A 56115-nucleotide genomic window follows, 5' to 3' on the forward strand; every position below is an offset into this window, starting at 1 on the left:
AGGTCTCCTGCTCCTGCTGCATCGGCGCGCCACCCTGCTCCTGTCCCGGCATCATGCCACCCAGGCCCTGGCCACCGGCGTCCTGTTGCAGGCCGGCCATGCGCCGCTCCAGCAAGGACGGCCCACGCTCCTGTCGCGGAGCCGACTGCATCTGCGTGTCGGTATCGGTGGGCATCGGCGGCAACGGCGGCAGGCTCGGTTGCTCGGCCAGTGGCACCGGCTCGGCCGGCTGCACCGGTGGAGGCGCCGCGGTCTGCGGCAACGCAGGCGCCACCACCGCTTCCTGGCGCGGCTTCGGTGCCGGCTCAGGCGTGCTGCTGCCGCTCACCAGCCAGAAGATCGCAAGGATCAACAGCGCGGCGATGCCGCCCAGGAACACCAGCGCCTTGCGATTGAGCTTCTTCAGATCGCTGGAGCGGAGCACCGGCTCATTGGCGTCCAGATCCGGGTCAGCGGTCTGCTGCTGGCGAGCGAAATAGGGATTCTCGCGCGGCGCATCGTCCGCATGCGGGGAACGCGGCTGACCGTGGTCGTTGCCGTAGTTTTCGTCAGACGGGGGTAGATTCGAGTTCACTTTTGCTTGTTCCTACGCAAGCCGACAACATTCTTGCCGTGGCGGATGACCAGGAAGGGATAGGTCCCATGGACAATCAGGGTGTTGCCCTCGACTGTCGTATTGACCAGGAAATCCTCATCGCTCTCCTTCTCGCGACCGAACACCGCCGGGAAGTTGCCAGTGGGGAAACGCGTCAGATCCATTTTGATGTAGGTGAACTTGCCATCGTCGTAGACGCTGCTCGGCACGATCCACATTTGCTTGGAACGCGTGGAATAGTCGTAGTCGAAGTAGTAATGACGATCCTTGGTCAAGCGCGTGTCGAGCTGCGACTCGTCCTTCACCTCGTCGCTGGCGGCGGCAAAGCTGGTGTCCTTCGGATAGGTGAAGGTCACTTTGTACTGCACGCCGGCCTGCTTGGCCTGCTCCAGCCGCTGCCAATCCGTCGCTACCACCTTCAATTCGAGGATGTAGGAGTGGGTGGCGGTGCGGATCATCATGTTGGTATCGACGTCGACGTTCTTCGGCTTCAGGTAGAAGACGTTCTCGCGACGGCTGAGTTCCCAGCCACTGGTGAAACCGGTGCTGTAATCGAGGATCTTCTCGTTCGGGCTCAGTTCGATCTGGGTGGTGATGCCCAGGCCGGTACGCACCTGATAGATCTTGTCAGGCTCGTACTCGTACTGCTGAACCACCTGGGCCGATGCAATCGGCGCGAACAGACCCAGAGCCAGCAACGCAAGATGCGCCGAACCGGTTTTCGTCAGGAAACTCATCGAACGTTCGCTCCATTACCGTTGTGCTGAGGTGCAACGTTGGGTGCAGGGGCTGCCGCAGCCGGCTGCGCCCCTGGATAGACAGGCGCACTCGCCGGATTGGCCATCGGCGCCGGCTGCGTGGCCGGCACCGTACCGTTCGCGCCTGGTGCCGTCGGCTGACCTGGCATCCGCTGCATCGGCACTTCGCCCGCCGCTCCCGGCATCTGCGCGGCCGCAGGCTGCTGAACCGCGCCGGTCTCAGGAGCCTGCACGGCCGACGAAGGTGGCACTGGCATGGCCGAGTAGTCGTTGTCGACCCGGTAATCGGTCACCTGGAACCCCAACGGATTCTGCACCCGCAGTTCGTCGTCCATGGCCAGATTGCTGTTGTACTTGAAGCCGATAATGGCGAACTTGTTGTCGAGGAACGTGGATTGCCCCGTCTTCTTGTCATAAATGCTGCGCTGGAAGCGCACGTTCGCGCCTGTATACGGTTTATTGCCCCCGCCGAGCAGGTTCATGCTCAGAATCTTGACCCGAATCGACCGCGCCTTGCCATAGGTGTAATACGGGGCCGAGGGATTGTTGGGTGCGTGCAGATTGAAGTACTCGGCCCCCACCGCGGTGTCCCGCGGCGCCATCGAGAACACCGTATTCCAGTCGTTGAGCCCCATCATCTCCGAATCGTAGGACTCACGTGCGGTGATGAAGCGCGCCACGTTGCTCTTGGCCAGCGCTTCGCTGTTGGTGACACTCTGCACATCGCCGCTGTTGCGCAATACCGTCACCGAGGAATTGCCGGTATACGCATCGGCCATCACCAGATACGGCACCTTCTCCTTCAACGGCAGCATGTAGTAGTACCCGCCGCCGAGGAGCAGGCACATGATGATCGCCCCGAACGCGACCCACCACGCACGGCGCTCGCTGCGGCGAGCCAGATCAGCAATGCTGATTTCGTAGTTGACCGCCTTCGCTACCGCTTTGTTGACGTTTTCGCTTTCGACCGGCTTTTTACCGAACATCAGACTTCACCAGGTTTCGTAATGTGGCTGTCGGCGCGCAGCGTGCAGGCCGACGGTGACGTCACTTCGCGCTGCCGCTGGCTGCCGGCGCGCCGCTCAGCGACGACGACGGCTGCACCAGGATGCGATTGCCCGCCGCAGTCACGCTCAGCCCTTCCTGCGCATAGACCACGCTCAGCTCGGCGACCGCCTGCTGGATGCTGGTGGTGTTGATCTTGGCGACCGGGGCATACAGCGTGTAATCGGACTGGATGCCGTAGGACAGTTGCATGTTCGAATCCTTGGCCCAGCGCTCGAGCATCGTCTTGAGCGTGCCGTCCATCGGGATCGCCTGATACACGTACGACGAGTACAGCGGGATCTCCATGGTCGACTCGGAGAAACGGTTGACCGGCTTCCACTTGCCGCGGAAGTCGGGTGCCGGCCTGGTTGCACAGGCGCTCAACAGCGCGACGGCACTCAACGTAGCGATCAGCCGAAACATATGCGTTCTTTTCACGCGAGCCTCTGAATTGCGGAAACGTATAGAGAGCGGGCGGCGCGCAGGCGGCCCACTGCTGGATGGCGAAGTTCGACGCGACGGCACGACACGCGCGTCGCGGCAAGGAAGGCGCCGGAAACGGCGCGGGCACGGATCTGCGGCAGACAACGGGACGTATCCGAGGCCGCGCGATCAGCGCCGAAGAAAACGGAATTTGACAGCAAACCTTCCATGTCACCCCTTACGTGCGCCGTTCGGCCCACGCCCCTGTTCCTGTTTCTGTTACCAACGCACCGCCATACTCGCGAGAATGTGCCGCAGGGGCATGCCCACGTCAAGCATTTGGCAAAAAAACGTTCAAATGATAAATACGCCCAAAAAATAGATGTTTTTCGTCACACTTTCATATCGAGAGCGTCGGAATATCGACTTTGGGACGCAGCCGCGCGGTGAAGTAGCGATCCTTGTAGTACTTGATCTTGTCGCACTTCACCGGATGCGGAATGCCCTCGTACAAGAACACCTCTTGATCGTTGCCCATCGCCTTCAACTCTTGCGGCAGCATCAGCGCCCGCTTCTCCTCCGACACGCTTCGGGTCACATCCTTGCCGCGGGTGACGTTCTTCTTGCGGAAGGTGGTGTAGCCGAGCATCTCGGAGTAGTCGTTGGCATCCTGCTGCTCGCGCGGAGCGTAGAGAATCTGCAGTGCATGATTCGTGATGATGGTCCGCGAGATGTCCTTGCCATAGGTGGCATCGAGCTGGGCCATGCTCTGGATGATCGGCAGAAGGCGGACATTGTAGCCAGCCATATATGACACTGCCGAGGCGATGATGTCGACCTTGCCGATCGCGGTGAACTCGTCCATCAGCAGCAGGCACTGATACTTCAGCGCCGGATTGCTCTTGGGCAGCTCCTTGGTGTTGAGGTTGATGATCTGGCTGAAGAACAGGTTGATGATCAGGCGGCTCTCGGCCAGCTTGTTGGGCTGGATGCCGATGTAGATGGTCATCTTCTTCTTGCGCAGGTCGGTCAGCAGGAAGTCGTTGTCGCTGGTGGCCGCATCCAGCACCGGATTGATCCAGGCATTGAGCGGCTCCTTGAGCGTGCCCATGATCGAGGCGAAGGTCTCGTCCGCCTGCGACAGCAGATTGGAGAACGCCGACTTGGCATTGCCGCTGAGGAAACGCCGCTCCGACAGCGACTTCAGGTACTTCTTCAGGTCGGTGCCGTCGCCGGACGACAGGCGGTAGATCGCGCCCAGCGTCGGCGTGCCGAGCCCGCCGGGGAAGCCGATGTTGCGCTCGTCGTCCCAGTTCTCGAACAGGTACAGCGAGAACGCCATGAACGCATTGCGCGCCTGGCTGACCCAGAACTTCTGGTCGTCGGAGCCATCCGGATACAACATGGCGGCGATGCTCATCAGGTCCGAGACGCGGAACGCCGGATCGTCGGAAACATAGCTGAGCGGATTCCAGCGATGGGTGCGACGGTCCTCGGCGAACGGATTGAACAGGAACACCTCCTGGCCCTGGCTGGCGCGCCAGCCGCTGGTCAGATCGAAGTTCTCCTGCTTGATGTCCAGGACGACCACCGATTCCTGGTACTCCAGCAGGTTCGGAATGACCACGCCCACACCCTTGCCCGACCGGGTCGGGGCCGCCAGGATCACGAACTGCTGGCCACTGAGGCGCACCAGCTTGCCGCGGAACTTGCCGACCACGATGCCGTCGCCGCTGGTCTTGAACAGCCCATGCTTGGACAGGTCGGCCGCGCCGGCGAAGCGCGCGTCGCCATGCAGGCTGCGCTTGGGCGGCCTGAACATCAGTACCAGGATCAGCAGGGCCACCAGGCCGGGCAAGCCGAAGCCGAGGTAGCCGGCCCATTTGATCTTGCCGACGTACGGAGCCACCTCCGGCAAGCCGATGGCGTGAACGTACTGGTAGTAGGTGCCTAGCCCGAACATCCGTGTGTCCAGCTTCAGCAGCAGCAGGACCAGATAGCCGGACAGGAAATAGCCGCAGACGGCCGTGAGCACGACGACGAGCGCCGCCGCAACGAGTTTACGATTCGACAAGCCCTATCCTCCCTGATCCATCCTGGCCGACATTCTAGAGCGAGTTCCGCGCTTTGAGAGGAGTTGCGTCGGTGGTGTGCGCGTCGGGAGGACCTGCAAGCACGGCATCGACCGGAAACGGCGCTTGGCCAGGGAGGTCGGCCCGTCACAAGCGCCAGGCCCCAGATGGCGCCTGCGCAATACCCGGGACCCCGGCACGTCCTGCCCGGCGAGTACTGCTGGTGGGCTTGCGACCGCCCAGACGTGCAGACGCGCTAGCGACGCTGCCGCGTGCTCGGCTTGTTCCGCGAGGGCTTCTTTTCCGCGCTGACCGCGTCCCGATCGCGCTCGATCAGGGTGTCCAGGAAGACACGCGCCTCGTCCCACGACATGTCGTGCGGATCCACCCGCGCACCGCCATCGGTGGTGACCGTATAGCCCACCACGTTGGCCGGGCTGTAGTCCGGCTCCCGGGTCAACGCCACGAGCTGGTAGCGTCCTTTGACTTGCACCGTATGATGGTATTCCACCATGCGCCTGGCCTCCTCGCCTGATCGTCCGCTCGGATGCTAAAGCAAGCCCGGCCGCGCGGCCAGCATCCGAGCGCACCCGGTGGCGTGAGCGCAGACACAAAAAAGCCGGCGTCTGCCGGCTTTGTCGTTTCCACGTTCGCTTTTTCGCGTCGTGGTGGGCGGTACAGGGTTCGAACCTGTGACCCCTACCATGTCAAGGTAGTGCTCTACCGCTGAGCTAACCGCCCTTCTCTGCCGCGGCGCACCGCTGCAGGGGCGCGAATCTTAGCCCACCTGGCGGACAAGAACAATACCCACCTTCCGATCGGGCACCGCTGCGGCCCGCCTAGCCGACCAGACTGGCATCGCGCAGCTTCTTGATCTGGTCGCGCACCCGCGCCGCATCCTCGAACTCCAGGTCGCGCGCGTGCTGGTACATCTCCTGCTCCAACGCCTTGAGTCGCGAGGCGATCTCCGCCGGCGCCAGCGTCCGGTAGTCGGCCGGCTCTTCCGCGACTCGGCGCGCCTTGCCCTTGCCTTTGCCCTTGCCCGACTTGGCCTCGGTCGCATCCTCGCGCGCGCCCTCCAGGATGTCCACGATCGGGCGCGCCACCGACTTCGGGACGATCCCGTGTTCCAGGTTGTACTCCACCTGCTTCTCCCGGCGGCGCCCGGTTTCGTCGATCGCTGCCTGCATCGAGCGCGTGATCTTGTCCGCATACAGGATGGCCTTGCCGCGCAGATTGCGCGCGGCGCGGCCGATGGTCTGGATCAGCGAGCCGGTGGAGCGCAGGAAGCCCTCCTTGTCAGCGTCGAGGATCGCGACCAGCGAGACCTCGGGCATATCCAGGCCCTCGCGCAGCAGGTTGATGCCGACCAGCACGTCGAACTTGCCCAGACGCAGGTCGCGAATGATCTCCACGCGCTCGACCGTGTCGATGTCCGAGTGCAGGTAGCGCACCTTCACCCCGTGCTCGCCAAGGTACTCGGTGAGATTCTCGGCCATGCGCTTGGTCAGCGTGGTGACCAGGACGCGGTCGCCATCGGCCACGCGCAGGTTGATCTCCGACAGCAGATCGTCGACCTGGGTCGCCACCGGCCGGATCTCCACTTCCGGATCGATCAGCCCGGTCGGGCGCACCACCAGTTCGGTGATCTCACCGGCCGACTCGCGCAACTCGTAGGGCCCGGGCGTGGCCGAGACGTAGATGCTGCGCGGCGAGCGCGCCTCCCATTCCTCGAAGCGCAGCGGCCGGTTGTCCAGCGCCGACGGCAGGCGGAAACCGAATTCCACCAGGGTTTCCTTGCGCGAGCGGTCGCCTTTGTACATCGCGCCGATCTGCGGCACGGTGACGTGCGACTCGTCCACCACCAGCAAGGCGTCCGGCGGCAGGTAGTCGAACAGGGTCGGCGGCGGTTCGCCCGGCGCCTTGCCGGTCAGATGCCGCGAGTAGTTCTCGATGCCGTTGCAAAAGCCGACCTCGGCCATCATTTCCAGGTCGAACTGGGTACGCTGCGCCAGCCGCTGCGCCTCGACCAGCTTGTTCTGCGCGTACAGCTGTTCGAGCCGATCCTTCAGCTCCAGCTTGATCGTGTCCACCGCGCTGAGCGTGCGCTCGCGGGTGGTGGCGTAGTGGGTCTTGGGATAGATCGTGTAGCGCTGGAGCTTGCGCAGCGTCTCGCCTGTCAGCGGATCGAACAGGGTCAGCTGCTCCACGTCGCCGTCGAACAGTTCGATGCGCAAGGCCTCGCTGTCGGATTCGGCCGGGAACACATCGATGACCTCGCCGCGTACGCGGAAACTGCCGCGGTGCAATTCGTACTCGTTGCGGGTGTACTGCAGGTCGGTCAGGTGGCGGATCAACTGGCGCTGCTCCACGTGCTCGCCGATCGACAGGATCAGCCGCAGCGACAGGTAGTCCTCCGGCGCACCCAGGCCGTAGATCGCCGAGACCGTCGCCACCACCAGCGCATCGCGCCGCGACAGCAGGGTCTTGGTCGCGGCCAGGCGCATCTGCTCGATGTGCTCGTTGATCGAACTGTCCTTCTCGATGAAGGTGTCCGAGGACGGCACGTAGGCCTCGGGCTGGTAGTAGTCGTAGTAGCTGACGAAGTACTCGACCGCGTTGTTGGGGAAGAACGCCTTGAATTCGCCGTACAGCTGCGCCGCCAGCGTCTTGTTCGGCGCCATCACCAGGGTCGGCTTCTGGATCGCCTGGACCACGTTGGCGATGGTGTAGGTCTTGCCCGACCCGGTCACGCCGAGCAGGGTCTGCTTGGCCAGGCCGGCCTCGAAGCCGGCCACCAGCTTCTCGATCGCCTGCGGCTGGTCGCCGGCCGGCGAATACGGCGATACGAGTTGGAAACGGTCGGACATGCACAAGCCTCAAGGTGAAGAGCGAGGCCGACAGTGTCGGCCGACCCCGCGCCGGGGAGATTTCCTACATGGGAACGCACAACCCCCTCATTCAAGCCCTGCCGCCCGGCCGCGAGACTGGCGACCTCGCACCGGGAGACGACGGACATGCGGAACGCTGCAGCCAAAGGCTACACATTGCTCGAGGCCATGATCGTGATGGCGGTGATCTGTCTGCTCGCCGGCATCGGCCTGCCGGCGTTCCGGGAACTGCTGGCGAACCAGCGATTGACGGCGGCCACGCACCAGCTGAGCGCGCACTTCGCCATGGCACGCAGCAGCGCGATCAGCCTCGGCGTCCCGGTCAGCGCCTGCCCGTCCAACGGGGAAGGCGGCTGCCGCAGCGACAGCGACTGGAGCCACGGCTGGCTGGTGTTCCGCGACCCGGAACGGCAAGGCCAGCCGATCGCGCCGGACAGCATCCTCAGCCAAGGCAGCGCACCGGGCGCCGGCGACCTGGTTCTGCGCTCCAACCAAGGCCGCCCCTCGGTCCGCTTCCTGCCCGATGGGCGCAGCGCCGGCAGCAACCTGACCGTCAACATCTGCGAGCGGGGCCGGTTACGCGCAGCGGTGGTGGTCAACAACACCGGACGCATCCGCACGCGAAAAGCGACCGAACCGATGCCCTGCCGGACCCCGGACTGACGCACAAAAGCAAAGGCCGCGATCGCTCGCGGCCTTTGCGGATTTGGCGCCCGAAGTTGGACTCGAACCAACGACCCCCTGATTAACAGTCAAGTGCTCTAACCGGCTGAGCTATTCGGGCGGGGAGGCGCATTGTATAGAGGCCTCATGCCGACCGCAAGGGGTGAACCCGTGCTTTCCTGACTGCAACTGCGCCCTACCGGCCCAGCTTCACCAGCAGGTGCCCTCGCCCGCGCCGGTAGACGTCGTACGCGTCCCCTTCTGATCGATGCTGAGCGCGCCGCACTGGGTGTCGTTGGCCAACTGCGGACCGGTCGGCGTCGCCGTCAACTTGAACGTGTTGGCATTCGGCGTACCTGTGAAATCGACGTTGTAGAACTGCACGGCATCGCTTCCGCACTGAGGCTTGGGAACACCCTCATACGTCAGCTTGGTGGTGTAGTAGCGCTCGATGAGCTGCGCCCCTTGCTGCAAGCACACGGACGCCGCCGAGCGACGGGCCTTGACCACGTGCGACTGATAGCTGGCGAACGCGATCGCCGCCAGAACACCCACGATCGCGACCACGATCATCAGTTCGATCAGGGTGAAGCCGTGCTGCCGGCGGGACGGAAAGGAAGAAAGTCGCATCAATTGTTCCTCAGAAGTTCGCGCCAGGACACGCGCTTCATGCTGAGCGCGCTGCTGTTGGTACCGAGCGTGGTCGTACTCGCGTTATCCAACGCGATCTGCATCTGGTTGCCGATGAAGATCGGACTGTTGGGGCTGCTGTTCAGGCCGATGCCGGACACGGGTGTGCCATTGAGTGTATCGCCGGTGCTGGATCCGCCGCTGCCGTCCAGGTCGAAGAAGGATTGCGACAGCCGGCCGCCGGTGAACGGGTTGATCGCCATCACGAAGCCCTTGCCGCTGGGGCTGCACACATCGCCCGAATCCGGAATACGCGTGGTCCCGATCAGCGCCGTGCCCTGGAAGAAGTTGGACACCACCATGCGCTCGCCCTGCGGCGTGCCGGGAGGCGACAGCAGGTCCATGTACCAGCCATCCTGCCCGGCGTTGGGCTTGTCCTCGATCACGCGCACGGCAAAGCCGTTGACGGTGCCTTCCTGCAGGATGTTGACCTTGTTCAGGGTGGAACGATTGGAGGGGATGGTGCTGCCGCGGTCGATCAGGCCATACCAACTCTGCACGTCCTTGTTGCCCAGATCGCCGCTGGACAGGTACTTGCCGGTCCCGAAGAACACCCAGGTCAGGCCCGTCGCCGGATCCTTCGCCGCCGTGGGTGCAGCGGTGATCGGTTGCGCCTTGGACGCATAGTTGGCGGAGAACAGCTGGCGCACCGTCCCGGTCGCGCCGGACATGTCGAACCGCCAGACATTCCCGTTGAGATCGCCAGCGTACAGACGATCGACGATGAAATCGTTGTTGGACGACCAGGCCAGGACACCGGACAGGCCATTGTTGCCGCTCGACCCCGTCTGGATACGGCTGGACGCACCGGTGATGGCATTCACCAGGATGAGATCGGCCGAATCGCCGCTGCTGTTAGGACCATTGCCGAGCATCGCGTACCACTGGCCGTTGGCGAGCTGCCCGATGATCGGCTTGCCGAGATTGTTGCCCAGTCCGACGAGATCGGTGGCCGTGGAGGTTTTGTCCCACAGCAGAGTGATGTTGTTGGGATCGGTGACATCCAGCGCGAACATGCCCTTTCCGCCCCGCCCCATGGTGCCGATCAGCACCGAGCGCCAGCTGCCCCCGGAGTAGACGTCCGACACGGTGAGTTCGCCATCCACGTAATACCGGTGCTGGTAGTTCGGATCGGTGTAGTCCAGCAACCCGGTCATCGCCGCTTTCGGCACGAAGGCGAACTTCTCCGCACCGGTGCTGGCATCAAACCCATGCAGCATGCCGTCATTGGCACCGACATAGATCATCGGCGCGCGCGTGGACTTGGCCGCAGCGAAGGAGGCATAAGCGCTGGCGCCGTTGAACGTCGCCGTCGTGTACAGCCGTGGATTGGGTGCTCCCACATAGACCGGCTGCGAGTTGACGATGTCGCCAAGGATGCCGCTACGGGTACGCAGGACGCCACCGTTGGCCTTCTCCTGCGAGCGATCGCCACGCAGATAGTTGATCTGGTTCTGCGTTGCAGACGACAACGGCGTTCCGGCGAGCTTGCCGTAGGCGAAATTGTCCAGATTCCCATTCGAGTTGACGAACTTGATCGTCCGGGTATCCCAGGCCGGGAGCTGCGCGCCCGCGCTCCACGCCTGCGTCAGCGCGCCGGTGGTCTGGTTGACGTCGTACGCCACCACATCGCCACGCCAGGTGCCGCTGTAGAACACGGACTGGTACGTCCGCGCGCCCGCTTCAAGCTTGGTCGTATTGCTGGCGAGGGAGGCTGCAGACCCCTTCATCTCCTCCAGGATGCGCTCGAACGCCTGGCGCAGGCTCGCCACCATCTTTTCCGCGTCGGCGGCAAGGTAGTAATTGTCAGGCTTCTTGTAATTGGTATTGCCATTGACATAGGAGCTGCCGTCCCACCAGGTGGAGTCCGCCAAGGCGCTGATATTGGTCTCCGGATCGTAGCCTTCCGGCACACGGAAACCGCCGTACTTCGTGGTCAGCCAATACTGGTTGGTGCTCGGCGACTTGTAATCGCCATATTCCACAACGTCGACCCAGTGTGTGGAGAGGGTCTGCTTGCCAGGCAAGCCATCGCTGGCGGTGTCGGGACGCAGATCCTTGGTGTGCGCGTCGTAGGCGAGCGCCGCGATGTAGGCGGAGTTCTTGTCGCTGTTGAACTGCGACGTGACCGCGCTGGAGGCGGCGTCGTTTGCAGACTTGCCTTCCTTACGCCAGATCTGCGTCATACGGTCGATGACGCTGACCGAGGTATCGCGGGTCACTTCCGGAGGTGTGGCCGGCTCGCCACTCAGGTTGGTGGTGTTGCCTGGCAGATTCTTGTCCAAATGCGTGTTGGTGTCGCCGATACCCAAGATCACATTGATCTGGCAGCGATAGGAAATCGGATCGTTCCACTGAGTGATGACCGGAAAACCATCGGCTTGCTGGTATCGCTGCTGCGCGTTTCCGCTCAACGAAGAGTAGGCCGCGATATTACCCTGGTGTTTGAAATAGCGGATTGCGGCGTAATAGAGCTCACTGACATCGTCGTACGACTTGACGTTCTTGCCGGTATTGAGTTGACCGAACTTGTTCAGATAATTGATGACGCCGCTGTTGACGACCTGATACTGAGGGTCTGTCCCGCCAATCGCCGCGGTCGTTGCTGCAGCGTCGGAAACATCGGGATTTTGATAGATGACGCCAGTCTGCGGATCCCACTCTCGCGCCGCATTCGCAAGCGCTCCCTGATCAGGGTTGTAAGTATATGGCCCGACGAACTTCTGGTTTGCGCGCAAAATACCGCTATCCACGGAAGGATCGTCAGTGTTCTTGTAACCGAAGACACTGTAGCGAATGCGCTTGGAATACTGCTGAATCAACCCCTCCGGCTTATAGCCTCCGTTGGGATAGGCGACGCAGTTGTCCTCGAGATACGAGGCACCCAGACTGGCATCGCAGACCTTGACCCGAACAGACACCTGGAACGTCAGGCTCGTATCCTGGACACAGCCAATGTTCTGAGGGGACGTACAAGGCGAACCGTCAGGCATAAGGTAGCTGCCATCGAGGGCATGCTTGCTAGGGTCGTAGGCGATCGCAGTTCGTGGCGCATTTCCGAGGTTACTTGCGGCGAAATTCATCTTGTTGCCGAGACCATCGATGCGCATCCCGAAGCTTTGCCAGTTGGCCGCCGTTCCACCGGAGATGAGCACCTGGTTGTTGCTTATGAAGCGCCGCGGAAAATTGCCCGTACTGTCGCGATCGGCGATCGCCTTCTCGAGAATGGTCTCAGTCGCGGTATCGCGTACGCGATACCCTCCCGTCAACGCCGAACGAAAAGGATCGATCGTCTGAGTGGCCGCCCAATTCAGGAAATTCCCCGCCCATACGCCGGCCCCGCCACAGGAATAGCTGCCCGGGTTTTTGCCCAGCAGTCCGACCGGATAAAAATAGCGATCAGTTTCTGTATCGCTGTAGTGGTATCTGTAGCACTTGCCGGAATCGAAATAGCCCACGAATTTGGTCGTCGCCGAATACGTATCGGACAAATTCGCCTTACTGATCACCGTCGGGAACTCCACCGATGGCACGAATGCCAGGTTGCCCGGCACGTCGCTGCCCACATACAGCGGCGACTGCGAGACATCCACATCCGCACCGGCGCCGCCGACGGTACCGATGAATAGACCGGCCACCACGGCAAGGAGCCAGTCCCGGTACGTCGTCTTCTTCGCTCGACTGGTCATAGTGGGATCCTTACTTGACGGTGACGTTGGTCTGCAGCACGACGATGGCCCGGCCATTGGACGCGGCCGGGTTGCCGCTGCGCGCGATGACTCGGTAGTAGTGCTCCAGCGAGGTGCCGCCGGTGCCGCCGTATTGGTTCTGATTGATGCTCGACCCCAGGCCCAGCTGATCCTCGCTGGTGCGCTGGCCCAGATACTGGATGTAGTACTGGGCCGGCACGGCCTGGCCCGTCGGCGTCACCGTGCCGTCCACCCAGCACTCCTGGGTGCCCAGCGCACAGCCGCTGGAGGCATTGCCGGTATACGTGTTGCTGGGAACGGCAGGGCATACGGTGCCGGGGACCTTCACGCAGTTGAAGCCGACGGTGTTGCCCTTGCCAGCCTCTGTCTGAATCAGCTTCTCCGCATCGCGCAATGCGCCTTCGGCGGCCTGGAACCCCAGGCTGCGGTCGTACATGTTGGAGGACATGCGCTCCTGCAGCAGCGTGCCGCGCAAGACGGCGAGCCCCAGCAGGGTCATCACCAGCAACAGCAACAGGACGACGATGAGCGAAATGCCGGACTGCCGGCGGGGCGATGGCGACGTGTTCACGGGTTCCGGTTCCTGATGCTCACGATCGTGCTGAATGTCCGCGTCACCGGCTGCTTGTTGGCGCCGGCCGACGTATCGGCGCTGACGGTCATGTCGATCTTCACCGCGATCACGTTGGCCCAGTTGCCCACGCCGCTGGCATCGGCATAGGCGGTGCCGCCGGTGGACAGATACTTGAACTGCAGGCCGGTGACGCCATCGGCGATTTCGTTCTTCTGGCTCGTGCCGCCAGGCAAGGCCACTTCCTGATACAAGGAGGTGCCGCCCGTTCCTCCGCTGCTGGCCGCGACATACCAGCGCACCGCCCGCACTTCGGTCAGGATGGAGTTGATCTCGTAGGTGTAATTGTTCGAGCCGGCGACGCACACGCCCGGCAGGCGTCCGAGCCGTGTGCAGGTATTGAGGCCGCCGCTCGCGTAACTGGCCGTGGTGCCGGAAACGCTGTTCACCTGCAGCACGGCCAGTTGCTGGCGATCGCACAGCAGCATGATCGCGTTGCTGTGCAGGTCCGGTGCTGCCGCGTTGAGCGTCAGCGTCTGGTTCGCCGGGTTGTGCGCGGTCACGGTGGCGCCGCCGGTACCCGCGGAGAGGATCTGGATCGCGTCGGTGCCTGCCGTGACGGTGAGACCGGACGGGTTGCTGTTTTTGTAGCCCGTCAGCGGCAGCGCCCAATTCATCCACCAGCTCGCCGTGGGATTGTTCAGCACGTTCGCGACCGGCAATCCGGAATCGCACGGATTGCCGCCGGCCTCGCGGATGTCCTGTGCCATCATCTCGAAACCGGTCCGGGCCGACTCCTGAAGCCGGCTGAGGCCCTCGGTCGCCGCATAGGTCTGCCGGTTGGAGAGAAAGATGCCGATCGCCGCACCGACCACCAGCAGGCCGAGCAGCATCGAGATCATCAGCTCGATCAGGTTGAAGCCGGATTGGCGCCGTGGCAGCGCCCGAGCGATCAGTGTGTTCACAGTTGGGCCGTCGTGCTCAGGGTCTGGGTCGCGCTGCCGCTGGTGTTGCCGCCAGCACTGGAGTTCACGCCGCGGCTGTCGTCCCATTGCACAGTGATCGTGCAATTGCCGTCGTTGCAGGCGATGGAGCCGCACGTGGTCGCCGGGTCGCCCCCGATCGCCGCCTTCAACCCGCTGAGCCAGACCGCCTTGTCGTTCGCCACCAGGTCGCCCGCCGCCGGCGCCGTGCAGAGCATGCTGCCGGTGTTGTAGGCCCCCAGCATCGCCGCGCTGCGGTTGGCCCGCATCGCATCGAGGATGGTGTAGGTCTGCATGACGATCTGGCTGCGCTGCAGCGCGCTCTGGTTGTTGCGCAGCGCCGTGGTCTGCATCGCCGCCACGCCCAGCATCCCCACCCCCAGGATCAGCACCGAGATCATCACCTCGATGAGGGTGACGCCCGCCATATGTCTGCCGTTCTCGAACCGCTTCATGGTGTCTCCGCTTGCCGGAACCGGCTCAGCCGGTGGTGGTGCAGCTGCCGCCGTCGGATGTCGATGTGACCTGGGCGCGGCTGCCGCCCATCAGTTTGACGCTCCGGACATTGTTGGATGGGTTGGTAACCGCCATGCAGACGACGATGCCTCCTGTCACCGGCGTACCGCTGCTGTTGCGCGCGATGCCGTCCGCTCCAAAGGTCAGCTTGTCGCCCATGGCATCCAGGGTCGTACTGGTGACGACCAGGCCAGTGCGCAGGGTCGTGCTGCGCAGCACGGTGCCGTCGCGGGCGACGGTCAGGTAGCGGGTCCAGTTGCCGCCGGTGGCACAGGTCGCGCCGTCGTCGCTGCGGCAGAGGCTGACGCCACCGTTCAGGCGCACCGCCTCCGAGCGCGTCAACTGCACCGCGGCGATCAGTTCGTTGGCGGCGCCGGTCAAACGGTTGCTGCGGATCAGACCGGTGAAACTGGGCACCGCCAGCGCCATGATGATCGCCAGCACCGCCACGGTGACCATCAATTCCACCAGCGTGAAACCACGCTGCGTCCGTTCGGCAAGGCCACGCGCGCAAGGAACAGCCATATCCTTCCCCAGATTCTCCCGCCGGCCACGCTAGCGGCCGGACCGCGACCGCGCCAGCCGTTGCCGACGGATGGCGGATATGGGGGAGTGGACGGACCGTGCGCGGCAGGGCGCCAGCCGGCATGATGCACCTCGGCCCTGCCCCACCGCCTTCCGCCCCGATGCCCGCCTCCGCCTACTCCAAGGACCAGCTGCAGGTCCTCAAGCAACCCTCGACCCTGATCTGGATCGTGATGGCCGGCGAGTGCATCGCGGCCATCCTGGCCCTGACCCCGGTCCCGGGCACGGGCATGGCAGGGAGCCGCTGGGTCTACTTCGGGCTGGCGTCGCTGGGCATCCAGTGGGTCGCGCTGCTGACCCTGGCGAGCCTGCTGCTGTTGCGCCGGGCGCTGGCCGGATGCGGCTTCCTGTCCATCACCGTGGCCACACTGGGCCTGATGCAGGCACTGACCTGGCTGATCAGCGGCGTGATTCTCTATGCCTTCGGCGACTACTGGCAGCTCTCGGACCGCGCATGGCTGACGCTGTCGCTGCAGCTGTCCGGCATCGCCCTGCTGATCGGCCTGCTCGGCATGGCCGCGCTGCACAACCACGTGCGCATCAAGCAACTGGTGGAACGCGCCAAGCAGGCCGAGATCGACGCACTGACCGCGCGCGTGCAGCCGCACTTCCTGTTCAACACGCTCAACACCGCGGTGATGCTGGTGCACCGGCAACCGCAACAGGTGGAGCAACTGCTGATGGATCTGTCGGATCTGTTCCGCGCCGCGCTGGCCGCGCCGGACCTGGTCGATCTGCAGGACGAGATCGACCTGGCCAGGCGTTACCTTGACATCGAGGCGATCCGCTTCGGGCCACGCCTGCGCGTCCATTGGGAGGTGCCGAAGGCGCCGGCACCGGTGCGGATTCCGCGGCTGTCGCTGCAACCGCTACTGGAGAACGCCGTGCACCACGGCATCGAATGCAGTGCCGAGGGCGGCGAGATCGGCATCGCCATCGGCGAACGCAACGGCGCCCTGGAGATCAGCGTGCGCAATCCGGTGCCGATAGGCGGCCTGTCGCCGCATATCGACCGCGGTCACCGCGTCGGCCTGTCGGCGCTGCGCACGCGCCTGGACAGCCTGGAAGGCGCCTCGCTGCACACTGCCAGCGATGGCGCCTGGTTCGTCGCGACGATCCGGATCGGACTCAGGCCATGACCCGGTAGCAGGGCCGATACTCGCCGGAGATCTTCATGCGGCGCTGTTCGACGAAGGCGCGCAGCAACTCGTCCAGGGCCTGCATCATGTCCGCATCGCCGTGGATCTCGAACGGGCCATGCTGCTCGATACGGCGCATGCCGTCTTCCTTGACGTTGCCGGCGACGATGCCGGAGAAGGCGCGACGCAGGTCCGCGGCCAGCGCATGCGGCGGACGGCCATGGTGCAGATCCAGCGCGGCCATCGCCTCATGGGTCGGCTCGAACGGACGCTGATACTCCAGCGGGATGTCCACCGACCAATTGAAGTAGAACGCGTCCTTCTGCTCCTTGCGGTGCGTGCGCACGTGCTGGATGCCGGCGGCCATCTTGCGCGCCACCGCCACCGGATCGCCGACCACGATCTCGTAGCGCGAGGTGGCCACTTCGCCCAGGGTCAGGCGCAGGAAGCGGTCGATCTGCTCGAAATACGGCGCGGCGATGGTCGGGCCGGTGAGGATCAGCGGGAACGGCAGGTCGCGGTTCTCCTCGCGCAGCAGGATGCCGAGCAGATACAGGATCTCCTCGGCGGTGCCGACACCGCCGGGGAACACGATGATGCCGTGGCCGATGCGGACGAAGGCCTCCAGGCGCTTCTCGATGTCCGGCATGATCACCAGGTGGTTGACGATCGGGTTCGGCGACTCGGCGGCGATGATGCCCGGCTCGGTCACGCCGATGTAGCGGTTGTCGTGCTTGCGCTGCTTGGCATGGGCGATGGTGGCGCCCTTCATCGGCCCCTTCATCGCGCCCGGGCCGCAACCGGTGCAGATGTCCAGCCCGCGCAGGCCCAACTCGTAGCCGACCTGCTTGGTGTACAGGTACTCGTCGCGCGAGATCGAATGGCCGCCCCAGCACACCACCAGCTTGGGATCGGTCGGCTGCAGGATGCGCGCATTGCGCAACTGGCCGAACACCGCATTGGTGATGCCTTCGCTGGACTGCAGGTCGGTGCTGGATTCGGGGCCTAGCTCGATGGCCATGTAGGCCAGGTCGCGGACCACGGCGAACAGCAGCTCGGCCACGCCATTGATGATCTCGCCGTCGACGAAGGCCATTGCGGGCGCGTTGAGCAAGTCGATGCGCACGCCACGGTCGCGCTGCACCACCTGGATGTCGAAGTCGGGATACAGATCGCGCGCCGCGCGCGGATCGTCCGAGGCGCTGCCGCTGGTCAGCACCGCCAGCGCGCAGCGCCGCAGCAGTTCGTGCAGGCCGCCGCTGGAGGCATCGCGTAGGCGCGCCACTTCCACGCGCGAGAGGATGTCCAGGCCGCCGCGCGGGTAGATCCGCGCATCCACTACCGGCAGCGCGCGCGCCGCCGTATTGCTGGTCGTCATATCGAATGTCTTGTCGGTGTCGTCAGCCGGCGACTTTAACGTCAGCCCCCACAAAAAGAAAACGGCCGGGTCGCCCCGGCCGTTTCCAACGCTTCAGCTAGCGTGCGCCGCGATCAGAACTGATAGCGGAAGCCAAGCTGCAGCGACCACTGCGACACGCCGGTGTTGAAGCCGTCGGCGTCGGCATTGGCTGCCGTCGGCTGGTCGGTGTACAGGGTGTTGTACACGTACTTGCCCTGGTAGATGCCCTGCAGGTTGGCGACGCGGGCATCGGCGTAGAAGCCGTAGTCGTAGATCCGGCCCCACTTCTTGTTCAGCAGGTTGCCCACGTTCTGGATGTCCAGCCAGACCTCGGACTTGTGGCCCTTGAAGAAGCCCGGCAGCTGCTGGGTGATGCGCACGTCGAAGGTGTTGATCCAGCCGGAACGGAAGCCGTTGGCCGGGGCGTAGCTGCCGGCGTACTTGGCCAGCTGCGGGTTCTTGGCCAGCCAGTCGAAGAACTGCTGCTGCAGCGCCGGGTTGGCGGTGAACGCACCGGTGTTGCTCAGCGTGCCGAACAGCACGTCGCCCGGGCCCTTCGGCACGTAGAACAGGTCGTTGGTCGAACGGCCGTCGCCGTTGGCGTCGCCGTTGAACACGTAGCTGTACGGACGGCCGCTGCGGCCTTCGTAGACCAGGCCCACGCGGGTCTCGTAGTCGCCGAAGAACATGTGCTTCCAGTCCAGCGAGCCGGAGATCCGGTCCTTGATCTCGTAGCGCGAGGTGTTCTCGGTTTCCGAGTTGGCGTTGAAGGCGTACTGGTAGCCCCAGCCCGAGCTGGCGGTGGAGCTGGTCAGCGAACCGACTTCGGTGGCGTGGGTGTAGGTGTAGCCCAGGGTCCAGGACCAGTCGCCGCCTTCGCTGAACGGCTTGGACAGCGACACGGTGAACTGCTGGGTCTTGCCCTTGTCGGTGTTGTCGATCAGGTAGACGTCGCTATACGCCGGATTGCGGTTGTAGCGGTTGTTGCCAGTGGCCCACGGACGACCGGTCTGCGCCGGGTTCCAGTACAGCGCGCGGCCATCCGGACCGTAGTAGGCCGGGCTCGGATCCTGGCCAGGGCTGTTGACGCGACCGATGTTCAGGCTCTTGTAGTACAGGCCGTTGTTGACCTTGGTCACCAGCAGCTCGGCCGAGGCCACGATGCCGTACCACGGCAGTTCGTGATCCAGGGCCAGGTTGGCCTTGTACAGCGACGGCAGCTTGAAGTCGTTGCCGACGAAGCTCACGCCCTGGGTCGCCGAACCGGGACGATTCGGGACCGGCTGGGTATCCTTGTTGGCGCTGAACGGCACCGTCGGATCGTACGTGGTCAGGCTATAAGCGTTGTAGTTGAAGCCGGTGTTGGAGTAGCTGTTGCCGATCCACACCTGCGGCGCATCGCCCTGGAACAGGCCCACGCCACCGCGCAGCTGGGTCGGACGGTCGGTGTCGAAGGTGTAGTTGAAGCCGACGCGCGGCTGGATCAGGAAATCGCCGTTGAAGATCTTGCTGTTGTCGTAGCCGAAGTAGGCCTGCGCCGCGGCGTTGTAGGTCGGATCCGGGCTCACGCTCGCGCGATCGCCGCGCAGACCCAGGGTCAGGGTCAGGTTGTTGTTGACGTACCAGGTGTCCTGCACGAACAGGCCGAGGTTGCTGTTCTTGTAGTCGGCCGCGATCGAACCCGGGCTGCGCTCCTGGTTGAGCTGGTACGAGCTCCAGCGGCCGCTGGCGAAGTTGTCCAGGCCGAAGAAGGTGTACACGCCCCAGGTGTTGCGGCCGTACAGGTTGTAGATGTCGTTGGTGCTGTAGTCGACGCCGAACTTCAGGTTGTGGTTGTCAAGGGTCAGGGTGCCCGCACCGTAGTAGTTCCAGGTCTTGGTGGTGAGGATGTTGCCCTGCGAGTTGGTCTCGGTGCCCAGGAACAGCACGTCGCCGGTCGGGTTGGCGACCGAACCGTCGAAGTACACGGCGATGCTCGGCGCGTTGGTCGGCACCACGCGGATCGCGGAGTAGTCGCGGTAGGACACCTTGAACTCGGTGGAGAAGTTCTCGGACCAGTCGCTGAACAGCTGGCCGACGTAGCTCTCGACAGACTTCTCGTGCTGGTACCAGTACGAGCTCAGCGAGGCCTGGCTGGAGTTGCCGGCACCATTGATGCGCAGCTTGCTCTGGTCGAGCTTGCTGTAGCGGAAGCTGGCGCGGTGGTTGTCGCTGATGTTCCAGTCCAGCTTGAGCGCGTATTCCTTCAGGTCGGTGTTGCCGTCGCTGTCCAGGGTGCCGGCGTCGAAGCCGTAGTTCTTGGCGATCTGCTGGGCGCGGGTCACGTCGGCCATGCCGTACTTGGCGTTGGCCTTGCCCAGCGCGGTGCTGCCCAGGTCGAGGCCCGGCGCGTCCTGCTGGAACTTCTCGTAGTTGGCGAAGAAGAACAGCTTGTCCTTGACGATCGGGCCGCCGAAGGTCGCGCCGTAGGTCTTCTCCTTGGTGAAGCCGTTGAACTTGCTGCCGTCCGGGTTGTCGCCGAACCAGTCGCCATCGCGATAGCTGCCGTACACCGAACCGTGGAACTCGTTGGTACCGGACTTGGTCACCGCGTTGACGGTGGCGCCGGCGGCGCTGGCGATGCTGACGTCGTAGTTGGACAGGTTGACGTCGATGGCTTCGATCGCTTCCATCGACACCGGCTGACGCCGGGTGGTCATGTTGTTGCCTTCCAGGCCGAAGGTGTCGCTGGCCGAGACGCCGTCGATGTTGATCGAGTTGTAGCGCGGGTTCAGGCCGCCGGCGCTGATCGTGCCCGAGGCGCGATCGACGAAGGCCACGCGCGGATCCAGGCGCATGTAGTCCTGGATGTTGCCGTTGATCGACGGCAGCGCTTCGATCTGCTCGCGGCCGACGTTGGTGCCCGAGCCCATCTTGGTGGCGCTGAACACTTCCGAGCCGGTGGCGATGGCGACCGCGTTGACCGTCTCCAGCGTGGTCGGCGCAGCCATGTCGCCGGTCAGGTCGGCGTTGATGGTGGCGTTCTGGTTGACGCTCAGGTACACGCCGTCTTCGGTCTTGGTGCCGTCACCCGACTTGGTGATGGTGATGCTGTACGGACCGCCGACGCGCAGGCCGCGCGCGTTGTAGCGACCGGCGGCATCGGTGGTGGCGCGGCTGACCGTGCCCGACTCGACGTGGGTGATGGTCACCTCGGCGCCGGCGACCGGCTGGCCGCCGTGGGTCACCACACCGCCGACACCGGCGGAGGTGCTCTGGGCGAACACCGGCGCCGCGGCCAGCGCCGCAACGAGGCCCAGAGTGAGCTTGGACATCCGCAGACGGGGTTGAATCATTGCAATAGCCTCGATGGAGTTTGACGAAATGCGCATGGCAGGCCGTGCGGGGTACGGACGCACGGCCGCGGAATGAGGGGGCTGGTCACCCTTGCCGATTCCCCGCAAGGGTTAACATGAGTTTAACACCATAGGGCCAATTTGTTGCCAAACCGTGACAGCGCGGCACAAGCGGACATCAGAAGACGTCGATCCCAGTCCTGGCGGGCTTCGGCGACAACGCCGGGACAGGCACGGAAGGCCGCCCGGGACCGCCGCCGGCCACGCCCCCCCTACCCGTGCCGCCTGAGGGGGCAGCAGCAAGCAGCCTGGCGTGCTCGAAGCGAGGCCCGCCCGGGGCCAGCGCGCCGTCCCCACGGCGCCCCCGACTCGGCCGCGATGCAACCTCAGCCGGCGACCGGCAGCTTCAGATAAGCGCTGAGCCCGTCCAGGAACATCTGCACCGAGATCGCCACCAGCAGCATGCCCATCAGCCGCTCGACCGCGGTCAGCACGCGCATGCCGAGCAGCTTGTACAGCAGCGTGCCGGAGAACAGCAGGGCCGAGGTCGCCAGCCAGGCCAGGATCAGCGCCAGGCTCCACTCGCCCAGCCGGGTCGGCTCGTTGCTGCCCATCAGCATCACCGCGGCCATGCCGGAAGGGCCGGCGACCAGCGGGATGGCCAGCGGCACGATGAAGGGCTCGCCGTCGGGAATTTCGCCCATCAGCCCTTCCGGGCGCGGGAAGATCATGCGGATGCCGATCAGGAACAGCACGATGCCGCCGGCGATCGCCACCGACTCCTGACGCAGGTGCATCACTTCCAGGGCGTACTTGCCACCCCACAGGAAGCCCATCAGCACGCCCAGCGCGATCAGCAGTTCGCGCGCCAGCACGACGCGCTGGCGCCGCGCCGGCAGCGGCTTGAGCACGCTGAGGAACACCGGGATGTTGCCCAGCGGGTCGAGGATCAGGAACAGCAGCAGCGCTGCCGACAGGATGGTCATGCCAGGGGATTCCAGATTGCGCCGCGGTGCGCGGCGCCGGCGGGCGACAGCAGGTCGACGCAGGCGCCGGCGTAGCGCGCCGGATCGACCGCGTCGCGGTCTTCTTGATGGGTGTAGGCGCGGGCGCGCAAGGCGGTACGCATCGGCCCCGGCTGCAGGCCGGCCACGCGCACGCGCGAGGCGGCCAGCTCGCCGTGCAGGCTCGCCAGCAGGCCGCGGCGGCCGTGCTGGGCCGCGCCGTAGCCACCCCAGTAGGCCTGGCCGACCCGCGCCGGATCGTCCACCGCGAACACGATCGCGGCATCCTCGGCCTGTCGCAGCAACGGCAGGCAGGCCTGGGTCAGCCAGGCCGCGGCGGTCAGGTTGACGTGGATCGCGCGCGCGAACTGGGCCGGATCGGCATGCTCGAACGGGGTCAGCCCGGCGAAGTCGGCGGCGCAGTGCAGCAGCCCGTCCAGGCGGCCGAGCTCGCCCTGCAGGCGCTCGGCCAGGGTCGCGTAGTCCGGCGGAGTGGCGCCGAGCAGGTCCAGCGGGTACAGCAGCGGCGCGGCGCCGACCGCGGCGATCGCGTCGTAGACGCGGTTCAAGCGTACCGGCTTGTGCCCGAGCAGGACAACGGTGGCCCCCGCCTGGGCGCAGGCCAGCGCCGCAGCGCTGCCGAGCCCGCCGGCGGCGCCGCTGACCAGGACCACCCGCTGCGCCAGCGCGCCGGCCTGCGGCGACGCAGGCGCACTCACGACTGGTAGGCCTCGGTCACGATGCGCTGCAACTCGCCGGACTCGAACAGTTCCATGGTGATGTCGCAGCCACCGATCAGCTCGCCATGGATGAACAGCTGCGGGAACGTCGGCCAGTTCGAATAGCGCGGCAGATTGGCACGAATCTCCGGCTCGTCGAGCACGTTGACGGTGTGCAGGCGGTCGGCGCCGGCGGCCAGCAACGCCTGCAACGCGCGGCTGGAAAAGCCGCACATCGGGTACTGCGGCGTGCCCTTCATGAACAACACGATGGGATGGCGTTCGACGTCGGCCTGGATGCGCTCCATCACCTGCATGCGGGTTCTCTCCTGCTGGGGCGAAAGAACGACCTTGGCGGTCGGCTAGACTCTCGCGTAGCCGCATAGTGTAAGCCCTGCGCGCGGCAGTACCGCGACGCGCGCCCGAAACCGCCAGAGGATCCATGCCCATCGAACTCGCTCCCCTGCCCTACGCCGCCGCGGCGCTGGCCCCGCACCTGTCCGCCGCCGCGGTGGAACAGCACCACGGCCAGCACCAGCGCGCGTTGGTGGAACGGCTCAATGCTCGGCTCGCCGGCAGCGACCTGGCCGAGCTGGCGCTGCCGGACCTGCTGCGGCGCGCGCAGGGCCGGCTGTTCCAGGAGGCGGCCGAGGTCTGGAATCACGAGTTCTACTGGCGCGGCCTGCGCCCGCGCGGCGGCGGCGAACCGGGCGGCGCGCTCGGCGAGCGCCTGACCAGGAGTTTCGGCGACGTGGCGCGGTTCAAGGCCGAGTTCGAGCGCATGGCCCTGGCGCTGTTCGGTTCGGGCTGGGTCTGGCTGGTGCAGCGTCCCGACGGCAACCTGGCCGTGGTCAGCACCGCCAACGCCGGCACCCCGCTGACCGGCGACGACACGCCGCTGCTCGGCTGCGACGTCTGGGAACACGCTTACTACATCGACCATCCCGGCGACCGCGCGCGCTATCTGCAGGCGTTCTGGAAACTGGTCAATTGGGAGTTCGCGGCGTCCAATCTGCGGTGAGCGGGGATTGGGGAGTCGGGATTGGAGATTCGCAGGAGCGGCGGCCGTGGCTGCCGGTTCCTGGCCCAGGCGTGGCCTGGGCGCTCCTGCTGCTGGTTCAGCGCTCGCCGCGCAACGCGGCGATCACCGGGGCGACCTGGGCCTCGCGCTGCAGTTGCGCGCCCACGGTCTGCAGGGCCAGCGCCAGCGCCTCCGGCGTGTCCTCGCGCAGGGTGGCGTGGCCGACCTTGCGGCCTTCGCGCGGCTGCTTGCCGTAGTCGTGCCAATGCCCGCCGGGCTGCGCCAGGACCGGTGCGGCGTCGGGCATCGCGCCGATCCAGTTGAGCATGCAGGCGTGGCCGCGCATGCGGGTGGATCCCAAGGGCAGCCCCAGTACCGCGCGCAGGTGGTTCTCGAACTGCGAGGTCTCCGCGCCTTCGATGGTCCAGTGGCCGGAGTTGTGCACGCGCGGGGCCATCTCGTTGGCCAGCAGTTCGCCGTCGCGGCAGAACAGTTCCAGCGCGAACACGCCGACGTACTGCAGGCGTTCGGCCAGGGCACGCGCATGCGCCACCGCCGCCTGCTCAAGCGCGGCATCGGCCTGCGCCGGCGCCAGGCTGGCCGACAGCACGCCGTGCACATGCCAGTTCTCGGTCAGCGGCCAGGTGCGGAACTCGCCGTCGCGGCCGCGCACCGCCACCACGCTGACCTCGCGCTGGAACGGCACGAACGCCTCGGCGATCAGGCCGACGCTGGCCGCCTGCGCGCCCAGCGCCGCCCAGGCCGCATCGGCGTCGGCGGCGGAGGCGATGCGGAACTGGCCCTTGCCGTCGTAGCCGAGCCGGCGGGTCTTGAGGATGCACGGCGTGCCGACCTGCGCCAGCGCCGCGTCCAGATCGGCGCGGGTGTCGATCGCGGCGAACGCCGGCACGGGAATGCCGAGTTCACGGAACAGGGTCTTCTCGGCCAGGCGATCCTGCGCCACGGCCAGCGCATCCGGGCTCGGGAACACCGGCACCTGCCCGGCCAGCCAACCGGCGCTGGCCGCAGGCACGTTCTCGAAATCGAAGGTCGCCACGTCGACCGCGTCGGCGAACGCGGCCAGCGCGGTCTCGTCGGCATAGTCGCCGACCCGCAGCGGCGCGATCTGCCCGGCGCAGGCATCGGCCGCCGGATCCAGCAGCGCGAAGCGCAGGCCCAGCGGCACGCCGGCCACCGCCATCATGCGTGCCAACTGCCCCGCTCCCAGGATGCCGACGGTGGTCATTGGCGCGGATCGTCCTTGGCCATCACGTCGTCGGTCTGGCGCTGACGGAACTCGCCCAGCGCGGCACCGATCTCAGCGTGATCGTGGGCCAGCATCGCCGCGGCGAACAGCGCGGCGTTGGCCGCGCCGGCATTGCCGATCGCGAAGGTGGCCACCGGGATACCCGCCGGCATCTGCACGATCGACAGCAGCGAGTCCATGCCGTTGAGCGCCTTGGACTGCACCGGCACGCCCAGCACCGGCACTGCGGTCTTGGCCGCGAGCATGCCCGGCAGGTGCGCGGCGCCGCCAGCGCCGGCCACGATCGCGCGCAGGCCGCGCCCAGACGCTTGCTCGGCATAGGAGAACAACACGTCGGGGGTGCGGTGCGCCGACACCACCTTCACTTCATAGGGCACACCCAGCGCATCGAGTTTCTGCGCCGCATGCTGCATGGTCTCCCAGTCGGAGCGGGAACCCATCACGATGCCGACGAGCGGCGCGGTTTGCTTGGAGGTCATGGCCGTCCCCTGCCTTAAAGACGTATTCTAGCCGTCTTCCACGCAAGACGAAGACCGGATGGACCGCAAACTGCTCGACCTGCTGTGCTCGCCCGACACCCGCCAACCGCTGGCGCTGCTGGAGGCGCGCGGCCTGGAGGCATTGAACCGCGCCATCGCCGCCGGCGGCGTGCAGCGCGCCGATGGCAGTGCGCAGGCGCAACCGCTGCGCGAAGCCCTGATCACCCGCGACCGCAAGCAGGTGTTCCGCGTCGACGACGGCATTCCGGTGCTGCTGGCCGAAGAGGCCATCGGCACCGCCCAGCTCGCCGACTTCCCGGCCAAATGAGCCGCGACATGGCGCCGCCGCAGGCGCCCGCCGCGGAGCTGATCGCCGCCGACGTCGCGCGTGCGCTGGCCGAGGATCTCGGCAGCGGCGACGTCACCGCCGCGCTTGCGCTGGCCGAGGATCTCGGCAGCGGCGACGTCACCGCCGCGCTGCTGCCCGACCGCGCCGACAGCGCCTACCTGCTGTGCAAGCAGGACGCCGTGATCGCCGGCCGCCCCTGGTTCGACGCCTGCCACCAGGCGCTGGATCCGCAGGTCCGCATCGACTGGCAGGTGAGCGAAGGCCAGCGCGTGGCCGCCGGCACGGTGCTGGCGTTGCTGCACGGGCGCAGTCGCGCCCTGGTCAGCGCCGAGCGCGCCTCGTTGAACTTCCTGCAGACCCTGTCGGCCACCGCCACCGCCACCGCCGCCTACGTGGCCGCGGTCGCCGGCACCGGCGCGCGTATCCTGGACACGCGCAAGACCCTACCCGGCCTGCGCCTGGCGCAGAAGTACGCGGTGCGCTGCGGCGGCGGCAGCAACCACCGCATCGGCCTGTACGACACGGTGATGCTCAAGGAGAACCACATCCACGCCGCCGGTTCGCTGCCTGCGGCGGTGGCCGCCGCGCGCGCGCAGTGGCCGGCGCTGCCGCTGGTGGTCGAGGTGGAAACTCTGGAGCAACTGCGCGAAGCGCTGCAGGCCGGCTGCGATCGCATCCTGATCGACGACTTCACTGCGGAACAGCGCCGCGACGCGGTGGCGATCGCCGCGGCCGCACCGTTCAATCGCGCGATTCCGCTGGAAGTCTCCGGCGGCGTCGACCTGGAGGCGGTGCGCGCGATCGCGCAGGACGGCGTCGACTGCATCTCCATCGGCGCACTCACCAAGCATGTGCAGGCCGTGGATCTGTCGCTGAAACTCGGAACGCCGCCGCAGTAGGCGGCCAGAGCCGCGACGAGGCGACCGCGCGCCCATTCCACACCCGCGGCGAATGCGGATACATCCCATGCGTGCATGTCCGCACGCATGGCCCAGTCGCGACGTTGATCGTTTCCACCCCGCTGGGTGAGTCCCACCACCCCCAAGGGCAAATCGCGAAGTGCCTGATCCGCCGGCAAACGCGCTAGCCAGCACGGCGCGATCTGCCTGGATCGCGCGGCACGCCCTACACTTCACGGCCTCGCCAACGCCGCTCTGCGACGCTGCGCGCTTCCCCGTCCCCACCGAGTCCGCCGATGTTCCGCCCCTGGTTCGCGCTGCTGTGTGTCGCCGCCCTGTTTCCCGCCGGCCGCGCCGCGGCCGCGGAAGTCTGCGATCTGCCGCCGCGCTTCGGCCTGACCCCGGCGGCGGTGGCGATCGTGCGCACCGCCTGCAACGAGCACCGGCTGTGGTGGCGCCCGTTCATCGATCGCGACGGCCGCCTGGCCGGCCTGCGCGTCACCGAGGCCGAGCGCGCCGACCTTGCCGACGACGGCATCGAAGCCTGGCAGCGCGTCGCCACCTACTGGCGCGACAGCGGCACGCTGGGCGCAATGGGCCGCTTCGACGGTGCCGAGAGCTGCCAGCAGTTGGACGGGTCGCGCTACCGCGAGAACGACTGCCGCGCCTTCATCGTCGACAACCCGTGGTCGGCAGCCTTCGTGTCCTACGTGATGGTGCGCGCCGGCGTGGCCGGCTTCCACACCTCGATCCGGCATATCGACTACATCCGCGCCGCCTACCAGGCCGGCGCCGACGGCCTGCCCTATCGCTTCGCCGACCCGCAGCAGGAAAAGCCTGCCCCCGGCGATCTGCTGTGCTTCCTGCGCGGACGCCGGCAGCCGGTCGGCACCGCCGGCCTGCGCGAGGCGCTGGCGCGCGGCCGCCCGCTGCCGTGGGAATCGCATTGCGACATCGTGGTCGCAGCCAATGTCGGCGGCGACCAGACCCTGTACCTGATCGGCGGCAACGTGTTCAACGCAGTGACCATGCGCAAGCTCAAGCTGGACCGCAGCGGGCGCCTGCAACTGGATGCGCCGCTGGCGCAGGACCAGAACGACGAAGGCGCCGCGCTCGAATGCACGCCCGGCCACGAGGAACTGTGCGACTTCAATCGCCAGGACTGGTCCGCCCTGCTGAAGCTGCAACCGCAGGCGCAGGTGCTGCTGCCGCCCGCCCCGATCGATCCCGCCGCCGCGCCGGTGACGACGCCAGCCGCGCCCGCGGCCAGTGCGGTCCCCGGCACGCCCGCCGCCCCGCCCGCACCGCCCGCACCACCCACCGGCCCGAACACGCCGGCGGCGGCATCCCCCATACCCAACGCGACACCAGCAGCGCCGCAACCCACTGCGCCCACCGGCAACCAGGCACCCAAGACCGAACCGCAGTCACAGCCACAGCGCTAAAGCGTATTCGTCCAATCGCAACACCAGGGCGCCTCTCAACACCGGGAGTCCGGTGGACGCACACCGCGCGTCATCAATGCATGCAGATGCCTCGCTCAGGACCACGGCGGGGACCGGAGGCGTCCGTCAGCCGCTGCACCGCCCCAAGACATCTACGAGCAGCGCGCGAGGCGCAGCTCTTGCCATTCCCCATTCCCGAATCCCAATCCCAGCCCAAGCAAGATTGCCCGCCTACCAGCGCCTCGCTACAGTGGCGCCATGCCCAGCCTGATCCTGTTGATGATCGCCGGCGCCGCGGTGTTCGCGTTCTGGAACGCCTCGCGTGCGGCCGCCGAACGCGCCGAAATCCTCGGCCGCAACGCCTGCAAGGCTGCCGACGTACAGTGGCTGGACCAGAGCGTGCACGGCACCGGCCTGCGCCTGCGGCGCTTGCCCAACGGCTGGCTCGGCTTCGAGCGCAGTTTCCGCTTCGACTATTCCTACGATGGCACCGACCGCCACAGCGGGCGCCTGGTGCTGCTCGGCGATCAGCTGATCGCGTTCACCGGGCCGTCGGTCGCCAGCGTGAGCAGCCTGCAGGAAGCCCGCGCGCAGCGCGACTGAGCCGTGCACCCCGGCCGCGCACCGATACCGACACCGATGGCGTGCGGCGTGTCGTGTCGGGCGACAGCGAAGCTGAGTGCGCGGGCGATGCGCATGCCACATGGAATGGACGGCGAATGCAGGAGCGGCTTCAGCCGCGATGGGCGTCACCGGTAAGCCCGTCGCGGCTGAAGCCGCTCCTGCGACAGAACAACGCGGTGCGCGGCGCGCGATTACCGAAAACGCCAACGCTTGGATGGGTGAAGCGCGGCCACCGAGGCCGCGCATCGGCTACTTGACCACGCGCAGGCGCGGCCGCTTGCCGGCGTCGTCGGACCCGCCCGGCCGCGGCGGTGGCGGGGTGTCGTCGCCCGGCGGCTCGCTGGCGCCATGGATGTCGTCCGGCAGCGCCATGCCCTGCCCGGTTTCGCGTGCATAGACCGCCAGCACCGCGGACATCGGCACCTGCACCGGGTAGCTGACGCCGCCGAAGCGGGCGGTGAAGCTGACCCCGTCGTTGTCGATCTGCAGACGCACCACGGCGCGCTCGGCGATGTTCAGCACCACCCGCCCGTCCTTGACCGCGCTCGGCGGCACCTGCACGCCGGGCAGGCCCGCATCCACCAGGATGTGCGGGGTCATGCCGTTGTCGTTGATCCATTCCACCAGCGCCCGCAGCAGGTACGGGCGATGGCTGGTCATGCGGGAAGTGTCGTCGCTCATGCGCCCATTCTACGTGCCGGCGCGCAATGCCGGTACAGCTCGGAAGACAATGGAGACGGCGCGGCGGACAGCATCATGCCGGCAGGTCGCGCAGTTTCTTTTCCTGATCGGTCAGGCTGCGGATGAACCCCGGATTGCGGAAGATGCGGTTGCCGTAATCCTCGATCGCCTTGCCGTCTTTCGGCAGCGGGATGTCCAGCGCCTGCAGGCGCCAGATGATCGGCGCCATCGCGCAGTCGGCCAGGCTCATCTCCGGATTGAGGAAGAACTTGCTGGCCTTGAACAGCGGCACCGAGGCGGTCAGCAGTTCCTTCAGGCGCTTGCGCCCGGCTTCGGCCTGGGCCTTGTTGCCGAGCTGGATCGCCTGCACCTGCGGCACCCAGTCGTGCTCGATGCGCAGCATCGCCAGGCGCAGCCGCGCGCGCGAAAGCGGGTCGACCGGCATCAGCGGCGGATGCGGATAGCGCTCGTCCAGGTACTCGCTGACCACCGAGGCGGCGTACAGCACCAGCTCGCGCTCGACCAGGGTCGGCACCGAGTGGTAGGGATTCAGGTCGATCAGGTCTTCCGGCGGATTCTGCGGATCCACCGCCACGAAATCGTAGGTCACGCCCTTGGCCGCGAGCACCAGGCGGACGCGGTGGCACAGGACATCATCCGTGGAGGAAAACAACGTCAAGGTATTTCGCATGCGCAAACTCGCCGCCATTCAAGGCTCTCCGACGGCCGGAATCCGCCGGCCGCATCGACGCCGCCCGCACATTGCGGACGGTCGTCACGGCCCCTGAGTGTGCAACCCTCGCTCACAAAAGCCAATAGGATGAACAGGGGATCGGCTCAGCAACGGTGCAGCCGGGACGCGGCCGAAACGGCCGCGACTCAATGCACGTCCTTCCAGTATTCCTTCTTCAGCAGATACGCCAGGAAGGTCAGCAGCGCCAGGAACAGCACCACCCACACGCCCAGGTTCTGCCGCTTCAGCGCCGCCGGCTCGCCGGCGTATTCGAGGAAATTGCTGATGTCGCGCACCGTCTGGTCGAACTCGACCGGGCTCTGCTTGCCCGGCGTCGCCAGTTGCAGCCGCTCCACCGGCTTGTCCACGCCCGGCTGCTCGGCCTTGCCGTAGACCGGCTGCTGCAGGCCCTGCAGGTCCCACAGCGGATTGGGCATGGAGGCGTTGGCGAACAGCTTGTTGTTCCAGCCCAGCGGCCGCGACTGGTCGAGATAGAACGACTTGAGGTAGGTGTAGACCCAGTCGGTGCCGCGCACGCGGGCGATCAGGCTCAGGTCCGGCGGCGCCTTGCCGAACCATTTGGTCGCCGCATCGTGCGGCATCGCCGTCCCGATGTGTTCGCCGATCTTGGCGCCGGTGAAGTTGAGGTTGTGCATCACCTCGTCCTCGCTCAGGCCCAGATCCTCGGCCATGCGCTGGTAGCGCAGGTACTTCAGCGAATGGCAGCCGGAACAGTAGTTCATGAACAGCTTGGCGCCGCGCTGCAGCGAGGCGCGGTCGCCCAGGTCGTTGCCGGCCTGCAGGGTGGCGGCACCCTCGGCGGCCATGGCCGAGACGGACAGCAGCAAGGCCGACACGACGCCGGCGAACACAGCGATCAGGCGCTTAGTCATGGCTGCTCACCCGCTCCGGCACCGGCTTGGTTCGATCCAGCGAGGTCCATATCGGCATCGTCAGGAAGAAGGCGAAATACAGCACGGTCAGCACGCGGCCGATGTAGGTCTCGATGATCTCGGTACCGGGGCCGGAACCGATCACGCCGAGCCAGACGAAGCACACCGCAAGAATCCCCAGCATCACCCGCGAGATCCAGCCGCGGTAGCGGATCGACTTGACCTTGGCGCGATCCAGCCACGGCACCAGGAACAGGATCGCGATGGCCGAGAACATCACCAGCACGCCGCCGAGCTTGTTCGGCACCACCCGCAACATCGCGTAGTACGGGGTGTAGTACCAGACCGGCTTGATGTGCTCCGGCGTCACCAGGCGGTTGGCCTCGGTGAAGTTGTCGTGCTCCAGGAACAGGCCGCCGAAGCCGGGCGCGAAGAAGATGATGAAGGCGCCGATCATCAGCAGGAAACCGACGCCGACCAGGTCCTTGACCGTGTAGTACGGATGGAACGGGATGCCGTCGGCCGGCTTGATCGGGCTCCAGCGATTGCCCTTGGGCCCCTTCTTGATCTCCACGCCGTCGGGATTGTTGGAACCGACCTCGTGCAGCGCGCCCAGGTGCAGCACCACCAGCAGCAACAGCACCAGCGGCAGCGCGATCACGTGCAGGGCGAAGAAGCGGTTGAGGGTGGCGTCGGACGGCAGGTAATCGCCCATGATCCACTCGGTCAGGCCGTTGCCGATCACGGGGATCGCGCCGAACAGCGAGATGATCACCTTGGCGCCCCAGAACGACATCTGCCCCCAGGGCAGCACGTAGCCCATGAAGGCTTCGGCCATCAGCACCAGGTAGATCAGCATGCCCAGGATCCACACCAGTTCGCGCGGCTTCTTGTAGCTGCCGTACATCAGCCCGCGGAACATGTGCAGGTACACCACGATGAAGAACAGCGAGGCGCCGGTGGAGTGCATGTAGCGGATCAGCCAGCCCCACTCGACGTCGCGCATGATGTACTCGACCGAGTTGAACGCCTCGGCCGCGCTGGTCTTGTAGTGCATCGTCAGGAAGATGCCGGTGACGATCTGGTTGACCAGCACCACCATCGCCAGCGAGCCGAAGTAGTACCAGAGGTTGAAGTTCTTCGGCGCGTAGTACTCGGTGACGTGCTTGCGGTAGAACGGCATCAGCCCGGGGGCGCGCTCGTTGACCCAGTCGAACACGTTGCCCGCGGTGCGGGTGAGGATGTTGTCGGCCATGACTTACGCCCCTCCCTTCGCGGACGCGCTCGGGTCCACGCCGATCACCAGCGTGTTGTCGTCCTGGTAGTGGTGCGGCGGCACCAGCAGGTTGATCGGCGCCGGCACGCCCTGGAACACGCGGCCGGACATGTCGAAGCGCGACTTGTGGCAGGGGCAGAAATAGCCGCCCTTCCAGTCGGGGTCGTAGGGTTCGGGGCGGATCTCGGCGACCATTTCCGGCGAGCAACCCAGATGGGTGCACAGGCCGACCAGCACCGAGACGTCGGGCTTGATCGAGCGGTACTCCGGATTCTTCAGCACGTAGTCCGGCTGCTGGTCCTTGTTGGTGGACTCCGGATCCTTGAGCCGGCTGTCCAGCGACGGCAACGCATCGAGCATCGCCTTGGAGCGCTTGACGATCCAGATCGGCTGGCCGCGCCATTCCAGGATCAGGCGCTGCCCTTCCTGCAGGGCGCTGATGTCGGCGGTGACCGGCGCGCCGGCCAGCTTGGCCTTTGCGCTCGGATTCCAGGACTTGATGAAAGGAACGGCGACGAACCCCGCACCGACCGCGCCCACGACGGACGTGGTGGCGGTGAGAAAGCGGCGGCGTCCTACATTTACAGAATCGTTGACCCCATCGTTGGCCATCCGGCACTCCGATCTGTGATTGGGTAGCGTGAGGCTGCCAGCAGCTCGGTGGGGGTCGAGCCGCACTGAATCCACTGCAGTGTAGCGGAACCCTTAACGCGCCGACAATGGACGCGCAACGCCTCCTGCCGGGCCGCGGCGACGGCTCAATGCGCGGTCGCCAGCACGCCGCGGTAGCGCTCGGCGAGCACGCCCACCCGCTGCACGTAGCGTTGGGTCTCGCTGTACGGCGGCACCCCGCCGTGTTTGTCTACCGCGCCTTCGCCGGCGTTGTAGCCGGCCGCGGCCAGGCTGAGGTTGCCGTTGAAGCGCTTCAGCAGCCACGCCAGGTACTGCACGCCGCCGCGAATGTTTTGCGCTGCATCAAACGAATCGCTGACGCCGAAGCGGCGCGCGGTCGGCGGCATCAGCTGCATCAGCCCCTGCGCACCGGCGCGGCTGAGGGCCGTCGGGTTGTAGGCGGACTCGGCGTGGATGATGGCGCGCACCACCGCTTCGTCGACACCGTACTCGCGCGCGGCGGCGGCGATCTCGCTCTGGTAGGCGGTGGTGTTCAGGCGCACCGCACCGAAGTTGACCCCCGGGTTGGCGCAGGCATAGCAGGTTTCCATGAAGCTGTAGCGGATCGTGCGCACCGCGCCGAGATTGGCGACCTGGGTCGGACGCGCACTGGTGTAGTGGCGCACGCCGTCCTTCATGTACGAATACAGCTGACCGCTGACCAGACGCCGTGGCGCGCCACTGCTGCTGGGCGACACCGGGGCGACCCGGTTGGGCACGGCGTTGGCGGTCACCGGGGCCGGGGCGGCGACCGGCGCGCTGATCAGGGTGGCCGGCGCCACGGTGCCGGCGCTGGCGATGACGCCGCGGCTGGGCGGCCGCTCGGTGCTGGCCTTGGCCGGCGCAGGCGCAGGGGCGGCCCGCGCGGCGCGGCGGTCGGGGGTGTAGCGGCCGATCACGCTGCAGCTGGCGCCGGACACGCGCTTGCTGCCGTAGCTGGGCACGCCGTCGTTGCCGGTGCACTTGTACAGGGTGCCGGCGCTGGCCGGCGCAGCCGTCAACGTGGCGAGTCCCAGCCCCAGGAGCCACAGCATCCCCTTCATGGCGGCGAGTGTCCCAACTTCCCCGCCGCTTGCCAAGTCCGCACCGTCCGGGGCCGGAGCAGCGCCGGGCGGCCAGTGCGCCCTCCCCGTCCGTATCACCTACTCCACCGGTGCCGGCTCCGGCACCTGCTCCAGCAACGCGTTCAGCACCCCGCGCAGCGCCGTCCGCACCTCGGCCGTGGCCTCCAGACCTGCGAACGGCACGCCGATGGTCAGCAATTGCGCCGCCAGCCACGGCACCGCGTCGGCCAGCAGCGACAGCCGGCAGTGGCCGTCGGCCTCGTCCTGCAGGGTGCCGCACCACAGTGGAATGCGCGCCCCCAGCTCGGCGGCGCTGCCACGCAGCCGCACACTGAGGGCGAAACCCATCGCCTGCGGGCTGTAGCGGATCGCCGCGTCGACCATGGCCGCCGGTTCCTGCGGCGGCAGGCGCAACGCCACCGCCGCGCCGAGCTGCAAGGGCGGCACGATGCGTTCGGCGCGGAAGGTGCGCCAGTCGGCACGATCGCGGTCCCAGGCAAGCAGGTACCAGCGGCGGCCGGCGTTGACCAGGCGCAAGGGCTCGACCAGCCGCTCGCTGGCGCGCCCGGTATGGTCGCGGTAGACGAAACCGAGCAGGCGCCGGTCGCGGCAAGCGCTGGCGACCCCGATCAGCACCCGCGTGTCCGGCCGTAGCGGGTCCTGGCCCAGCGCCAGGGTCGCCCCCTGCAAGGCCTCGGCGCGCTGCCGCACCCGCGTCGGCAGCAGCGGTTCGAGCTTGGCCAGCACCCGCACCGCGGTGTCCTCCAGGCCGGCCATGCTGGCGCAGGCCGCGCGCAGCGCCACCGCGACCGCCACCGCTTCGTCTTCCTCGAACAGCAGCGGCAACATCCGGGCGCCTGCGGCCAGCCGGTACCCGCCGCCGACCCCGGCCGCGGCCTCCACGGCGTAGCCCAGCGCGCGCAGCCGCTCCACGTCGCGGCGCAGGCTGCGCCGGTCCACGCCGAGCCGCGCGGCCAGCTCGGCGCCGGGCCACAGCCGGCGGGTCTGCAGCAGGGCGATCAGGCGCAACAGGCGGGCGGCGGGCGATGACATCGGCGCACGCTATTGCGGACAGGATCTGTCCGCAATGGGGTCTAGGGTGTTCGCACCGACCAGCCAGGAGCCGCCCATGACCAGCGACCGCCACATCACCCTGTTCCACAACCCGCATTCGCGCTCGCGCGGCGTGTTGATCCTGCTCGAGGAACTGGGCGCCGACTACGCCATCGAGCGCATCGACTTCGACAGGCAGGCGCAACTGGCGCCGGACTACCTGGCGATCAACCCGATGGGCAAGGTGCCGGCGATCGTGCACGCCGGCGCGGTGGTGACCGAGCAGGGCGCCATCTACCCCTACCTGGCCGACCTGTATGCCGAGGCCGGGCTGGCACCGCCGATCGGCGACCCGCTGCGCGGCCCCTACCTGCGCTGGCTGGCGTTCTACGGCGCCTGCTTCGAGCCGGCCCTCGTCGACCGCGCGCTCAAGCGCGAGCCGCCACCGCGGGCGATGTCGCCCTATGCCGACTGCGATACCGTGCTGGCGGTGGTGGACGCGCAACTGGCGCGCGGCGATTACCTGCTCGGCGCGCGCTGCAGCGCCGCCGACGTGCTGTGGGGCAGCGCGCTGGGCTGGATGCTGCAGTTCGGCCTGCTCGACCCGCCGGCGCCGACCCGCGCCTACGCCGCGCGCATGGCGGCGCGGCCGGCGGTGCAGCGCGCGCTGGCGGTGGATGCCGCAGCGGGCTAGCGTCCTGCGCTGGCGCGCAGGCAGGGGTAAACTAGCCGGCTTCCTTTCCACCCGCCTGGATTAAGCGCCATGCCCGGGACCGTCCTGCATCCCCTGCCCTCCGCCGGCACCGCCGCCGCACCCGCGCCGGTGCGCGGCAAGCTGTATATCAAGACCCACGGTTGCCAGATGAACGAGTACGACTCGGCCAAGATGGCCGACGTGCTCGCCGCGTCCGAAGGCCTGGAGCTGACCGACAACCCCGAAGAAGCGGACGTGGTCCTGGTCAACACCTGCTCGATCCGCGAGAAGGCGCAGGAAAAGGTGTTCAGCCAGCTCGGCCGCTGGAAGGCGCTGAAGGCCGGCGGCAAGCCGGTGATCATCGGCGTCGGCGGCTGCGTGGCCTCGCAGGAAGGCGAGGCGATCGTCAAGCGCGCGCCCTACGTGGACCTGGTGTTCGGCCCGCAGACCCTGCACCGGCTGCCGGAGCTGATCCGCGCGCGGCGCGAATCGGGCAAGTCGCAGGTGGACATCAGCTTCCCCGAGGTCGAGAAGTTCGATCGCCTGCCGGAGCCGCGCGCCGAAGGCCCCTCGGCCTTCGTGTCGATCATGGAAGGCTGCTCCAAATACTGCTCGTTCTGCGTGGTGCCCTACACCCGCGGCGAGGAGATCAGCCGCCCGTTCGAGGACGTGCTGGTGGAAGTGGCGCAACTGGCCGCCCAGGGCGTGCGCGAGATCAACCTGCTCGGCCAGAACGTCAACGCCTACCGCGGCCCCTACGCCGACGCCGAGGCCGGCGAGGAAGCGCAGGTCGCCGACCTGGGCCTGCTGATCCGCAGCATCGCGCAGATCGAGGGCATCGGCCGCATCCGCTTCACCACCTCGCATCCGCTGGAATTCAGCGACTCGCTGGTGGAGGCCTACCGCGACGTGCCGCAGCTGGCCAACTACCTGCACCTGCCGGTGCAGGCCGGCAGCGACCGCATCCTCAGCGCGATGAAGCGCGGCTACACCGCGCTGGAGTTCAAGCAGAAGATCCGCAAGCTGCGCGCGGTACGCCCGGACATCTCGATCAGCTCCGACTTCATCGTCGGCTTCCCCGGCGAGAGCGACGCCGACTTCGACAAGACCATGAAGCTGATCGAGGACGTGGGTTTCGACCAGAGCTTTTCCTTCATCTATTCGCGGCGCCCGGGCACGCCCGCCGCCGACCTGGAAGACGACACGCCCGAGGCGGTCAAGCACGCGCGGCTGGCGCGGTTGCAGGCGCACATCAATGCGCATGCGCAGTCGATCTCGCAGGGGATGATCGGCAGCGTGCAGACCGTGCTGGTGGAAGGCCCGTCGAAGAAGAACCCGGCCGAGCTGACCGGCAAGACCGAGAACATGCGTTCGGTGAACTTCCCCGGCCACCCGCGCCTGATCGGCCAGTTCGTCGAGGTGACGATCACCGAGGCGCTGAGCAATTCGCTGCGCGGCCGCCTGCGCCTGGCCGAGGACGACGCCGCGGCCTGAGCGGCGGCGGGCGCGCGCTAGTCGAGCGCGCTGAGGAAGCGCTCGCCGCGCGGGCCGATCTGCACCGCCCGCGAATCCGGCACGCGCCGGGCCAGGCCGGTGTCGAAGAGATACCGGAGCAAGGCGCTGCCCAGCGCACCGGCAACGTGGTCGCGGCGCTCGCTCCAGTCCAGGCACGGCCGGCACAGCGGCCGCCGCGACGCACGCAGCGCCGCCACGTCGATGCCGATCGCCGCGCACCAGGCGGCGCCGGATGCGCTCAAGGCCATGCCGTCGCTGCACAGCAGATGCCCGCGCGCTTCCATCTGTTGGCGCCAGCGGATCGCCAGTTCGCCGGCAAGGTGGTCGTAGCAGACCCGCGCCCGGCGCAGGCCGGGATCCGCCGGGCCGCCCCACCGCGTCATCGGCAGCGGCGCCAATCCCATCATCGCCTCGACCGCCGCGGCGACGTCTGCGCCGGCCAGACGGAAATAGCGGTGTCGCCCTTGGCGGGCCACCGCGAGCAAGCCGGCGTCGACCAGTTGCGACAAGTGCCGGCTCGCAGTCGACGGCGCCACCGCGCCGTCCAGCGCCAGTTCGCTGGCAGTGCGCGCCTGTCCGCTCATCAACGCCGCCAGCATGCGACTGCGCGCCGGGTCGCCGAGCAGAAAGGCGGCACGTGCAAGCAGGGTGTCTTCGCTCATGCTTCGATTCTAGACGAAGCATGCCGCCACGCTGGCGCCTACCTTGCCTGCTCCCCACACCAGGCAGACGCATGACCGACACGCTGCACCACTACGCTTCGCAGTTGCGCTGGACCGGCAACCGCGGCAACGGCACCGCCGACTACAGCCACTATGGCCGCGACTACACGCTGCAGATTCCCGGCAAGGCGGCACTGCCAGGCAGCGCCGACCCGCTCTTCCTCGGCGACCCGGCGCTGCACAATCCGGAAGACCTGTTCGTCGGCGCTCTCGCCGCCTGCCACATGCTCACCTACCTGGCCCTGTGCGCACATGCCGGCATCCAGGTGCTGGCCTACGAGGACCAGGCGCAGGGCTGGCTGGAGATGCGCCCCGGCCACGGCGGACGCTTTCGCGAGGTGGTGCTGGCGCCGCGCGTGACCATCGCGGCGGACAGCGACGCGCACCGCGCGCAGGCCTTGCACGCACAGGCCCACGCGCAGTGCTTCATCGCCAACAGCTGCGCCATGCCGGTGCGTTGCGAGGCGACGATCGTGCGCCCGGGCGAGCCGCCGGAGGCCGCGCGATGAAGGACGTCGAAATCCACCTCGAAGACCGCCCCTGTGCCCTGTCCGCCATGGCCCAGGCACTCGGCGCGGCCGGTATCAGCATCGAAGGCTGGGGCGTGTGGCGCGTGGACGGGCGCGCGGTCGCGCACTTCCTGTTCGATGCCGCCGCACCGGCAAGCGAGACCTTGCGCGCGCACGGTTTCCACGTGGCCGCCGAACACCCGGTGGTGAGCCTGCGCCTGGACCAGGACACGCCGGGACAGCTCGGCCTGCTGACCGGCATGCTCGGCGCCACCGGCATCGACATCGCCGTGCAGTACAGCGACCACCACGGGCACCTGATCCTGGTGGTGGACGACCCCGCCGGTGCGCGCGCGATTGCGGACGCCTGGATGCAGGCGCGCGACGCGCGGTGTTTAGACGGCGCTGGCGATGGTGATCGCCGCCAAGGCACGTCATAACCGATCCCGGAAAAGACGAACGCCGTTGCCACGGATGCATCGCCGGCCGCACGGGTGCGATTTTTTCGCCACCACAGGGCGGCGCCTTGCGTGGCAAGGCCTTCGCTGGGTTGTCCACAGGCTTTTGGACAATCGATCCACATGCATTGTGGACAACGTTGCCATCGCCGCGTCGCGCAGGTCCGGGCGGTGGCGCGGCATATGCGCTCGCAGATGCGCAAGGAGTACCCAGACCGCACCGGCATGCATACGCCGACGCCGCGCGCCCTTCACTGGCCCGGCTACGCGCCGCGCGCTACCCTTTGCGCCCCTCTTTTTTTCGACGTCGCCATTGGCGGCGCGCGCCCGCCATGACCACCCCTGCGCAACGCGACTTCACCCTGGACCCCGCCGACACCGAACGTCTGGCCAACCTGGCCGGCCCGTTCGATGCGCACCTGCGGCAGATCGAACTGCGCCTGGGCGTGGAGATCTCCAACCGCGGCAACGTGTACCGGGTGACCGGGCCGGAGCAGGCGGTGGCGGCGGCCGAGCGGCTGCTGCAGGCGCTGTACGCCGAGGCCGACCACGTCGCCTTCGACGACCAGGAAATCCACCTGCGGCTCAACCAGTCCAACGTCGACCAGGTGACGCAGCGCGCGTACCAGCCGCAGGACGTGGCCATCAAGGTCAGGCGCGGCACCGTGCGCGGCCGCGGCGCCAACCAGGCCAAGTACCTGCACCAGATCGCCACCCACGACATCAACTTCGGCATCGGCCCGGCCGGCACCGGCAAGACCTTCCTGGCCGTGGCCAGCGCGGTGGAAGCGCTGAACGAATCGCGGGTACAGCGGCTGATCCTGGTGCGCCCGGCAGTGGAGGCCGGCGAGAAGCTGGGCTTTCTGCCGGGCGACCTCACCCAGAAGGTCGACCCCTACCTGCGCCCGCTGTACGACGCGCTGTACGAGATGCTGGGCGTGGAGAAGGTGGTCAAGCTGCTGGAGAAGAACGTCATCGAGATCGCGCCGCTGGCGTACATGCGCGGACGCACCCTCAACGACGCCTACGTGATCCTGGACGAAGCGCAGAACACCACCATCGAGCAGATGAAGATGTTCCTGACCCGCCTCGGCTTCGGCAGCACCGCGGTGGTCACCGGCGACCTGACCCAGATCGACCTGCCCAAGCACGTCAAGTCCGGCCTGCGCGATGCCGTCGAGGTGCTGCACGAGGTGGACGGAGTCAGCTTCACCTTCTTCGAGGCGCGCGACGTGGTCCGGCATCCGCTGGTGGCGCGCATCGTCAACGCCTACGAGAAGCGCGACGTGGTCGACCGCGCCAGCGGCCCGTCCGCATGATCCGGCCCTGGCCAGGCCTGCTGGCAGCGCTGCTTTGCGTGGCCGGCGGCGCCAACGGCCAGCCGCAGGATCCGCCGCCAGCGCAGGACCCGGCGCCGCAGCGCGTCGCCCTGGCGCAATCGCTGACCCCGCCGTGCCTGTCGATCGTGCAGGACGCGGCCAGCATCGGGCTGCCGCGCGACGTCCTCGAGCGCGCCGCGGCGATCGCCCGTACCTCGCCGACCGCGCCGCGCGACGACGAGGCGCAACGCCTGGCCTGGATCGCCGGCACCCGCGCGCAAGCGCTGCTCGATGCGGCCGAAACCGCCGGTGCGACGCGCGACCGCTTCGGCTGCAACGCGCTGGCATACGCAAAGGTGCCAGCGGACAGCCTCTACCTCGTCGGCCAACTGCTCGAACACGGCCAGGCCGCGGTGTGGCTGCCCGCGTCGGGGCGTTTCGCCGCCACGGTGGACATCCGGCGCGACAATACGCAATGCCAGCGGGGCCCGATGGGCAGCCTGGCCTACCGCGTCGACGACGAAAAGACCCCGCTGCTGTTCCTGGTCGCATGCGTGACCTGAGCCTGCTGCTGCGCGCCTGTCGCGGCACTCCGTAGCGACCGCACGCACCACGCGGCAGTGACCGACGTACACTGCGATGCTGCTGCCGTGCACGGGGAGGTGCCATGTTCCAGCGATCGTCGTCGTTCGCCTGTCTGCTCTGGCCGATCCTGGCCACTTGCGCCGCGCCAGCGGCTGCCGCCACGGCCGCGCCGCCCGCAGCAACGCCCGCGCGGCCCTTCGTCGAAACCAGCTACGTGGTCGCTCCCGACACCGTGGGCGACTTCAGCCTGCGCAGCAGCAAGTACGACCCGGCCGCCAAGGCCGCCGGTGCCGGCTTCCTCTACGTGCTGAAAGACCATCCGGAACTGACCATCAACGTGTTCGTCTATCCCGCCGGACAAAAGGAATCGGCGCGGGCCATCGCCGACGGCATGGCGGGCTTCCGCGCCGATCTGGCCGCAGCGGTCTCCGGCGGCACCTACGCGGAACTGCACGAACTGGGCGCGCAACGATTCGAGCTGGGCATCGTCGTCGAACCGGCGCCGAAGGCCGCCAGCGCCCTGGACAAGGCGCTGGTCGCGGCGATCGCAGAGGCCCAACGTGTGCCCGGAGAAAAGCTGCGGATGGAACTGCGCCTCGACCCGGAGGATGCACCGGCCCGCTCCAACGGCTATCTGTTCTACAAACAGCTCTACTACTTCAAGGTGCGCGTGTCGGCCGCTGCGCAGGACATCGGACCGGATGCCTTCGACACCCTCGCCGACCAGGCGGCGCGCGCGCTTGTGCCCGCCATCCAGGTGACCAATGTCGGCGGCTGCGCGACACCGACCATCCAGATCGACCCGAACGGCAAGCCGGAACAGGCGGCACTGCAGCTCATCCGCCAGAGCACCCTCTACCAGGGCTTCAACTGCAGCAAATCCGCCGCAGACGCTGGCATCGACCGCGCGGCAGGCAATGCCGCCGTGATCGAGATCGCCTACGACGCCGGCGACTGGGCGTCGCCCTGAGCGCGCGTTAGCGCGATACTGTGGCTCCCACCGCAGCACCCGGCCGTTCCGCCATGACCAAAGGTCCCGTCCGTCTCGATGTCGGCGTCAGCTACGCCCTGCCCCGCGCCGGGCTGCCGGCGGCGCCGAGCTTCCGCAAGTGGGTCGCCGCTGCACTGAAGGGCCGCATCCGCGAGGCCGACCTGGCGATCCGTCTGGTCGACGACCGCGAAGGCCGCGCCCTCAACCAGCACTACCGCGGCAAGGACTACGCCACCAACGTGCTCAGCTTCCCGGCCGAACTGCCCGAGGGGTTGCCGAAGGGCGTCAAGCTGCCGCTACTCGGCGATCTGGTGATCTGCGCACCGGTGGTGGCGCGCGAGGCCGCCGAACAGGACAAGCCGCTCAACGCGCACTACGCGCACCTGACCGTGCACGGCGTGCTGCACCTGCTCGGCTGGGACCACGAGGACGACAAGGAAGCCGAGGCGATGGAGCAACTGGAGCGCGAGATCCTGGCCGACCTCGGCGTCTCCGACCCCTACGCCGGCGAGCGTTGATCCGAGATCCCACACCCGCTGTCGCGACCGACCCTCACCCCAACCCCTCTCCCGGGGGGAGAGGGGCTTAATGTGTTCCCCACCACCCCGCGCTGGTCAAGCGCGGGCGCCGGCGGTAACGTGGCCGCGCGGCGATCGCCGCAGCCCCGCTTTTCTTCGAGGTTCCGTGCGTTGATTCGTCCCTCGCTCGTCCTGCTCGCGCTCGCCTGCGCCGTCCCCGCTGCCGTCGCAGCGCCTGCCGCGCCGCCCACTGCAACGCCTGCCGCCACCGCGACCGCCGATCCGGCCATCGACCTGCCGGCGCTGCTGGAATGCCGCCAGCACGTGGCCGACTTCACCGCACTGGCGCCGCTGCTGGCCGATCCGCTGAAGGCGGTCGCGCACGGCTGGCGGCCGCTGCCGCAGTCCAACCTGTTCATGACCGAGTACGCGCTGACCCGGCCGATCCAGGTGTTCGGCTACAGCAGCGAGCGCATCGCCTTCTCCGGCGCCAGCGTGATGGCGATCCTGGACCTGCCCGACCCGCGGCCGCTGGCCAAGCGCCTGAATCTGGAAGCGGCGGTGGACACACCGGAGAAGGCCATGTTCGGCCGCGAAGTGCTCAGCCGCGACGTCCACGATCCCAAGACCGGCGAGCCGATGATCGAGTCGATCATCCTCAGCGTGTCCACGGTGAAATCGCACCCCGGCAAGACCCTGGCCGGCTGCAGCTACAGCCTGGACCTGCCCGAGGAGACGGGCGCGGCACCGGCACCGGACGCGCTGCACACGCCGGCCAAGGGCGGCTGAACCCGCGCCGGCGGGCCGCCGGTACCGGCCGCCGACGTCGCGATGCTGTCGCGAGCGCCCTGCTAGACTTGCGGTTACCGCCCGTTCGACCGGGCGCCTACCCACAGAACATGTCAGAAGACGGACCGAGTAGTACCTCCCCGGAATCCCACGAAAAACGTCGCGGCTGGCTGGAACGCCTGACCTCGGTGTTCTCCGGCGACCCGCACACCCGCGACGATCTGGTCGAGGTGCTGCGCGACGCGCAGCACGACGGCCTGATCGCCGCCGACACGCTGCGCATGATGGAGGGCGCGCTGTCGGTCTCCGAACTCACCGTCGGCGACGTGATGGTCTCGCGCGCGCAGATGGTGTCGCTGCCGGTGGAGTCGCGCTTCCTCGACCTGATGAAGCAGGTGGTCGAATCCGGCCACTCGCGCTTCCCGGTGCATGGGGAGAACAAGGACGACATCCTCGGCATCCTGCTGGCCAAGGATCTGCTGCGCGGCGTGGTCGCCGACCACGGTCCCGGCACGGTGCGCGAACTGCTGCGCCCGGCGGTGCTGATTCCGGAGTCGAAGAAGCTCAACGTGCTGCTCAAGGAGTTCCGGCTCTCGCGCAACCACATGGCGATCGTGGTCGACGAGTACGGCGGCGTGGCCGGGCTGGTGACCATCGAGGACGTGCTGGAGCAGATCGTCGGCGACATCGACGACGAGCACGACGACGCCGAGGACGAGGCCTCGCTGATCGCCGCGCAGGCCGACGGCCAGTACGTGGTGGATGCGCTGACCCCGATCGAGGATTTCAACGAGCGCTTCGGCGCCGACTTCCCGGACGACGACTACGACACCGTCGGCGGGCTGGTCACCGAGGCGATCGGCCACCTGCCCGAGACCGGCGAGGAACTGACCCTGGGCCGATTCGCGTTCCGTGTGGCGAAGGCCGACGCGCGCCGGGTGCAGGCGTTCCACGTCACCATCCTGCCGCCTGCCGCGCAGGACGGCGCTTGAGCACGCACCGCGTGCCGCGCATGCGCGCGGCCTGCTGGCTGGGACTGCTGCTGGCCCTGTGGACCGGGCTGGCCTTCGCGCAGACCGCGCCTGCGGATCCGGCGGCACCGCCGCCGCTGGCCGCAGCGGCGCCCGCAGCGCCCGACGCGGCTGCGACCGCCGACGCCAGCGACCCGGCGCCGCGCATCGGCGTGGCCACGATGCAGCCCGGCGAAGTGTTCTTCGAGCGCTTCGGCCATGACGCCATCGTGGTGCTCGACCCGCGCACGGGCCAGGCGACCTCATACAACTTCGGTTTCTTCGACCCCAGCGAACCGGGCTTCGTCGGCCGCTTCGCCGCCGGCGACATGCGCTACTACCTGGTCGCGCTACCGCTGCAGGAGGATCTGGAGCAGTACCGCGAGGCCGGCCGCGGCGTGGATATCCAGTGGCTGGACCTGGCGCCGGCGCAGGCACGCGCGCTGCAGCAGGCGCTGGCCTGGCGCGCGCGCCCGGAAAACGCGCGCTACCGCTACGACTACTACACCGCCAACTGCGCCACGATGGTCCGCGACGCGCTGGACCGGGCCATGGGCGGCGCGCTGCACGCGCAGCTGTCCGGCCGCTCGCGCGGCAATACCTACCGCAGCGAATCGGTCCGCCTGGCCTCGCCGGCACCGTGGATGTGGCTGGGCTTCGACCTGGGCCTGGGCCCGTACGCCGACAAGCCGCTGTCGCGCTGGGAAGAGGCCTTCGTGCCGATGCGCCTGGCCGAGAGCCTGAGCGAGGTGCGCAACAGCGAAGGCCGCCCGCTGGTGCAGGCGCGCCAGCAGTTGCTGCCGCAGCGGCTGCCGCCGGAACCGCCGGAACAGCTGCGGCACTGGTGGCCGTGGCTGCTGGTGGGGCTGGTCGCGGCGGCGGGGGCGCTGGCGCTGGGCCGCCGCCCGCGCTGGCTGGCCGCGCTGGCGCTGCCGTTCTGGCTGCTGTGCGCGCTCGGCGGCGCGGTCCTGCTGTACCTGTGGGGCTTCAGCGAGCATCGTGCTGCCTGGGGCAACCGCAACCTGCTACTGCTGGATCCGCTGTGCCTGCCGCTGCTGTTCGGCGGTCTTGCCGTGCTGCGCGGGCGCCGCCCCGGACGCTGGTTCGACGTGCTGCTGTGGCTGGTGGTGGCGCTGGCCGGCGCCGCACTGCTGATCCATTGGCTGTCGATGCTGCAGCCGCAGTTCAACCTGCAATGGATCGCATTGCTGCTGCCGGTGCACGCGGCGCTGGCCTGGGCGCTCACCCGCCCTCGCCCGCAGCCCTGATACCGTCGCGCCACTCGCCACGCGCGCCTCCGCCGAACCCACTCCCGCCATGGCCTCCGCGACCGCCAATCCCGCCTGCGTCATCAACTGCGTGCACTACGACGGCCACGGCCGCCGCCACGACATCGCCCTGGAGCAGATCAGCGACGTGCTGGCCGGCCACGACGACGGCTTCGTCTGGGTCGGCATGTACGAGCCCGGCGACGCGGTGCTGCAGCAGCTCAAGGAGGAATTCCAGCTGCACGAACTGGCGATCGAGGACACCCGCAAGGCGCACCAGCGGCCCAAGGTCGAGGCCTTCGGCAACTCGCTGTTCCTGGCGGTGCACACCGCGCAGGTGATCGACGAGCGCATCGTCTACGGCGAGACCCATGCCTTCCTCGGCGAGCGCTTCCTGCTCACCGTGCGCCATGGCGCCTCGCTGCCCTACGCTCCCGTGCGCGAGCGGCTGGAACGCGAGGCCTCGCTGATGAAACTGGGCCCGTCGTACGCGCTGTACGCGGTGCTGGACTACGTGGTGGACAACTACCAACCGATCCTCGACGCCTTCCGGCAGAGCCTGGAGCGGCTGGAGTCGGACATCTTCGCCGAGGCGTACCGCCGCGACACCGCGATCCGGCTGTACGAACTCAAGCGCGAACTCAACCAGATGCGCCTGGGCGTGGCGCCTTTGCAGGACGTGCTGGCGCACCTCAAGCGCCACCCCGGCCCGCTGATCGCCGAGGAAGTGCGCCTGTACGTGCGCGACGTGCTCGACCATGCGGTGCGCACCAACGACGCCATCGACACCCTGCGCGAGATGCTGGGTACCGCGCTGAGCGTGAACCTGTCGCTGGTCACCCTGGCCCAGGGCGAGACGGTCAAGCGCCTCGGCGCCTGGGCCGCCCTGCTCGCCGCCCCGACCCTGATCACCAGTTGGTACGGCATGAACTTCAAGCAGATGCCGGAACTGGAATGGCCCTGGGCCTACCCGCTGATGGTCGGCGGCGTCGCCGCGGTATGCGTGGCGCTGTATGTGGCGTTCAAGCGGGCGAGGTGGTTGTGAGCCGCCGCGCAGCGGCGGCGGGAATGGAGAAACGGGAATAGGGAATGGACAGCGCGCCGCAGTCGTGATGTAACGCTGCATCGTTAGGCGTGCAGCAATCATCCGTGACAGACGGCGCAATCAGGCGCCGCCGCTTCTCCCATTCCCAATTCTCCATTCCCGATTCCCAACTCAAGCCACATACACCGACTTGATGTTCATGAACTCATGGATGCCATGCTCGGCCAGTTCGCGGCCGAAGCCGGAGCGCTTGATGCCGCCGAACGGCAGGCGCACGTCGCTCTTGACGATGGCGTTGACGAAGGCGGCGCCACATTGCAGCTGGCAGGCCACGCGCTCGCCGCGGGCGCGGTCACGGGTCCAGACGCTGCCGCCCAGGCCGAAGGTGGTGTCGTTGGCCACGCGCACGGCTTCGGCTTCGTCGGCCACGCGCAGGATCGCCGCGACCGGGCCGAACAGTTCTTCGTCGTAGGCCGGCATGCCCGGCGTCACGCGGTCGAGGATCGACGCCGGATAGCCGGCGTGGCTGCCGCGCTCGGGTTCGCAACCGAGCAATGGCTTTGCCCCCTTGGCGATGCTGGCCTGCACCTGCTTGTGCAGTTCGTCGCGCAGGTCCTGGCGCGCCATCGGCGCCAGCGTGGTCGCCTCGTCCTGCGGGTCGCCGAGGCGACGCTCGGCCGCGGCGGCGGCGAAGCGGCTTACGAATTCGTCGGCGATCGCCTCCACCACCACGAAACGCTTGGCCGCGATGCAGGTCTGCCCGGCGTTGTCGAAGCGCGACTTCACCGCCGCGGCGACGGTAGCGTCCAGGTCGGCGTCGTCCAGCACCACGAAGGCGTCGCTGCCGCCCAGCTCCATCACGCACTTCTTCAGCTGCCCACCGGCATTGGCGGCGATGGAGCGGCCGGCGCGCTCGCTGCCGGTCAGGGTGACCGCGGCCACGCGCGCATCGCGCAGCACCTCGGCAGCCTGGTCGTTGTCGATGTGCAGCACGTCGAACACCCCGTCCGGCACGCCGGCGTCGGCCAGCACCTTGCGGATCGCGTCGGCGCAACGCGGCACGTTGCTGGCGTGCTTGAGCAGGGCGACGTTGCCGGCCATCAGCGCCGGCGCCAGGAAGCGGAACACCTGCCAGATCGGGAAGTTCCACGGCATCACCGCCAGCACGCAGCCCAGCGGCTCGTAGCGCACGTAGCTGCGCTGCGCATCGGTGGCCACCGCCTGCTCGCGCAGGTAGTCCGCCGCATGCTCGGCGTAGTAGTCGCAGGCCGCGGCGCACTTGTCGAGTTCGGCCAGCGCCTCCTTGCGCAGCTTGCCCATTTCCGCGGTCATCACCCGCTGGATCGCGTCGCGCTGTTCGCGCAGTTGCGCACCGACCTTGCGCAGCAGCGCGCCGCGCTGCTCCAGCGGGGTCGCCGCCCAGCCGGGGAACGCCTGCGCCGCGCCGGCCAGGCGCTGTTCGACGGCGGCGGCATCCATCAGCTCGAGACTGTATTCGACGTGGCCGTTGGCCGGATTGACGGTGTCGTAAGGCATCGCGCGGACTCCTGGAAAAATGTCCGGCCAGCCTAGCGCCGTGGACGTTGCGGCGACGTGGCGATGCCATAGAGCGCGATGGCTCACAGTGTTCCGCGTGGCCTGTGTGAGTCGACTGTCATGCAGCAGCCAGGAGCGACGCGCCGTGCTTTCCGATGGCGCAATGCGTCGGGACTGGAGTCCCTCCCACAGTGCACCAGGCAAGCTCGCCGCACGATCCTGTGGGAGCGGCTTAAGCCGCGACAGGCCTTACCGGCAATGCGTGTCGCGGCTGACGCCGCTCCACGGAAAAGCAGCGCACATCATCCCGCCTGCTGTTGCGCCAACTGCATGTCGCGCTGGCGGCGCTTCTCGCTGCGCGCCATCAGCCACCAGCCGACGACGGCGGCGATCGACACCGCCAGCACCATCAGCGTGGCCAGCGCATTGATCTTGGGCTTCAGGCCCATGCGCACCGACGAGAACACGGTCATCGGCAGCGTGGTCGAATCCGGGCCGGCGACGAAGTTGGCGATCACCACGTCGTCCAGCGACAGGGTGAACGCCAGCAGCCAGCCCGACACCAGCGCCGGGGCGATGATCGGCACGGTGATCAGGAAAAACACCTTGAGCCGGTTGGCGCCCAGGTCCATCGCCGCCTCTTCCAGCGAGCGGTCCAGTTCCTGCAGGCGCGAGGACACCACCACGGTGACGAAGGACAGGGTGAAGGTGACATGCGCGGCCCAGATCGCCATCACGCCCTTGGGCGGGATGCCGAGCACGCCGCCCATCGACACCAGCATCATCATGATCGACAGGCCGATGATCACCTCCGGCATCACCAGCGGCGCGGTCACCAGCGCGCCGAACAGGCTCTTGCTGGGGAAGCGGCGGAAGCGGGTCATCGCCATCGCCGCCAGCGTGCCGAGCACCATCGACGCGGTGGCGGTCCAGAACGCCACCTTCAGGCTGATCCACGCCGCCTGCAGGATCTGCCGGTCGCGCAGCAGTTCGCCGTACCACTTGGTGGAGAAGCCGGCCCACACCGTCGCCAGCTTGGAGGCGTTGAACGAATACACCATCAACAGCAGGATCGGCAGGTACAGGAAGGCGAAGCCGGCGCCCAGCACGGTCCAGCGCAATACCCTGCCCATGCCGCCGCGCGCGCCGCTCATGCCTGCCCACCTTCGAGCTGGCGCTGCTGGTAGCGGTTGAAGATCAGGATCGGCACCATCAGCAATGCCAGCATCGCGATCGCCACCGCCGAGGCGGTCGGCCAGTCGCGGTTGTTGAAGAACTCGCCCCACAGCACCCGGCCGATCATCAGCGTGTCCGGACCGCCGAGCATCTCCGGGATCACGAACTCGCCCACCGCCGGGATCATCACCAGCATGCAGCCGGCGACGATACCCGGCCGCGACAGCGGCAGGGTCACGGTCAGGAACGCCTTCCACGGCGGCGCGCCGAGATCGTAGGCGGCCTCGAGCAGGCGCTGGTCGAGCTTGACCAGGGTCGCGTACAGCGGCAGCACCATGAACGGCAGATAGCAGTAGACGATGCCGATGTAGGCGGCGACCGGCGTGTACAGGATATGCAGCGGCGCATCGATCAGGCCCAGCGCCAGCAGCGCCCGGTTGAGCACGCCGTTGCTGTCGAGGATGCCGATCCAGGCGTAGACGCGGATCAGGAACGAGGTCCACGACGGCAGCACCACCAGCATCATCGCGATGTTGCGCGCCGACGGCGACAGCCGCGCGATCGCGTAGGCCATCGGGTAGCCGATCAGCAGGGTCAGCGCGGTGGAGATGCCGGCGATCTTGATCGAGCCCCAGTAGGCCTCGATGTACTGGTGGTCGCGCAGCAGCGCCAGGTAGTTCTGCAGGGTCAGCTTCAGCGTCAGCACGCCGTCGCGGACTTCGAGCAGTTCGCTGTACGGCGGGCTGCGGATGGCCTGCTCGGCGAAGGAGATGCGCAGCACGATCAGGAACGGGATCGCGAAGAACAGCAGCAGCCACAGGTACGGCGCGGCGATCACCAGCCAGCGCAGCGCCGGTAGCGACCCCAGGCGCAAGCGCTGCTGCAGGCGCAGCCGCGGCGTCGGCTCGGGCGGCACCGGGACGACGGGCGCGCTCATGCGGTCAGCACCACGCCGTCGTTGTCGTCCCACGACACCCACACCGTGTCGCCCCAGGTCATGCCTTCGCTGTCCCAGCGCTTCTGGTTGGCGAAGTTGGATTGCACGCGGATGCCGCTGGGCAGACGCACGTGGAAGATCGAGTGGCTGCCGAAATAGGCGATGTCCTCGATGGTGCCGCGCGCCTTGTTGTAGGTCTGCTCGGGTTCGCACTTGGTGATCCAGACCTTTTCCGGACGCACCGCGAACGCCACTTCCTGCCCTTCCACGCCGGTGATGCCGTGGCTGATGTAGATCGGCACCGGGAACTGCGGGCACAACACGGTTACGTGGTCGGGATGATCCTCGCCGATGCGGCCCTCGAACATGTTCACCGAGCCGATGAACTCGGCGACGAAACGGCTGTTCGGCGACTCGTAGATGTCGCCCGGCGTGCCGACCTGGCGGATGCGGCCCTGCTCCATCAGCGCGATGCGCGTGGCCATGGTCATCGCCTCCTCCTGGTCGTGGGTGACCATCACGCAGGTCACCCCCGAGGTCTCGATGATCGAGACCAGTTCCAGCTGCATCTGCGAGCGCAGCTTCTTGTCCAGCGCGCCCATCGGCTCGTCCAGCAGCAGCAGTTTCGGCCGCTTGGCCAGCGAGCGCGCCAGCGCCACGCGCTGCTGCTGGCCGCCGGAGAGCTGGTGCGGCTTGCGCTTGCCGAGCGTGCCCAGCCGCACCAGCTCCAGCATCTCGCCGACACGGCTGGCGATGGCGCTGCGCGACAGGCCGTCCTGCTTCAGCCCGAAGGCGATGTTCTGCTCCACGCTCATGTGCGGGAACAGCGCGTAGGACTGGAACATCATGTTGAGCGGGCGCTGGTACGGCGGCAGCCCATCCAGCGGCTGGCCGTCGAGCACGATGCGGCCGCGGCTGGGCTGCTCGAACCCGCCCAGGCAGCGCAGCAGCGTCGACTTGCCGCTGCCGGAACCGCCGAGCAGCGCGAAGATCTCGCCCTGGCCGATGTCCAGATCGATGTCGTCCAGCGCGACGAACCCGTCGAACTCCTTGCGCAGGCCGGCGATGGACACATAGCCGGCACCCTTGGCCGGCGGCGGTGCCGGCAGATGGTCGGTTCTCGCTTCGCTCAACGCCATCGCTGATTCCCCGTGAAGCACGCCGTCGTGCGGAGCGCCGCTGCGGCGGCGACCGCGGCGCGGTGAGTCTCAGTGTAGCCGTGGGCGCCGCGTCGGCGATACCGCGGCGGCCACGCCGCGCGGCGGCGCGGGATTCGGGAGTCGGGATTGGGGATTCGCAGAAGCGGCGCGCTTACTGCGCCGTGGCTGGCGCTGGCGCGGACGCCGATGCCTGCGGTTCTCCCCAGCCCAGACCCAGGCTCTTCTGCAAGGCCATGTAGCGCAGCAGCACCTGGGTATGCGCCTGCAGCGCACTGTCCTGGGCGGAGGCCTGCTGGCGCTGCACGTCCAGCGCATCGATCAGCGACGAGGCGCCGGCGGCATAGCGTTGCTGCAGCAGCGCGGCCGAGCGATCCGCCGAGGCGGCGGCCTTGTCCGCGGCCAGCGCCTGCTGGCGCGCGGCGCCAAAGCGTGCCAGGGCGCCGTTGGCATCCTGCAGCGCGGCCAGCACCGTGCCTTCGTAGGCGGCCAGCCGCGCGGCATTGCCGGCGCGGGCCTGCTCGACCTTGGCGCGGGTGCCGCCGAAATCGAAGATCGACCAGCGCAGGAACGGCGCCACCACGCTGTTGACGGCGTCGCGACCGAGATCGCCCGGCGAGGTCGCGGCCATGCCGATGTTGCCCAGCAGCGTGACCTGCGGGAAATACGCGGTGAGCGCTTCGCCGATCTTCGCCGACGAGGCGGCCAGCTGGCGCTCGGCGCGGCGCACGTCCGGGCGCCGGCGGATCAGCGCGCCGGCGTCGTCCACCGGCACCGTCGCCGGCAGCGTCGGCAACGGCCGGTCGGCGGCCAGTTCGGCATCGAGCGCGCCGGGCTCGCGGCCGATCATCAGCGCCAACTGGTCCAGCGCCACCTGCGCCTGCGCCTGCAGGTCCGGGAGTACCGCTTCCTGTTGCTGCAGTTGCGCCTGCGCGCGTTCCACCTGCAGGTCGGCGTCGGCGCCGCGCTCGCGGCGCTGCCGGGTCAGCTGCAGGGTCTGCCGGGCAGCCTCCAGGTTGCGCTGGGCCACGCCCATGCGCGCACGCGTGCTGCGGTAGCCCAGATAGGCCTGCCCCACTTCGGCGGCGATCTGCACCTGGGTGTCGGCGAGGTCGGCCTCGTCGGCCTGGGCATCGGCCAGTGCGCCCTCGCTGGCGCGGCGGCGGCGGCCGAAGAAATCCAGTTCCCAGCTGGCATCGATGCCGACGCTGTAGAGCTGCGCGCGCGGATCGATCTCCACCGGCTGGCCGGTGCCGGCGGCGATGCTGCCCAGGCGGTCGGTCAGCGCATCCGGCGCGCGCGCGTTGAGATAGGCGGCCGTCGCTCCGACGCTGGGCAACTGCTCGGCGTGGCGCTGATCGACCAGCGCGCGCGAGGCGCGCAGGCGCGCCTGCGCCACGCGCAGGTTCGGGCTGTGCTGCAAGGCCTGCTCGACCAGCATGGTCAACTGCGGATCCTGCAGGGTGTCCCACCAACGCTGCGGCGGCGGTGCCGGCACCACGCCGGCGGCCGCGGCCGTGGCATCGGCGCGGTACAGCCGCGGCTGCGCCAGCGCCGCCTCGGCCACCGGCGGCGGCTTCACGTAGTCCGGGCCGAGCATGCAGGCCGACAGCAGCGAGGGCAGCGCGGCGGCGACGAGAACGCGGGAGAAACGCAGGGCCATGGAATCCTCAATGCATCGCGAGCGGAGCGCCGCCCTTGGGCAGCGGCTTGAGCAGGAACGCCAGCGGGATCGTGCAAACCACGATCACCCCGAAGATCCAGAACAGATCGTTGTAGGTCATCACCAGGGCCTGCTGCTGCACCAGCCGCGCCAGTTGCGCCAGCGACTGCATCGCCGCGCCGGCGCCGGACACCGACTGCAGTTGCGCGGCGATGCCGTGCAGGTAGTCCTGCGCCAGCGGCGAATTGGCGGTGGTGCCGCTGCCGAGCATCTGCGTATGGAACACCATGCGCCGCTCCTGGAAGGTGGAGATCAGCGCCAGGCCGATCGAGCCGCCCATGTTGCGCGCGGCATTGAACAGGCCCGAGGCGTCGCCGGCCAGGTCCGGCGGCACCGAGGAGATCGCCGCCTGGTTGAGCGACATCATCGCCAGCGCCAGCCCGCAGCCCTGCAGCAGCTGCCCGGCGACGAAATGCATGCCGACCGACTCGGCGGTGAGGTGCATGTTGACGAAGCAGGCCGCGGCGAAGCAGCTCAACCCGCCGAGCACCAGCACGCGCACATCCACCGTGGTCAGCAGCTTGGGCATCATCGGCATCAGCAGCACCGTGGGGACGCCCGACAGCAGCACCACGTAGCCGGACTGCTCGGTGTTGTAGCCGGAGATCACCGCCAGGAACTGCGGAATCATGTACATGACCCCGAACAGGATCATGCCTACCGCCATCACCATCACGAACACCGCGCCGAAACTGCGCTGCAGCAGGATCGACAGGCGGATCACCGGCTGCCGGCTGAGGAATTGCGAGCCCACCAGGGCGATGAAGCCGACCAGCGACACCACGCTCAGCAGCACGATCTCGGTGGATTCGAACCAGCGCTCGCGCTGGCCTTCTTCCAGCACCACGGTGAGCGCGCCCAGTCCGGCGGTCAGGCCGAAGATGCCGAGCCAGTCGGCGTCGAGCAGACCGCGCAGATACATGCGCTCGTGCGGCAGCCCGAGCAGCAGCAGCGCCACCAGGCCGGCACAGACCGGCACGTTGAGGAAGAACGCGTAGTGCCAGCTCACGTTCTCGGTGAGCCAGCCGCCCAGCAGCGGCCCGATCACCGGACCCAGGATCACGGTCATGCCGAACAGCGCCGTGCCCAGAGTCTGCTGCGCCGGCGGCAGGCGCGTGGCGACGATGGTCAGCGCGGTGGGGATCAGCGCGCCGCCGGCGAAGCCCTGGCCGACCCGGCCGAGGATCATCATGGTCAGGCTGCTGGACAGCCCGCACACCACCGAGAAAAACGTGAAAAGCAGCGCGCAGATCAGCAGGAAGTTGCGCAGCCCCAGGGTGCGCACGAACCAGCCGGTCAGCGGGATCATCACGATCTCGGCGACCAGGTAGGAGGTCGAGATCCAGGTGCCTTCGGTGCCGCTGGCGCCGACCTCGCCCTGGATGGTCGGCAGTGCGGCGTTGACGATGGAGATGTCCAGCGTCGCCATGAACGAGCCGATGGTGCCGGCGGCCACCGCCAGCCAGGCGCCGGTGTCGGCCTTTTGCGACGCCTGCGCGCCGGCCGCCGCGGCCGCTTCGCTCACGGGGTGCGCCCGCGCGGGGCGACCGCATCCTGGCCCTGCGCGTCCTCTTCCTCCACGCGCTCCTTGGCATCCTTGGCGCTGCGCGTATCGACCGTCACCGTCACCGACATGCCCGGCACCAACACCTTGCGCGCCTCGGCGCCAGCCTTGAGGCGGATCCGCACCGGCACCCGCTGCACCACCTTGGTGAAGTTGCCGGTGGCGTTCTCCGGCGGCAACAGCGCGAACTGCGACCCGGTGCCCGGGGCGATGCTCTCGACCACGCCGTCCAGTTCCACCCCGGACAGCGCATCGACCTCGATCCGCGCCGGCTGCCCCGGCCGCATCAGCCCGACCTGGGTTTCCTTGAAGTTGGCGCTCAGGTACAGCGCGTCCACCGGCACCACGCTCATCAACCGGGTGCCGGCCGCGACGAACTGGCCGACCTGCACGGTCTTGTCGCCGATGCGGCCGGCGATGCGCGCGGTCAGGCGGGTGTCCTCCACCGCCACTTCCGCCTGCGCGGCGTCGGCCTGCGCCTGCACCAGCCCGGCGCGGGCCTGGTCGAGCTTGGCGCTGGTGCCCTGCACCTGGCTCTCCGCAGCGACGACCTGGGCCTTGGCCGCGTCGAACTGCGCCTGCGCGCGGTCGCGGTCGTGGACGATGCTTTCGTAGTGTTCGTGGGTGTCGGCGCCGGACGCGGCCAACGGCCCGAAGCGCTTGGCCTCGCCCTGGGCGAAGCGCAGGCTGGCGGCGGCGGCAGTGACCTGGGTGCGCGCCTGCAGCAGGCTGGCGCGCTGCGCCTGCAGCCCGGCCTCGGCGGCGGCGATGTCGGCCTGGCGCACCGCGATCGCCGCCTGCGCCTGCTCCAGGGTGGCGCGGTAGGTGCGCGGGTCGATCTCCAGCAGCGGCTGCCCGGCGGCCACGCTCTGGTTGTCGCGCACATACACCGCTGTCACGTAGCCGTTGACCCGCGGCGCCACCGCCACCGTATCGGCCTGCAGATAGGCGTTGTTGGTCTCCTGCAGGTAGCGGCCGGTGGTGAGGTAATAGATCAGCCACACCACCAGGCCGATCACCACCAGCAGGCCGATCAGCAGCAG

Annotated in this window: 55 protein-coding genes and 2 tRNA genes (2 of these 57 only partly in view); 20 read left to right on the forward strand and 37 right to left on the reverse strand. The window is 67.7% G+C overall.

The window, feature by feature from the left end; genetic code table 11:
• The 4 genes from SLW56_RS05255 to SLW56_RS05270 all read right to left on the reverse strand — a co-directional run.
• Positions 1-574, reverse strand: the beginning of a protein-coding gene (locus SLW56_RS05255) for a TrbI/VirB10 family protein (RefSeq protein WP_017911234.1). It extends 605 nt beyond the left edge of the window; 574 of the gene's 1179 nt are visible here — the first part of the coding sequence; it begins with the start codon at positions 572-574; its stop codon lies beyond the left edge, outside the window.
• Positions 571-1332 (reverse strand): TrbG/VirB9 family P-type conjugative transfer protein, encoded by a 762-nt coding sequence (locus SLW56_RS05260; protein ID WP_017911235.1) that lies wholly within the window; start codon positions 1330-1332, stop codon positions 571-573. The genes SLW56_RS05255 and SLW56_RS05260 overlap by 4 nt, the downstream gene beginning before the upstream one ends.
• Positions 1329-2339, reverse strand: a complete 1011-nt coding sequence (locus tag SLW56_RS05265; protein ID WP_152235964.1) for a VirB8/TrbF family protein — start codon at positions 2337-2339, stop codon at positions 1329-1331. Before SLW56_RS05265 ends, SLW56_RS05260 begins: the two co-directional genes overlap by 4 nt.
• Before the next feature lie 61 nt (positions 2340-2400).
• Positions 2401-2823, reverse strand: a complete 423-nt coding sequence (locus tag SLW56_RS05270) for a hypothetical protein (protein ID WP_017916128.1) — start codon at positions 2821-2823, stop codon at positions 2401-2403.
• 77 nt (positions 2824-2900) lie between these two features.
• Here SLW56_RS05270 and SLW56_RS05275 point away from each other — a divergent pair, with 77 nt between their 5' ends.
• Positions 2901-3038, forward strand: coding sequence for a hypothetical protein (locus SLW56_RS05275; RefSeq protein ID WP_157835126.1), 138 nt, complete (start codon positions 2901-2903; stop codon positions 3036-3038).
• Between the two features lie 185 nt (positions 3039-3223).
• On the opposite strand, the gene SLW56_RS05280 is transcribed toward SLW56_RS05275, so the two are convergent.
• From SLW56_RS05280 to uvrB, 4 genes are all read right to left on the reverse strand, one after another.
• The gene (locus SLW56_RS05280; RefSeq protein WP_026143628.1) at positions 3224-4897 is read right to left on the reverse strand and encodes a type IV secretory system conjugative DNA transfer family protein; all 1674 of its coding nucleotides are present in this window, start codon (positions 4895-4897) and stop codon (positions 3224-3226) included.
• 254 nt (positions 4898-5151) lie between these two features.
• Positions 5152-5409, reverse strand: a complete 258-nt coding sequence (locus SLW56_RS05285; protein ID WP_152235963.1) for a hypothetical protein — start codon at positions 5407-5409, stop codon at positions 5152-5154.
• A 152-nt stretch (positions 5410-5561) separates the two neighbouring features.
• Positions 5562-5636: transfer RNA gene (locus tag SLW56_RS05290), tRNA-Val, on the reverse strand.
• Positions 5637-5734: 98 nt separating this feature from the next.
• A complete protein-coding gene (gene uvrB / locus SLW56_RS05295) occupies positions 5735-7765 on the reverse strand; it encodes an excinuclease ABC subunit UvrB (protein ID WP_267102489.1) in 2031 nt (676 codons plus the stop codon).
• A 147-nt stretch (positions 7766-7912) separates the two neighbouring features.
• On the opposite strand from uvrB, the gene SLW56_RS05300 reads away from it, so the two are divergent.
• Positions 7913-8449: a Tfp pilus assembly protein FimT/FimU gene (locus SLW56_RS05300; protein WP_267084489.1), complete on the forward strand. Its 537-nt coding sequence runs from the start codon at positions 7913-7915 to the stop codon at positions 8447-8449.
• A gap of 44 nt (positions 8450-8493) precedes the next feature.
• Here the strand turns inward: SLW56_RS05300 and SLW56_RS05305 are convergent.
• The 7 genes from SLW56_RS05305 to SLW56_RS05335 form a co-directional block, all read right to left on the reverse strand.
• Positions 8494-8570 (reverse strand) — tRNA-Asn (locus SLW56_RS05305).
• 89 nt (positions 8571-8659) lie between these two features.
• On the reverse strand, positions 8660-9079 hold the full coding sequence (locus SLW56_RS05310; protein ID WP_150409467.1) for a type IV pilin protein: 420 nt from the start codon (positions 9077-9079) through the stop codon (positions 8660-8662).
• Positions 9079-12828 (reverse strand): pilus assembly protein, encoded by a 3750-nt coding sequence (locus tag SLW56_RS05315; RefSeq protein WP_320694449.1) that lies wholly within the window; start codon positions 12826-12828, stop codon positions 9079-9081. The genes SLW56_RS05310 and SLW56_RS05315 overlap by 1 nt, the downstream gene beginning before the upstream one ends.
• Before the next feature lie 10 nt (positions 12829-12838).
• Positions 12839-13420, reverse strand: a complete 582-nt coding sequence (locus tag SLW56_RS05320; RefSeq protein ID WP_017907234.1) for a PilX N-terminal domain-containing pilus assembly protein — start codon at positions 13418-13420, stop codon at positions 12839-12841.
• Positions 13417-14385, reverse strand: coding sequence for a PilW family protein (locus tag SLW56_RS05325; protein ID WP_152235959.1), 969 nt, complete (start codon positions 14383-14385; stop codon positions 13417-13419). Before SLW56_RS05325 ends, SLW56_RS05320 begins: the two co-directional genes overlap by 4 nt.
• Positions 14382-14858 (reverse strand): type IV pilus modification protein PilV, encoded by a 477-nt coding sequence (pilV, locus tag SLW56_RS05330; RefSeq protein ID WP_152235958.1) that lies wholly within the window; start codon positions 14856-14858, stop codon positions 14382-14384. Before pilV ends, SLW56_RS05325 begins: the two co-directional genes overlap by 4 nt.
• 25 nt (positions 14859-14883) lie before the next feature.
• Positions 14884-15378: a GspH/FimT family pseudopilin gene (locus SLW56_RS05335; RefSeq protein WP_267083523.1), complete on the reverse strand. Its 495-nt coding sequence runs from the start codon at positions 15376-15378 to the stop codon at positions 14884-14886.
• A 227-nt stretch (positions 15379-15605) separates the two neighbouring features.
• On the opposite strand from SLW56_RS05335, the gene SLW56_RS05340 reads away from it, so the two are divergent.
• Entirely contained in the window at positions 15606-16643 is a 1038-nt protein-coding gene (locus SLW56_RS05340) for a histidine kinase (RefSeq protein WP_320694450.1), read from the forward strand.
• Here SLW56_RS05340 and ppnN read toward each other — a convergent pair.
• The 5 genes from ppnN to grxD all read right to left on the reverse strand — a co-directional run bounded on the left by ppnN (position 16633) and on the right by grxD (position 23417).
• On the reverse strand, positions 16633-18021 hold the full coding sequence (gene ppnN, locus SLW56_RS05345) for a nucleotide 5'-monophosphate nucleosidase PpnN (RefSeq protein ID WP_017907239.1): 1389 nt from the start codon (positions 18019-18021) through the stop codon (positions 16633-16635). The two genes, SLW56_RS05340 and ppnN, sit on opposite strands and share 11 nt — an antisense overlap.
• A gap of 113 nt (positions 18022-18134) precedes the next feature.
• Complete coding sequence (locus SLW56_RS05350; RefSeq protein WP_152236001.1) at positions 18135-21356, reverse strand: TonB-dependent receptor; 3222 nt, start codon at positions 21354-21356, stop codon at positions 18135-18137.
• A gap of 407 nt (positions 21357-21763) precedes the next feature.
• Entirely contained in the window at positions 21764-22363 is a 600-nt protein-coding gene (locus tag SLW56_RS05355) for a MarC family protein (protein ID WP_017907241.1), read from the reverse strand.
• Positions 22360-23100: an SDR family NAD(P)-dependent oxidoreductase gene (locus SLW56_RS05360; protein ID WP_295969796.1), complete on the reverse strand. Its 741-nt coding sequence runs from the start codon at positions 23098-23100 to the stop codon at positions 22360-22362. Before SLW56_RS05360 ends, SLW56_RS05355 begins: the two co-directional genes overlap by 4 nt.
• A complete protein-coding gene (gene grxD, locus SLW56_RS05365; protein WP_010342114.1) occupies positions 23097-23417 on the reverse strand; it encodes a Grx4 family monothiol glutaredoxin in 321 nt (106 codons plus the stop codon). Before grxD ends, SLW56_RS05360 begins: the two co-directional genes overlap by 4 nt.
• 125 nt (positions 23418-23542) lie before the next feature.
• On the opposite strand from grxD, the gene SLW56_RS05370 reads away from it, so the two are divergent.
• Positions 23543-24121 (forward strand): Fe-Mn family superoxide dismutase, encoded by a 579-nt coding sequence (locus SLW56_RS05370; protein ID WP_152182728.1) that lies wholly within the window; start codon positions 23543-23545, stop codon positions 24119-24121.
• A gap of 97 nt (positions 24122-24218) precedes the next feature.
• Here SLW56_RS05370 and SLW56_RS05375 read toward each other — a convergent pair whose 3' ends face one another.
• Together SLW56_RS05375 and purE are read right to left on the reverse strand one after the other, a co-directional pair.
• A complete protein-coding gene (locus SLW56_RS05375) occupies positions 24219-25367 on the reverse strand; it encodes a 5-(carboxyamino)imidazole ribonucleotide synthase (RefSeq protein ID WP_152235956.1) in 1149 nt (382 codons plus the stop codon).
• The gene (gene purE, locus SLW56_RS05380; protein ID WP_152182726.1) at positions 25364-25867 is read right to left on the reverse strand and encodes a 5-(carboxyamino)imidazole ribonucleotide mutase; all 504 of its coding nucleotides are present in this window, start codon (positions 25865-25867) and stop codon (positions 25364-25366) included. Before purE ends, SLW56_RS05375 begins: the two co-directional genes overlap by 4 nt.
• 58 nt (positions 25868-25925) lie before the next feature.
• On the opposite strand from purE, the gene SLW56_RS05385 reads away from it, so the two are divergent.
• The 4 genes from SLW56_RS05385 (at position 25926) to SLW56_RS05400 (ending at position 29163) form a co-directional block, all read left to right on the forward strand.
• Entirely contained in the window at positions 25926-26195 is a 270-nt protein-coding gene (locus tag SLW56_RS05385) for a Trm112 family protein (protein WP_010342118.1), read from the forward strand.
• The gene (gene nadC / locus SLW56_RS05390; protein ID WP_320694451.1) at positions 26192-27115 is read left to right on the forward strand and encodes a carboxylating nicotinate-nucleotide diphosphorylase; all 924 of its coding nucleotides are present in this window, start codon (positions 26192-26194) and stop codon (positions 27113-27115) included. Before SLW56_RS05385 ends, nadC begins: the two co-directional genes overlap by 4 nt.
• 296 nt (positions 27116-27411) lie before the next feature.
• Positions 27412-28560, forward strand: coding sequence for a DUF2272 domain-containing protein (locus SLW56_RS05395; RefSeq protein ID WP_320694452.1), 1149 nt, complete (start codon positions 27412-27414; stop codon positions 28558-28560).
• Between the two features lie 258 nt (positions 28561-28818).
• The gene (locus SLW56_RS05400) at positions 28819-29163 is read left to right on the forward strand and encodes a DUF3301 domain-containing protein (RefSeq protein WP_017908204.1); all 345 of its coding nucleotides are present in this window, start codon (positions 28819-28821) and stop codon (positions 29161-29163) included.
• A gap of 270 nt (positions 29164-29433) precedes the next feature.
• Here the strand turns inward: SLW56_RS05400 and SLW56_RS05405 are convergent, their stop codons facing one another.
• From SLW56_RS05405 to SLW56_RS05435, 7 genes are all read right to left on the reverse strand, one after another.
• Positions 29434-29865, reverse strand: a complete 432-nt coding sequence (locus SLW56_RS05405) for a ClpXP protease specificity-enhancing factor (protein ID WP_017908205.1) — start codon at positions 29863-29865, stop codon at positions 29434-29436.
• A gap of 73 nt (positions 29866-29938) precedes the next feature.
• A complete protein-coding gene (locus SLW56_RS05410; RefSeq protein ID WP_010342124.1) occupies positions 29939-30574 on the reverse strand; it encodes a glutathione S-transferase N-terminal domain-containing protein in 636 nt (211 codons plus the stop codon).
• 170 nt (positions 30575-30744) lie between these two features.
• The gene (locus SLW56_RS05415; RefSeq protein ID WP_295964228.1) at positions 30745-31491 is read right to left on the reverse strand and encodes a cytochrome c1; all 747 of its coding nucleotides are present in this window, start codon (positions 31489-31491) and stop codon (positions 30745-30747) included.
• Positions 31484-32746, reverse strand: coding sequence for a cytochrome bc complex cytochrome b subunit (locus SLW56_RS05420; RefSeq protein ID WP_152236428.1), 1263 nt, complete (start codon positions 32744-32746; stop codon positions 31484-31486). Before SLW56_RS05420 ends, SLW56_RS05415 begins: the two co-directional genes overlap by 8 nt.
• 3 nt (positions 32747-32749) lie before the next feature.
• A complete protein-coding gene (gene petA / locus SLW56_RS05425; protein WP_026143542.1) occupies positions 32750-33379 on the reverse strand; it encodes a ubiquinol-cytochrome c reductase iron-sulfur subunit in 630 nt (209 codons plus the stop codon).
• Positions 33380-33525: 146 nt separating this feature from the next.
• Positions 33526-34482 (reverse strand): lytic transglycosylase domain-containing protein, encoded by a 957-nt coding sequence (locus SLW56_RS05430; RefSeq protein WP_320694453.1) that lies wholly within the window; start codon positions 34480-34482, stop codon positions 33526-33528.
• Positions 34483-34581: 99 nt separating this feature from the next.
• The gene (locus SLW56_RS05435) at positions 34582-35556 is read right to left on the reverse strand and encodes a WYL domain-containing protein (RefSeq protein ID WP_320694454.1); all 975 of its coding nucleotides are present in this window, start codon (positions 35554-35556) and stop codon (positions 34582-34584) included.
• A 76-nt stretch (positions 35557-35632) separates the two neighbouring features.
• On the opposite strand from SLW56_RS05435, the gene SLW56_RS05440 reads away from it, so the two are divergent.
• A complete protein-coding gene (locus SLW56_RS05440) occupies positions 35633-36250 on the forward strand; it encodes a glutathione S-transferase (RefSeq protein WP_295846942.1) in 618 nt (205 codons plus the stop codon).
• Between the two features lie 69 nt (positions 36251-36319).
• On the forward strand, positions 36320-37744 hold the full coding sequence (gene miaB, locus SLW56_RS05445; RefSeq protein WP_320694455.1) for a tRNA (N6-isopentenyl adenosine(37)-C2)-methylthiotransferase MiaB: 1425 nt from the start codon (positions 36320-36322) through the stop codon (positions 37742-37744).
• Between the two features lie 17 nt (positions 37745-37761).
• Here miaB and SLW56_RS05450 read toward each other — a convergent pair whose 3' ends face one another.
• The gene (locus SLW56_RS05450; RefSeq protein WP_320694456.1) at positions 37762-38427 is read right to left on the reverse strand and encodes a winged helix-turn-helix domain-containing protein; all 666 of its coding nucleotides are present in this window, start codon (positions 38425-38427) and stop codon (positions 37762-37764) included.
• 71 nt (positions 38428-38498) lie between these two features.
• Between SLW56_RS05450 and SLW56_RS05455 the strand changes: the two genes are divergently transcribed.
• The 10 genes from SLW56_RS05455 to SLW56_RS05500 all read left to right on the forward strand — a co-directional run bounded on the left by SLW56_RS05455 (position 38499) and on the right by SLW56_RS05500 (position 46979).
• Complete coding sequence (locus SLW56_RS05455; RefSeq protein ID WP_320694457.1) at positions 38499-38996, forward strand: OsmC family protein; 498 nt, start codon at positions 38499-38501, stop codon at positions 38994-38996.
• A complete protein-coding gene (locus SLW56_RS05460) occupies positions 38993-39436 on the forward strand; it encodes a hypothetical protein (protein ID WP_320694458.1) in 444 nt (147 codons plus the stop codon). Before SLW56_RS05455 ends, SLW56_RS05460 begins: the two co-directional genes overlap by 4 nt.
• Before the next feature lie 350 nt (positions 39437-39786).
• Positions 39787-40773, forward strand: coding sequence for a PhoH family protein (locus SLW56_RS05465; protein WP_150410997.1), 987 nt, complete (start codon positions 39787-39789; stop codon positions 40771-40773).
• Entirely contained in the window at positions 40770-41336 is a 567-nt protein-coding gene (locus SLW56_RS05470) for a hypothetical protein (RefSeq protein WP_295943966.1), read from the forward strand. The genes SLW56_RS05465 and SLW56_RS05470 overlap by 4 nt, the downstream gene beginning before the upstream one ends.
• A gap of 104 nt (positions 41337-41440) precedes the next feature.
• Complete coding sequence (locus SLW56_RS05475; protein WP_320694459.1) at positions 41441-42328, forward strand: hypothetical protein; 888 nt, start codon at positions 41441-41443, stop codon at positions 42326-42328.
• 53 nt (positions 42329-42381) lie between these two features.
• A complete protein-coding gene (gene ybeY, locus SLW56_RS05480; RefSeq protein ID WP_017908182.1) occupies positions 42382-42867 on the forward strand; it encodes an rRNA maturation RNase YbeY in 486 nt (161 codons plus the stop codon).
• Between the two features lie 171 nt (positions 42868-43038).
• Positions 43039-43656, forward strand: a complete 618-nt coding sequence (locus tag SLW56_RS05485) for a hypothetical protein (RefSeq protein WP_295961247.1) — start codon at positions 43039-43041, stop codon at positions 43654-43656.
• A gap of 110 nt (positions 43657-43766) precedes the next feature.
• Positions 43767-44648, forward strand: a complete 882-nt coding sequence (locus SLW56_RS05490) for a transporter associated domain-containing protein (protein WP_267092484.1) — start codon at positions 43767-43769, stop codon at positions 44646-44648.
• Positions 44645-45934 carry a DUF4105 domain-containing protein gene (locus SLW56_RS05495; RefSeq protein WP_320694460.1) on the forward strand — a complete coding sequence of 430 codons (1290 nt, stop codon included), beginning with the start codon at positions 44645-44647 and terminating at the stop codon, positions 45932-45934. Before SLW56_RS05490 ends, SLW56_RS05495 begins: the two co-directional genes overlap by 4 nt.
• Positions 45935-45983: 49 nt before the next feature.
• Complete coding sequence (locus tag SLW56_RS05500; protein WP_209244438.1) at positions 45984-46979, forward strand: magnesium and cobalt transport protein CorA; 996 nt, start codon at positions 45984-45986, stop codon at positions 46977-46979.
• 171 nt (positions 46980-47150) lie between these two features.
• On the opposite strand, the gene SLW56_RS05505 is transcribed toward SLW56_RS05500, so the two are convergent.
• From SLW56_RS05505 to SLW56_RS05535, 7 genes are all read right to left on the reverse strand, one after another.
• On the reverse strand, positions 47151-48515 hold the full coding sequence (locus SLW56_RS05505; protein ID WP_295964238.1) for an NAD-dependent succinate-semialdehyde dehydrogenase: 1365 nt from the start codon (positions 48513-48515) through the stop codon (positions 47151-47153).
• A gap of 302 nt (positions 48516-48817) precedes the next feature.
• Positions 48818-49669, reverse strand: a complete 852-nt coding sequence (locus tag SLW56_RS05510; protein WP_267101397.1) for an ABC transporter permease subunit — start codon at positions 49667-49669, stop codon at positions 48818-48820.
• Positions 49666-50628 carry an ABC transporter permease subunit gene (locus SLW56_RS05515; RefSeq protein WP_320694461.1) on the reverse strand — a complete coding sequence of 321 codons (963 nt, stop codon included), beginning with the start codon at positions 50626-50628 and terminating at the stop codon, positions 49666-49668. Before SLW56_RS05515 ends, SLW56_RS05510 begins: the two co-directional genes overlap by 4 nt.
• A complete protein-coding gene (gene potA, locus SLW56_RS05520) occupies positions 50625-51767 on the reverse strand; it encodes a polyamine ABC transporter ATP-binding protein (RefSeq protein WP_320694462.1) in 1143 nt (380 codons plus the stop codon). Before potA ends, SLW56_RS05515 begins: the two co-directional genes overlap by 4 nt.
• A 172-nt stretch (positions 51768-51939) precedes the next feature.
• Positions 51940-53442, reverse strand: a complete 1503-nt coding sequence (locus SLW56_RS05525; protein WP_320694581.1) for an efflux transporter outer membrane subunit — start codon at positions 53440-53442, stop codon at positions 51940-51942.
• A gap of 13 nt (positions 53443-53455) precedes the next feature.
• Entirely contained in the window at positions 53456-55033 is a 1578-nt protein-coding gene (locus tag SLW56_RS05530; RefSeq protein ID WP_017909044.1) for a DHA2 family efflux MFS transporter permease subunit, read from the reverse strand.
• A protein-coding gene (locus tag SLW56_RS05535) for an HlyD family secretion protein (protein WP_295943954.1) crosses the window boundary here: on the reverse strand, positions 55030-56115 show its 3' portion. Its footprint extends 183 nt past the window's final position; the window shows 1086 of its 1269 coding nt (coding positions 184-1269); its start codon lies off the right edge, out of view — the gene reads right to left on this strand; it ends in the stop codon at positions 55030-55032. Before SLW56_RS05535 ends, SLW56_RS05530 begins: the two co-directional genes overlap by 4 nt.

The organism is Xanthomonas sp. LF07-6, assembly GCF_034105445.1.
Taxonomy (GTDB): Bacteria; Pseudomonadota; Gammaproteobacteria; order Xanthomonadales; family Xanthomonadaceae; genus Xanthomonas_A; species Xanthomonas_A sontii.

Excerpts from the sequence above, each read along its gene's own strand:
- pilV (WP_152235958.1), bottom strand. The coding sequence starts at position 14,858 with ATGAAGCGGTTCGAGAACGGCAGACATATGGCGGGCGTCACCCTCATC.
- SLW56_RS05340 (WP_320694450.1), top strand. The coding sequence starts at position 15,606 with ATGCCCGCCTCCGCCTACTCCAAGGACCAGCTGCAGGTCCTCAAGCAA.
- SLW56_RS05260 (WP_017911235.1), bottom strand. The coding sequence starts at position 1,332 with ATGAGTTTCCTGACGAAAACCGGTTCGGCGCATCTTGCGTTGCTGGCT.
- SLW56_RS05510 (WP_267101397.1), bottom strand. The coding sequence starts at position 49,669 with ATGAGCGGCGCGCGCGGCGGCATGGGCAGGGTATTGCGCTGGACCGTG.
- SLW56_RS05270 (WP_017916128.1), bottom strand. The coding sequence starts at position 2,823 with ATGTTTCGGCTGATCGCTACGTTGAGTGCCGTCGCGCTGTTGAGCGCC.
- SLW56_RS05410 (WP_010342124.1), bottom strand. The coding sequence starts at position 30,574 with ATGGCGGCGAGTTTGCGCATGCGAAATACCTTGACGTTGTTTTCCTCC.
- SLW56_RS05490 (WP_267092484.1), top strand. The coding sequence starts at position 43,767 with ATGTCAGAAGACGGACCGAGTAGTACCTCCCCGGAATCCCACGAAAAA.
- SLW56_RS05455 (WP_320694457.1), top strand. The coding sequence starts at position 38,499 with ATGACCGACACGCTGCACCACTACGCTTCGCAGTTGCGCTGGACCGGC.
- SLW56_RS05465 (WP_150410997.1), top strand. The coding sequence starts at position 39,787 with ATGACCACCCCTGCGCAACGCGACTTCACCCTGGACCCCGCCGACACC.
- SLW56_RS05275 (WP_157835126.1), top strand. The coding sequence starts at position 2,901 with ATGGCGAAGTTCGACGCGACGGCACGACACGCGCGTCGCGGCAAGGAA.
- SLW56_RS05470 (WP_295943966.1), top strand. The coding sequence starts at position 40,770 with ATGATCCGGCCCTGGCCAGGCCTGCTGGCAGCGCTGCTTTGCGTGGCC.
- SLW56_RS05370 (WP_152182728.1), top strand. The coding sequence starts at position 23,543 with ATGCCCATCGAACTCGCTCCCCTGCCCTACGCCGCCGCGGCGCTGGCC.
- SLW56_RS05400 (WP_017908204.1), top strand. The coding sequence starts at position 28,819 with ATGCCCAGCCTGATCCTGTTGATGATCGCCGGCGCCGCGGTGTTCGCG.
- SLW56_RS05420 (WP_152236428.1), bottom strand. The coding sequence starts at position 32,746 with ATGGCCGACAACATCCTCACCCGCACCGCGGGCAACGTGTTCGACTGG.
- SLW56_RS05505 (WP_295964238.1), bottom strand. The coding sequence starts at position 48,515 with ATGCCTTACGACACCGTCAATCCGGCCAACGGCCACGTCGAATACAGT.
- SLW56_RS05430 (WP_320694453.1), bottom strand. The coding sequence starts at position 34,482 with ATGAAGGGGATGCTGTGGCTCCTGGGGCTGGGACTCGCCACGTTGACG.
- SLW56_RS05375 (WP_152235956.1), bottom strand. The coding sequence starts at position 25,367 with ATGACCACCGTCGGCATCCTGGGAGCGGGGCAGTTGGCACGCATGATG.
- SLW56_RS05395 (WP_320694452.1), top strand. The coding sequence starts at position 27,412 with ATGTTCCGCCCCTGGTTCGCGCTGCTGTGTGTCGCCGCCCTGTTTCCC.
- SLW56_RS05310 (WP_150409467.1), bottom strand. The coding sequence starts at position 9,079 with ATGCGACTTTCTTCCTTTCCGTCCCGCCGGCAGCACGGCTTCACCCTG.
- SLW56_RS05385 (WP_010342118.1), top strand. The coding sequence starts at position 25,926 with ATGGACCGCAAACTGCTCGACCTGCTGTGCTCGCCCGACACCCGCCAA.
- SLW56_RS05300 (WP_267084489.1), top strand. The coding sequence starts at position 7,913 with ATGCGGAACGCTGCAGCCAAAGGCTACACATTGCTCGAGGCCATGATC.
- uvrB (WP_267102489.1), bottom strand. The coding sequence starts at position 7,765 with ATGTCCGACCGTTTCCAACTCGTATCGCCGTATTCGCCGGCCGGCGAC.
- SLW56_RS05285 (WP_152235963.1), bottom strand. The coding sequence starts at position 5,409 with ATGGTGGAATACCATCATACGGTGCAAGTCAAAGGACGCTACCAGCTC.
- ppnN (WP_017907239.1), bottom strand. The coding sequence starts at position 18,021 with ATGACGACCAGCAATACGGCGGCGCGCGCGCTGCCGGTAGTGGATGCG.
- miaB (WP_320694455.1), top strand. The coding sequence starts at position 36,320 with ATGCCCGGGACCGTCCTGCATCCCCTGCCCTCCGCCGGCACCGCCGCC.
- ybeY (WP_017908182.1), top strand. The coding sequence starts at position 42,382 with ATGACCAAAGGTCCCGTCCGTCTCGATGTCGGCGTCAGCTACGCCCTG.
- SLW56_RS05415 (WP_295964228.1), bottom strand. The coding sequence starts at position 31,491 with ATGACTAAGCGCCTGATCGCTGTGTTCGCCGGCGTCGTGTCGGCCTTG.
- SLW56_RS05435 (WP_320694454.1), bottom strand. The coding sequence starts at position 35,556 with ATGTCATCGCCCGCCGCCCGCCTGTTGCGCCTGATCGCCCTGCTGCAG.
- SLW56_RS05405 (WP_017908205.1), bottom strand. The coding sequence starts at position 29,865 with ATGAGCGACGACACTTCCCGCATGACCAGCCATCGCCCGTACCTGCTG.
- SLW56_RS05350 (WP_152236001.1), bottom strand. The coding sequence starts at position 21,356 with ATGTCCAAGCTCACTCTGGGCCTCGTTGCGGCGCTGGCCGCGGCGCCG.
- SLW56_RS05515 (WP_320694461.1), bottom strand. The coding sequence starts at position 50,628 with ATGAGCGCGCCCGTCGTCCCGGTGCCGCCCGAGCCGACGCCGCGGCTG.
- SLW56_RS05335 (WP_267083523.1), bottom strand. The coding sequence starts at position 15,378 with ATGGTCACCGTGGCGGTGCTGGCGATCATCATGGCGCTGGCGGTGCCC.
- SLW56_RS05315 (WP_320694449.1), bottom strand. The coding sequence starts at position 12,828 with ATGACCAGTCGAGCGAAGAAGACGACGTACCGGGACTGGCTCCTTGCC.
- petA (WP_026143542.1), bottom strand. The coding sequence starts at position 33,379 with ATGGCCAACGATGGGGTCAACGATTCTGTAAATGTAGGACGCCGCCGC.
- SLW56_RS05500 (WP_209244438.1), top strand. The coding sequence starts at position 45,984 with ATGGCCTCCGCGACCGCCAATCCCGCCTGCGTCATCAACTGCGTGCAC.
- SLW56_RS05460 (WP_320694458.1), top strand. The coding sequence starts at position 38,993 with ATGAAGGACGTCGAAATCCACCTCGAAGACCGCCCCTGTGCCCTGTCC.
- grxD (WP_010342114.1), bottom strand. The coding sequence starts at position 23,417 with ATGCAGGTGATGGAGCGCATCCAGGCCGACGTCGAACGCCATCCCATC.
- nadC (WP_320694451.1), top strand. The coding sequence starts at position 26,192 with ATGAGCCGCGACATGGCGCCGCCGCAGGCGCCCGCCGCGGAGCTGATC.
- SLW56_RS05450 (WP_320694456.1), bottom strand. The coding sequence starts at position 38,427 with ATGAGCGAAGACACCCTGCTTGCACGTGCCGCCTTTCTGCTCGGCGAC.
- potA (WP_320694462.1), bottom strand. The coding sequence starts at position 51,767 with ATGGCGTTGAGCGAAGCGAGAACCGACCATCTGCCGGCACCGCCGCCG.
- SLW56_RS05440 (WP_295846942.1), top strand. The coding sequence starts at position 35,633 with ATGACCAGCGACCGCCACATCACCCTGTTCCACAACCCGCATTCGCGC.
- SLW56_RS05265 (WP_152235964.1), bottom strand. The coding sequence starts at position 2,339 with ATGTTCGGTAAAAAGCCGGTCGAAAGCGAAAACGTCAACAAAGCGGTA.
- purE (WP_152182726.1), bottom strand. The coding sequence starts at position 25,867 with ATGACCTCCAAGCAAACCGCGCCGCTCGTCGGCATCGTGATGGGTTCC.
- SLW56_RS05475 (WP_320694459.1), top strand. The coding sequence starts at position 41,441 with ATGTTCCAGCGATCGTCGTCGTTCGCCTGTCTGCTCTGGCCGATCCTG.
- SLW56_RS05355 (WP_017907241.1), bottom strand. The coding sequence starts at position 22,363 with ATGACCATCCTGTCGGCAGCGCTGCTGCTGTTCCTGATCCTCGACCCG.